This window comes from Treponema primitia (assembly GCF_046533075.1).
Taxonomy (GTDB): Bacteria; Spirochaetota; Spirochaetia; order Treponematales; family Breznakiellaceae; genus Termitinema; species Termitinema primitia_B.
The window spans coordinates 1-57,457 of sequence record NZ_JAJQRB010000011.1; the positions used below are offsets into that span (position 1 = coordinate 1).

A 57,457-nucleotide genomic window follows, 5' to 3' on the forward strand; every position below is an offset into this window, starting at 1 on the left:
TCATTCCCCTTACCGCTCTGCGGTTCTTCGCCTTCCTCTTCCTCTGCGTCCTCTGTGTTCTTCCCTCTGTGTCCTCTGCGGTTTTTCCTCATTCCCCTTACCGCTCTGCGGTTCTTCGCCTTCCTCTTCCTCTGCGTCCTCTGTGTTCTTCCCTCTGTGTCCTCTGCGGTTTTTCTTTATTCTACTTACCGCTCGGACTTTTTTTCAAACCGGGAGAACAGCATAGTAAAAGTAGCCCGGCCCTGGCTTACGGATCTGAGGGATGTCATAAAGCCGAACATCTTCGCCATGGGCGCCAGGGCCTTCACCTCATCGGAACCGATCTTGGAATCCATGCTCAGCACCTGACCTCCCCGCTGGGTTACCAGGCTCATCACATCACCCACAAATTCCTTGGGGGAAACGAGGTCCACCGCCATGATCGGTTCCAGGAGTATGGGCGCCCCTTCCCGGCAGGCTTCGTAGACCCCCCGGTTGGCACATGCCTCATAGGCAAACTCCGTACCGGTGAGCTCCGAGTACTCAAGCCCCGTCAGGGTAACCCCCACGTCTATGCAGGGATAGCCCAGGACTATGCCGGAAGAAAATGCGCCCCCTACACCCCGTTCCACCGCTTCGAAGATCTGCTCCGGAACATCCCGCTTTTTAACAGCGTTGGTGTAGCTGTTTCCGGAACCGGAAGGGAGGGGCTCAACTTTAAAGCGCAGTATCGCTGCGTTTTCTTTACCCGCCATAAGCTTGGAGAACTGCTCCTCATGCTCCACCGTCCGGGTAATCGATTCCCGGTAGGTAACCTGGGGGTTCCCCACCTTTGCGTTGAGGTTGTACTCCTTGATGATCCGGGTAACCAGCACGTCCAGGTGGAGTTCCCCCATGCCGGAGATGATCAGCTGCCCCGTTTCAGGGTTATCCTTGGTAGTAAAGGTAGGGTCCTCCTTGGAGAGGAGACCCAGAATTTCCCGGAGCTTATCCATCTCCGACATGGTCCTGGGTTCAATGGAAACCGAAATTACCGGCTCGGGGAACTCCATCTTTTCCAGTACCACCGGCCAGCCTTCACTCCCGATGGTGTCCCCGGTCTGGGCCAGCTTCATCCCGATAATCACCCCAATGTCCCCGGCGGAAAGTTCGTCCATGGGTTCGGATTTGTTGGAGTGCATACGGAGTATCCGGTTTGCCCGTTCCCGTTTCTTCTTCCCCACATTGAATACCGCCGTGCCGGGCTTGAGCGCCCCGGAATACATGCGCACATAACAGAGGCTCCCCGCCTCCCTATCGTTCTGTATCTTAAAGACCAATCCCAGGGGCAGCCCATTGGGATCACAGGGTACCAACACATCCTCTTCTTTTTTAAGGTGATGTCCCGCCGCCGGGGCAACCTCATCAGGTGCAGGGAGGAAGTCCACCACCGCATCTATCACCGGCTGGACAGCGATATTACGCCGTGAAGCGCCGGCAAACATGGGCAGCAGGGACCGGTTCAGCACAGCCTGCCGAAGCTCCCGGCGGATCAGCTCCGGTTCAATTGCTTCCCCGGCCAGATACTTGTCGGTGATCCCTTCGGAAAACGCCGAAAGGGTGTCGATGAGCTTTTCCCGCCATTCCGCGGCCAGGGCTGCCCGTTCGTCTGCGATGGGTGAAGGGATGATGGTCTCGCCGTCGGTGGCGGCGTCCCAGCGGAGTTCCCGCATCTCCACCAGGTCGATGATCCCCTCAAAGGTACTTTCCTTGCCAATGGGTATCTGGAGAGCCACGGTTTTGGCGCCCAGTTTTGCCTCGACATCCTCCAGGACCTGGAAAAAATCGGCCCCGACCCTGTCCATCTTATTTACATACCCTATGCAGGGCACATTGTAGTGCTCCGCCTGGCGCCATACGGTCTCGGTCTGAGGCTCCACTCCCCGGACGGCGTCAAAAATCGTCACCGCTCCGTCCAGCACCCGCAGGGAGCGTTCCACCTCGGCGGTAAAATCTACATGCCCCGGGGTATCGATGATGTTTATCTGAAACTGCTGCCCATCCCGCTTCCAGTAGGTGGTAGTGGCGGCGCTTTGTATGGTGATGCCCCGTTCCTGTTCCTGCTCCATCCAGTCCATGATGGCTTCACCGTCATCCACCTCGCCTATCCTATGACTCTTACCGGTATAGTAAAGTATCCGCTCGGTGGTCGTGGTTTTTCCGGCGTCGATATGGGCCATAATACCGATATTACGCATTACTTTAAGCATGGGGACAACTCCTGCTCATATTGTACCCTAATAGCGTTAGGAGGGCAATTCCTGTATTATATACAAATGTTTCTCATTCTCGTATATTTTTGGACATTTATTTCCTATGCGCCGACTTCCTACATTGCCGTCATGGTCCGGGGACTTGGGTATAGTCCTTCTACCATAGGGATACTCCTGGGATTATTTGAAGGCGCAGGCATTGCAGGCCCTTTTCTTTTTGGTTACTTTGCGGATAAATGGGGACGCTACAAACCGGGCTTGATTCTGACATTTGCTTTTTTGGCTATCGCCGGGATACCCCTGGGCTTGTTCCGCAATCCCCTGATCAGCGCCCTGTTCATAGCAATACTGGGTATGGGGTACCGCTCATCCACTCCCCTGTTGGATGCGGTGGCCACCATCAGTTTGGGAAATACGGGAAACTACGGAAAAGTCCGGGCCTTTGGATCGATATCGTATATTATCATGGTGCTCTTTTTGCAATACAGCAAATTCTTAGTCCCCGATACACCTCTTAATATAGGGATCTGGTTCATGCTTTCAGGCTGCGTAGCGACCCTTACGGTGATTATTATCCCGGCGAAATACACCGGAAACGGCCGGCCCCGGGCAGCCGCCACGGCGCGGGGAACTCTCCGACTGAAGCCGTCGTTGCAAACGCCTCAAAGTACCCTAAGTTCCCCGCGTAAAATACTAAGTCCGCTGCTCATCATGGGACTCCTGATAATCGGCTTCAACCGTCTGGCCATGGCCCCGATAAACGGGTTTCTCCCCCTGTATGTATTTGAAAAGATGCAATGGAATGCGGTTGGCTTGATTGCGGCGTTGTCTGCTACTGCGGAGGTACCCTTTATGTTTATCTCCAGCAAGCTTATTCGTCGTTTTGGCGCATTACCCCTGGTGGCGCTTTCCAGCGTTGCGGTAGGACTGCGATTGGGCATTTACGCCCTGTTCCCCCTCAAGGGAGCAATCATCATCGGGCAGCTCCTCCATTCCCTCTGCTACGGTATTTTTCATCCCGCAGCAGTAGCGTTTATATCAAGCAGCGTCCCCCCGGAGCGCCGCGCCCTGGGCCTGTCCCTGTACCTTTCTCTGGGAAGCGGTCTGCCAACCATGCTGGGCAATATAGCCGGCGGAATCATCATAGAACATGGGGGATACCGGACGCTTTTCGCTTCGTTTATAAGCTTTGCCCTTATATCGGTAGCCTTGTACCTGTTTACCCGGTTTCACCGGCGGAGAAATGAGGCGTGAGATTCACCTTCCCTTTTCCCCCATCCTGTGATACTATTACGTAATTCAGGAGTATTTATGGAACAGACCCTTTCCTACGTATTGGTAACCCCCTATACCATTGCCAAAAGCAGGACCGGCGGCGTATTATCCCGGCTCATTTCCCGGGCGGAACTGGAACTGGTGGGCTGCCAAATGATAACCGCCAATGAAGCCCTTACAAGGGAATACGCGGATCTTCTGCGCAAACAAAACCCAACCAGTGACGTTACGCTCCTGGCGGACTATGTGGAACAAAACCTGGGACCATCCGGGGGAAGGGAACATCGCAGCCTCCTGCTCCTGTTCCGGGGAGAAGACCCCTGCGGTAAGCTTGCCGCCATTTGCGGACACCTGTATCCGGAACACCGGGATGTGGATGACGTTACCGGGGAAACCATTCGGGATACCTACGCGGATCTTATCACGGACCCCGGTGATCCTAAAAAGGTCACCTACTTTGAGCCTGCGGTGATAACTTCCCGGAGTCAGGATTGGGCGGATAAGGATTTAGCCCTCTTTGCACGGTTTTTAAAGGGCCGGGAGAATATCGTTCATAATCTCCAGCATTTGGACCCTTCGAAGATAGAACAGACCCTGGTCATCCTCAAGCCCGATAACTGGCAATACGCCTCTTCCAAACCGGGCACCATCATTGATATGTTCTCCCGGACCGGGCTGCGGATCGTGGGGATCAAGTTGCACCGCTTTTCCCTGGCCCAGGCGCTGGAATTTTACGGCCCCGTGGAAGAGGCTTTGCGGGAAAAACTCGCCCCCATCTTCGGAAAAAAGGCACGGGAACTTCTTGAAAAGGAATTTGAAATCACCCTTACCGATGATATTGAAAAATCTCTCAGCGCATGTTTCGGCGTCCGGTATGCAAAGGATCAGTTTGATCAGATTATCGAGTTTATGTCCGGAACCCGGACGGGAAAGTGCCCGCCGGATGAGATTAGCAATCCCGGCAGCGTCAAATGTATGATCCTCATCTACGAAGGGGAAAACGCGGTTAAAAAGATCCGGGACGTATTAGGCCCCACGGATCCCCTGAAAGCGCCGGGAGGAACGGTACGCCGGGAATTCGGCAGTAACGTGATGGTCAACACCGCCCATGCTTCGGATTCCGTGGAAAGCGTGAACCGGGAAAAGGGCATAGTCAAGGTAAACGAAAATCCCCTGGGTAGTATCATTGAAGCCTACCTGGCGGTACGAAAATAGGAAATCTAATGGACACAAACAATGAAAGCCCTTCTGCGGCCCACGGGGCTGTTGCCCACTGGGCTGATGAGACCGCAGCAAAGATAATCCGGGAAAAGGGCGAAAAAGAACAGTATACCTGCGCTTCCGGGATCACCCCTTCGGGGACGGTGCATATCGGCAATTTCCGGGAAATAATTTCCGTGGATTTGGTGGTCCGCTCTTTACGGGACCTGGGCAAAAAGGTACGGTTTATTTATTCTTGGGACGACTACGATGTGTTCCGCAAGGTGCCCAAGAATATGCCCAAGCAGGAGGAGCTGGAAAAGTTCCTCCGCTTCCCCATCACCATGGTGCCCGACCCCTGGGACCGGGATACCAGCTACGCCCGGCATCATGAGGTGGACGTGGAAACCATGCTGCCCGAAGTGGGCATACGCCCCGAGTACCTCTACCAGGCTGAACGGTACCGCGCTTCCCGCTACGCCGAAGGGATACGCAAGGCCCTGGAACACCGGGACACCCTCAAAACCATTCTGGATAAGTTTCGGGACGAGGACCACAAGATCCAGGGTGAATGGTGGCCGGTGAGCGTTTTCTGCGACCACTGCAACCGGGACGATACGGACATTGACGGCTGGGACGGCGATTGGGGCCTCAGCTACCACTGCAACTCCTGCGGTCACAGCGATACGGTGGACATCCGCAAGGCGGCGGGGGTTAAACTCGGCTGGCGTATAGACTGGCCCATGCGCTGGGAGCATGAACAGGTAGACTTTGAACCCGCCGGTAAGGACCACCACAGCCAGGGCGGTTCCTTCGACACCGCCCGCCATGTCAGCAAGGAAGTCTACAACTGGGAAGCCCCCGTTACCTTCCGCTACGACTTTATCGGTACCAAGGGCATACCCGGCAAGATGTCCAGCTCCTCCGGCGTGGTGGTGGACCTCAAGGATGTGCTGCGGGTTTACACCCCGGAGCTGACCCGCTACCTCTTTGCGGGAACCCGGCCCAACACGGAATTCACCATCTCCTTCGATCTGGACGTGATAAAAATTTACGAAGACTACGACCGGCTTGAACGTATCGCCTGGAAGGCCGAGGAAGCCAAGGACGAAGCCGCCTACCGCAAGGCCCGGCGGATCTACGAGCTTTCCCAGGTGGACTGGAATCCAAAGGGGCCCTCGGTCCCTCCGCTAATGCCTTACCAGATCCCCTTCCGCCACCTCTGTAACCTCATCCAAATCGCCGACGGTAACATAGACCAGGCCATAAGCAGCCTGACAAGCTCAGACAACGGCCCCAAACCGGAGCAGCTCCCCGGCCTGAAAGCCCGTGCGGAACGGGCCAAGTACTGGGCGGAAAACTGCGCCCCCGAAGAGTTCCGCTTCCGCCTGCGCGCCCCCGGTGAACAGGCAACCCTCAGCGATGCCGAGGCCGGGGCCATACAGGATCTGCGGGATAAGGTCATTGCCGGCATAGCCCAATACGCCGACGACAAGTCCTGCGCCGAGGCCATCTACAAGGTTGCGGAAGACCACAGCCTGGACGGCAAGGCCCTCTTCCGGGCCGCCTACCAGGCCCTTATCGGTAAAGACCAGGGACCCCGGCTTGCAAACTTCCTTCGGTCTATCAACCGGGAACGGCTGCTGGGAATCCTGGAAAAGTATTAACTGCAAAGAAATATTAACCGCAAAGGCGCAGGGGGCGAAAAAGGAAAGTGGGGAAAGAAAAGAGGAGGAGAGTTGCCATTCCTTTCTTCTTCCCCTCCCCTCCCCTCCCCTCCCCTCTTCGACTTTTTCGACTTTGCGGTTAAATTTTCTTATATAGAAAAGTGAAAGGAGCATATATGAAAGTCAGTATTCTTAGCGGTATTTTCCTTAGCGCCATGGCGGTAAACAGTTTTGCTGCGGACAGTAATATTTTTAGTTACCGGGTGGGGAAGATCGAAGTTCACATGCTGGTAGAAACCCGGGGACCGGGGAACATTTCCATCCTGATAAACCCCGATAGGGCGGCCCTGGATCGCTATATCCCCGGGGGGGGCTATACTTCGGAGGTCAACACTTTTCTTATTAAAACCCCGGACAAAATCCTTGTGGTGGACACCGGTTTCGGCGGGGCCATCCTGAATTCTATAAAGACCCTGGGCTTTGATCCCTCCCAGGTGGATGCAGTACTCCTAACCCACATGCACGGAGATCATATCGGAGGCCTTCAGAAAGACGGTAAGGCCGTGTTCCCCAAGGCACAGGTGTATCTGGCCCGGCAGGAAAAAGATTTTTGGATAAAACCCGGCGCCCCTACGGCGGGTAATTCCGCCGCCGCCGCCCTGGCCCCCTACGGGAACCGGGTGGAAACCTTCCTCCCCGGCGAACTGGGCTCAACCATTGCCGACCTTATCCCGGGCATAAAACCCATCGCCGCCTTTGGCCACACCCCGGGGCACACTGTGTTCATGGTAGAATCCGAAGGCAAGAAACTCCTCATCTGGGGCGACCTGATGCACGCTCAGCTCATCCAGTTTCCCCTGCCGGACCAATCGGTAAGCTACGACACGGACCCCGTCGCCGCAGCGGCAATCCGCAGGCGGATTCTGGCATACGTCGCCCAAAACAACATCCCTGTGGCGGGGATGCACCTGGTGTATCCGGCCATAGGAACCGTCACGGCGGCAGGAGACGGCTATAGGTTTACGGCGGCGGAGTAGGCGGCAAAATATCCCTTTAAAAATAAAGCCCGGTTATTACTAAACCGGGCCGATATCAGGGGCTTTGAGTTACCTTATTATTGCTTGATGAAGGTTCCATCAACTTGTTCATGAACACCGGTCACTACAAGCGTAGTATCGTCCGTGAAGCTATAACTAAAGGTTAATGAGGGATCATCAATTGTTATGGTGTGGGCAGTTTCATTAACTACACACGTTCCACTACGTTCAGTTGTGTAACCTTCATTGTGCATATAAGAAGATCCTGTAAAGGTAAATTTTGCTGGCTCAAGTATTTCTGGGCCGTGAACTTTAACCCATGTTCCTTGTAATTTGGCAGTATCTCCACCGCCCAGCCGCGTCCATGTACCATGTAGCTCAGACATGCCACTACCTTCAAGAATAACAAGGTTACCGTTTACCAGTTTGCATTTCATCCCATGAGTATATTGGTAATCCGTTATATCACCATCCTGCCCAAAAATCCTTATGGAGAATGTCCCATTAAGCCCGGGCGTACTTGCACCACTGATTGTAATTTGAGATGCTTCAATTACAAGGGTGATACCTCCATTATACCATGTTCCTCGATGCTCAACAATTGTTTCATTAGTAGCTAACCATTCTGCATAGACAGTTATATCACCCGTAACCACACTTGTTGCAGTAAAGGAACTTCCCCCGCCATTTTGGGCTGTGTACCAACCACCAAAGTTACTTCCCGATTTTGTCGGCGTAGGCAATGTTCCTGCTGCGTTACCGGAGATAACTTCTTTGCTTGCCGGGCTAACAGTTCCACCATCTGCGTTAAAAGTTACCGTGTATAAGGTTGGTTCACCACTACCCCATTGAGCATACACTGTTATATCGGCCGTTACAACAGTTGCTGTTGTGAAGGAATCTCCCCAATCACCCCCTGTCCCGTTCTTTGTAAACCATCCAAAAAAATTATTTCCCGATTTTGTCGGCGTAGGCAATGTTCCTGCTGCGTTACCGGAGATTACTTCTTTGCTTGCCGGACTAACAGTTCCGCCTTCTGCGTTAAAAGTTACCGTATATTCAGTTGGTTCACCACTAATCCATTGAGCATACACTGTTATAGGAGCCGTAACCACACTTGTTGCAGTAAAGGAACTTCCCCCGCCATTTTGAGCTGTGTACCAGCCGCCAAAGTTATTTCCCGATTTTGTTGGCGTAGGCAATGTTCCTGCTGCGTTACCGGAGATTACTTCTTTGCTTGCCGGGCTAACAGTTCCGCCATCTGCGTTAAAAGTTACCGTATATTTAGTTGGATCCGGATCATGCGGTCCCGGGCACCCCGTCAACACTATTCCAAATACCAGGGTCATGCCGAGTATTGCTATTAAAATAATATTTTTTTTCACATTCATCCCCTTGAAACTATATTTAATCGGTATAAGCCCATTATTCCTTATTGCTATCCTCTTTTTGTTCTTGCTTATTAAAAATAGAGGGAATAACCGTATCTTGGGTACGGACAAGAAATTTGGTAATAGCTAGTATCGATAACTTGTTTTCTTCTGTCAGAGCCGGAAAATTCTTATTAAAGGTTTCAAGCATTTTTTCTTTGTCTTTTGCCATAGTTCCCCCCTTACAAGGATTCCTCACAAATCTCCGAAACTCTATTACAGGGTAGTATATTACCCTGTAATAGGGTTCCTTGCCTTGCTATAACCGATTTTTGATAGTATAATTAGGAGTGTTATGGATAGGACGGTTAATGAACGTTTAACACAAGCACGGCATGAGTTAAAACTATCCCAGGTAAAATTTTCTAAGGGGATACATCTAAAAAGTAGCGGCTATTATTCTGACATAGAAATTGGCCGGCACGAAGTTAATGACCGTATTATAGAATTGGCATCATCGGTCTATGGGATAAATAAGCACTGGTTAAAAACCGGTGAAGGAAAAATGTTCGACCGGCAAATAGACCAGAAATTTGAAGAAATGGCTATTTTATTCCAGGAATTAAACCCCGATTTTCAAAATTATGTTTTAACGCAGATAAAAAATTTAATCAAATTACAAAATCAAAAAAAATAAACCGGTCAATACTACCCCAGTATCCCCAACAGCCTATCTAAATCTTCCATTGAATAATACTCAACACTAATACTGCCCTTTTTCAAATCTCCGTTGATGGCCACCTTAGTTCCCAGACGTTCCCTAAAGCGGTCTTCCATGGCGGTTAATTCGGGGTCCCGTTTGGAAGCCGCCGGCGGGGCCTTGCTTATCCCGGTCCCGTCGCGGTTCAGGGCCGCAGCCCGGCTCTCCGCCTCCCGCACCGAAAGGCCCCGCTGGAGGATCTCCCCCAGGAGCCGCTCCTGGGCCGCCTCGCTATTAGCCGCCAGGATGGCCCGGCCATGACCGGAGCTAAGCTCACCCCTTTCCAGGGCGTCCCGGGCCGCTGTAGGCAGCTTGAGGAGCCGCAGGGCGTTCGCTACGGTGGAACGGTTTTTCCCTACCTTGGCTGCTACTTCGTCCTGGGATAGACCGGTCAGATCCATAAGCCCCCGGTATGCGGCGGCTTCTTCCACAGGGTTAAGGTCTGAACGCTGAACGTTTTCGATAAGCGCCACTTCCAGGCGTTTTTCGTCGGAATAGTTTCGTACAAGGACCGGGACTTCCGTAAGACCCGCCAGACGGGCCGCCCGGCTGCGCCGTTCCCCGGCGACAATAAGCCATGTTCCGTCCCCGGCGTCCTCCACAATCAGGGGCTGGATAATCCCATGCTCCCTGATAGAATCCGCCAGTTCCTTAAGGCTCTCCTCATCAAAGCGTTTGCGGGGTTGACCAGGATTGGCCTTGAGTTTCGCCAAGGGGATTTTCAGTTCCGGGGCGACTGTTCCCGTTCCAACACCGGCGTTATCCCCAAGCCCTGCGGGCAAATCATCGTCATCCGGGAGCAGGGCGGCAAGCCCCTTGCCCAGGCGGTCCTTAGGCCCCACGGCTAACTCCTTCACCGGCAACACCTAGGTTACTCCGGTGGAGTACCTCTTCGGCAAGGCTCTTGTACGCCTTGCCGCCGGAACTCTGGGGATCGTAGCGGGAAATGGGCTGACCATGGGAGGGCGCCTCGGAAAGCCGGACATTCCGGGGGACTATGGTGGTAAAAACCTTTTGCTTAAAGTAGGCGCTCACCTGGCTAACCACCTCCTGGGCTAAACGGGTCCGGGAATCGTACATAGTAAAAAAGAGCCCCCCAATTTCCAGGCCCGGGTTGAGCCGTTTCTGGATACGCTTGATGGTCTGCAGCAGCAGGGTAAGCCCCTCCAGGGCGAAGTATTCACACTGCATGGGGATAAGCACCGCATCGGCGGACACCAGGCCGTTTATGGTAAGCACCCCCAGAGAGGGGGGACAGTCAATCAGGATAAAATCATAGCTATTCCGTACCGGCGCCAGGGCTTTTTTCAGGAAATAATCCCGATCCTCCTGTTCGATAAGCTCCACCGCAGCGCCGGAAAGGTCGATGCTGGCGGGGATCACCGAAAGGTTAGGGGTTTCCGTGGGCCGGATAACTTCTTCAATAGAGGCGACGCCGGAAATAAGCTCGTACACCCCGGGCTTAACCGCAGCAGCCCCCACTCCGCTGGAAAGGTTCGCCTGGGAATCAAAGTCCACCAGAAGCACCGACTTCCCCTGTTCCGCAAGGTAGGCCCCGAGACTGATAGCTGAGGTGGTCTTGCCGACCCCCCCTTTTTGGTTTACAAAGACGTATACTCTACCCATTTCTCCAACCAACATTTTTAAAACTAGTATATTCTATAATAGTATGTTATGCTTATTCAATGCTACTGACTGACTGACGAAAAGATTTATAGGAGTATAAATGACATCCATACAAATGCTTGCCATTGATTTAGACGATACCCTGTTACGGTCAGATTTGACCATTTCCTTTCGTACCAGGAACGCCATCAGAAAAGCGGAGTCCCTGGGATGTGTGGTGGTTCTGGCTTCGGGCCGGATTCCTTCGGCCATGGAGCACTTTGCCCGGCTTTTGGGGCTCCACAAACGGCCCGGGTACCTAATTTGCAATAACGGCACCATGATCCAGGAAAGCCATACGGGGAAACTCATCTACGAAGCTAAAATCCCCCCCAAAATTGCGCTTGTGGCCTACGATCTGGCGGCAGCGGAGGGCTTTCCGGTGCAGCTCTACGAAGATGATATCATGTATATCTCCCGGCCTAATGAATTTGCCGATTACGACCAAAAACTAACCGGGCTCAGGCAGGTGGTGGTAGAGAATTTCCGGGCCATGGTGGGTAACGGCTGCTATAAACTGATAATTCCCGGGGATCCCATGACTCTCAGACCCCTTGAAAACATCCTGCAAACCTATATAGGCGGCGAAACGACCATTTTTACCAGCAAGCCCTACTTTCTTGAGATACTTCCCCATAATGTTGATAAAGGAACCAGCCTGTCAAAGGTGGCGGAAGTCCTGGGCATCCCCCGGAGTGCTGTGCTGGCCATTGGGGACTCCATGAACGATGAAGCCATGATACGCTGGGCCGGTATCGGGGTCGCCATGGCTAACGGTGACGACCGGATCAAGGATATCGCCGCCATGGTTACCAATAAATCCAACGATGATGACGGCGTGGCGGACCTGATAGAACGGTATATCCTGGGAAAGGAAGCCCTTCCAAAACCCGCCGATGCCTAATTCATTGAAATAATTTATTAGTATTGCTTCCCTCATACTTTGCCGATAATTAGGGCATGAAACAGATTAACCGGATTTTTGTAGTATTCTTTATTTTGACTGCGTTTAACACGCTTCAGGCCCAGGATATCACTGATTTGACCGTGGATCCCTTTAACGGAGCCAACGGCTATGCCGGAAGTACCAGCCTTTCCGGGATCGGCGATTACGATTTAAGCGTTACTTCCCCGGAATATATCCCGGCGCCCCAAAGCGGCCTTAGAAACTCCGCCTTCCGTCAAGAGGGAATCGCCTCCTGGTATGGTACGGAGTTTGAGGGGCATCCCACCGCATCGGGGGAGATCTTCAACCCCGCTCAGCTGACCGCCGCCCATCCCAATCTGCCCTTCGGTACCATGTTAAAGGTAACCAATATCCAGAATAACCGTCAGGTAACGGTACGGGTTAACGACCGGGGGCCCTTTGTAAACACCCGAATCATCGACGTATCCCGGGCGGCAGCGGAAGTGCTTGATATACTCGGTACGGGAACCGCCCCGGTGGTGGTGGAACTGGCCGGGGACGCTGCCGTAGCGGCGCCTCAGGCGCCGCCCATATTGCCCGAACCCTGGATTGCCCCCATCCCCGTCCCCCAGTTCCCTGCTGCGGTGGTACCGCCTGCGGTAGTGGAGCCGCCTGCGGTGGTGGTACCTCCTACGGCGATTGACCCTAACGCTGCGGTAGTTAAGCCGGGGATTCCGCCCTACGGGACAGACAAGCGGTACCGCATCCAGGTTGGAGCCTATAAGGTCACCAGAAATGCCGTGGACACCTTTGATCGTGTAAAAAGTCTGGGGATTGAGCCCTCCTATGAACGGCATGACGATTTTTACCGGGTAGTGATTGGGGGCATACGGGCGGAGGATATTCAGACCCTGGCGGGAAGACTCGGTTCCGCCGGATTCCGTGAAATTCTTGTCAGGGAAGAATGATGCTTTTTCGCATAATTTCTTGACCTTAACCATGATTTTTTTGTATATTCTATTTATCGGAACACTTTAAACTTATCACTAATAGAATGGAGGACCATATGAAGGTAACACCCTTGGCCGACAGGGTCATGGTTAAGCTGGAAAAGAACGAGGCGAAGACCGCAGGAGGGATTATCATTCCCGATACCGCTCAGGAAAAGACCCAGACCGGGTCGGTGGTAGCAGTAGGGGATGATAAGGACGTGATCAAGGTTAAGGCCGGCGACAAGGTCATGTATGACAAATACGCCGGAACCCAGGTCAAGATTGACGGAGTCGAACATCTTATCCTTAAGATGGCCGATATAATCGCCATCATCGGATAAGAAGTTCATAGCTTACTGCAAAATCTATCTGATTAAACCCGGCTTGCGCCGGGTTTTTTTGTTACCGCCCTTTCTTCGCAGTCCGAACGGTTTTCTTCGCGGTCCTGGCGCCGGCAGCTTTTCTGGCCGGCGCTTTCTTAGCGGTAGTTTTCTTAGCGGCAGCTTTTTTTGCAACAGCTTTCTTCGCCCCGGGGGCAGGTTTCTTAGCTTTCTGAATGCCCTTTACAATTTTTGCTTCCTTGGGATTCTTTGCCGCTTCGGATAATTCGTAGGCATTCTGCAGATCGATCCAGAATTCAGGTTTGGTACCAAAATATTTCGCAAGGCGAAGCGCAAAGGGAATAGAAATTTTCAGCTTACTATTGATCAACAACCGTACGCTGGACTGGCTGAGTTTAATGTCCTCCGCAACCTTGGCGGGGGTAAGCTGGTATGCATCCAGGAACGATTTAAATACGGCTCCGGGAGTTTTGTCTGATTTCGGCATGTAATGCTCCTTATGAATTTATATATTAAAAATAATATTACATTTTGCAATATTATTCCAGTAGCAGAGATACGAATAAAATACTGAAAGGTTTTTTTATTTTTTCCCCGAGTGCAGCGTAAATTCCATCTCGTTCTTATTCTGGCGGAGAAGATTGAGCCAGAGCGTTTTTTTGGGGGTCAGGACCGTACTCTTACGGCCTATGGAGCGAAGTTCCTCGTAGAGGGAAGCCCCGCTCTTTGCGGTATAATAGGTCTTTTGATTATTACCCTTAAAAATTTGCTGGGCTTTCTCGTCAATTTCCTTATTGATAGCAGCTTCATAGCTTTTAAGAAGGGTATCGTATTTATCGATGATACCCCTAAGATAATCAAGAATGAGCCGATCATAATTAGGAATCTGGTCCAGGAGAAGCATAAACTGCTTAAGCACCAACACTGCGGTGGAATACTCCCCCTGATTATAGGCTTCCACGCCCTTTTGACAGAGTTCTTTCACCGTGTCGTTGCTTACCGTTACCCTGCCGTTGACGGGGAATTTAAGGTTCACGTTAAACCGGGGCATCACCGCTGCGGTTTTGGCCAGGAGATCCATCAAGTCCAGGTAGATCCGCTGTTCCCAGAGGGAGTCCTTGGTGGAGGCAATGAGCTTGTTCATCTCTTCGCTGAACTGTTCCTTGTACCGCTCCTCGGGTTTAAACACCGCTTCGCAGGTAGGCAGCTGAACTCCCTTAAATTCGATGGTTCCGGTATCAAAGAAATATACCGCGTCATTTGTTGCCAGCGGAGATTTGACTGCGTTGTTTTCCTTTACATAACTGAGGTATACCTGCTTGGTGATCATTATCCGGGATTCCCGGGGTGAAAGCTCGTTAGCCCTGGTTTGCAGCCGCGCGGCGGTATTGAGGAGAAAACCCGAAAGGTTACCGCTTTCGGTGATGATCAACGGGATGGATGTGTTGCCGCCGGTAATCCCCGCAGAAATCTTCAGGATAGGCAGAATTCCCGCATCCCCGGTACGAAGGGAAGCATCGCCAAAGTAATTGATAATGTCGAGGCTGGCGGTAAGGGCATCGGTGGCGGAGGCGGAAATCAGGACCATCTCGTCCCCCCGTTCCCGCTGGCTCACCGACTGGCACTGGGTCGAAATACGGCGAATCTCGTTGTTGATGGTCCGGTCCAGGGCATGAAGCATGGAGAGGTTTTTCCGGGAATCCTGACAGAATTTGGTATACCCATGGATATCCATCATCGAAATGTAGAGGTTGGAGATGGATATGGTCCGTTTAAGATCCCCCGCATCGGGGAAATCCTTATCCGGAATCACCAGTTCCCGCCAGAGTTTCTTGTGGGTCGCCAGGGTCATCCCCGAAAAAAAACCCCAGTAGAGGCGGCGGATCAACTCGAAACACCGCATAATCATCGGGTGGGTCTTTTTATCCTTTAGAACAGGCGCGGCGAATTCCTTGAGGGCAGAAAAGGTACTGAGCTCACGGGAAAGGATCCTGTCATAAAAGAAGGAGAAGAGCTCTTGATCTGATGTGGAGTCCCGATATTCAGTTAAGTCTTTCATGCTTTCATTCTTTTTAATACTATAATATAAAAAAAAATATTTATATAGTGGTTTATGCCTTACATTTGTGTATAATAGTCTAAGATTGAATAAAAAGAAATAATAGGTTATAGTTTGTATGGGGGGGAATAATGGAAACTGCGGCATCCTTAAACGACTCCGGCATTGCTTTAACAGAAGCAAATCGGCCCTACGAAGCTATTCCTCTATTTAGGAAGGCTCTGATCATGGATCCCGAGAATCCCCTTCTCTGGATGAACCTGGGAATCGCCCAACAGCGGACCGGAGACTATGAAGAAGCCCTAAATAGTTTTCAGCGGGCCGTCTATATTGATGACGATTTAACCGAAGCCTGGGTCAGCATGGGGTTGATCTACTACGAAATAGAACAGCTTGATCTCGCCGAGGAATGTTATCATTCCGCCCTGGTCCGTGACGGTAATTCCCCCAAAACCTGGAACAACCTGGGGGTCCTCTACTTTGTGGAAGGCAGCTATGAAGAAGCCCGGCATTGTTTTGAAGAGGCGGTGACCATGCTTCCCATGTACTATGAAGCCCTCTTTAACCTGCGGGACGCCTGCCGAAAACTGCAGGATTTCCGGGCCGCAGCGGAATTTGAGCGTATCCTGAGTCAGTTATCCCCCAATATAGGATATCCTGTTCGTCCCATCAGTAATAATTAGAGTTTGTCTATAATGAAGATCCTCTATATTGCCGAAATAGTTGGAAAAGCCGGGGTCTATGCCCTGAAAATGGCCCTGGGGGAGCTAAAAAAACAGAAATCTGTGGATTTCGTCATTGCCGGGGCGGATGGCGTAACCGGAGGTAACGGTCTGGGACGCAACCATGCCGCTTATATCCACAAACTGGGAATAAACGTACTTACCACCGGGGAATGTTGTTTCTACAAAAAAGACCTGGTGGAAAACCTGGGGAAGATCCCCTACGTGCTACGGCCGGAAAACCTGAACCCCCAAGCGCCGGGTATAGGCGCACGGGTCTACAACATCGGTACGGCGAAGATTGCCGTGGCGGTACTCCTGGGCCAGAGCGGCTTTACCCGGCTCCACGGGGATAACCCCTATTCCCGCCTGCCGGCGCTTCTGGAACGGCTCCGGCGGGAAACCCCCTATGTTATCGTCGACTTCCACGCCGAGGCTACTGCGGAAAAGCGTACCCTTTTTGCCCTGGCGGACGGCGCCTGTTCTGCGGTTATCGGTTCCCACAACCGGGTCCAAACGGCGGACGAAACAATACTTCCCGGCGGTACGGCGACAATCACCGATGCGGGACGCACGGGCAGCCGGAATTCTGTAGGGGGGGTTGATCCGAATGAGCGTATCCGGGAATACCTTACGGGGATACCCGACTGGACCAGGGAAGCCTGGGAGCAGCCGGAAATCCAGGGGGTTTATCTGGAAATAGACAAGCACGGAAAAAGCCTCTCCATAGAACGGATACAATGGCCGGCGCCTGAACCGCCGGTAAAGGAAACAGATTTCGCCGAAGAGGAGAAACCCCATGATTGAGACCGGCAGAATCCGGGAGATACGGGGCAACATCCTCACCCTTGACCGGGAAAACAACATAGCTTGTTTCGGCTGCATGAACCGGGAGTGCAAAACGAAGGAACTATCCTACCAGGCGGAAAACACCACCGGCCTGGCGTTCCGGCCGGGCCAAATAGTGGAAACCGAAGCCTCCGCATCAGCCCTTAAACAGGGCCTGGCGGTTCTGCTGCCGCCGCCCCTGGGCTTTATCGCCGGCTATGTGCTCACGGGCATCATCTTCCCCGCCGCAGGAGACCCTTCCCGGGCAGCCGCCGGGGCGCTGCTGCTCTTTGCTACAGCCTTCACCATCTACTTTATCCGCCGCCGTTTCCCTCCAAAAACCATATGCCGGGTCATCAGGGAAATATAAACCGCGAAGGCGCAGAAGGCAGGAAAGAAAAAATCAAATTTTCCTCTTTCCTTTCTTCTGTGCCTTTGCGGTGAAAATTCCTATTATGTTATCAGCAGTACCGACTTGGCTATCTTTTCAGCCTCAGCCGGGCTTACCAGTTTTTCGATAATCGCCACGGCAAATTCGCCGGCGGTTCCGGCGCCTCGGCTGGTGATAAGCTTACCGTCGATCACCACCCTATCCGCTTTCCAGGTGGCCCCGGAAACTTTTTCTTCCATACCGGGGTAGCAGGTAAATTCCCGGTCCTTAAGCAAACCCAGAGGCGCCAGGACCACCGCCGGGGCTGCACAGATTGCGCAGACAAATTTACCCGCCTCCGCCATGGCCTTGATAAAGCTGCCCACAGCCTTTGAGGCAGCGAGGTTTTCAGCGCCCAGACCGCCGCCGGGAACCACCACCGCATCCCAGTCCGCCGCATTGGCCCTGCCCAGCTTCTCCAGGGTGGTATCGGCGTTTACCGTTACCCCGCGGGCGCTCTGAACCGAAAGTTCCGATCCTATAGAGACCGTGGTAAGCTCAACTCCGGCCCTCCTAAGGTAATCAATAGGGGTAATTGCCTCAACATCCTCAAAACCATCGGCCAGAAAAACAAGCGCTTTTTTAACCATTTTTTTCTCCTATAAAAGTACTCGTAAAAAAGTATAGCGGAAAAAGAGCGGTTCTGATATACTTCCGGAACGGTGTAATATGAAGAAGAATGTCCTTATTATTGATGAATCTCCCTTGCTAAGGGAATACCTTAAATCCAAGCTCCTCGAAAACGAATTGGATGTCGATGTAGAAACCGCCGGTAACGGTTTAGAGGGAGTATCAAAGATGCGGCTTGCATACCCGGATCTGATCCTCCTGGATTATCCTCTGGGGAATAATGCCTACATGGATGTGCTGAAGGAAAAGAAAAACAGCCCCAATTCATCCAAGATTCCGGTTATTCTTCTGGCGCAAAAAATCGACCAGCAGAAAATTCTTGCGTTGATCCCCTATGGAGTAAAAAAGGTATTTACCAAGCCCTTTAAGGTGGATGCGCTGTTTAATACCATCTCGGAGATCCTGGGGGTTAAATATACAATAGATAACAGCCCGGGGATTGTGGATGTTCATGTAAATGACGATATAATTTTCATTGAGCTTGCCCAGGGGCTCAACAATGATAAACTGGATGTACTTTACTACAAGATCAAGGAGCTATCCGAACTCTACGAAATCAAAATCCCCCGAATGATAATCATGCTGAGCAATCTCAACATTAAGGGTGCGGAGATCCACAAACTGGAAAAACTGCTGAATCTTCTTCTTAGAGTTTTCAAGGCAAAACGACGGAGTTTGCATCTCCTCACTAATGATGCGCAGACCAAGAAATTTGTCGCCGGGCAGCAGGAATATGCTGAATTCAGGATAGTTTCCACCCTGCAGGAAGCGATGGATCTTCTGTATGCGGGAGTAAAAATCCCAACCCCGGAGAGCGCTACCGCCACGGTAGGAGAAACCGAGGAGGGAATGGATGCCGAAGTTCTGGAGGATATTCCGGACCCGGAGGAATCGGGGCGTCATATATTGAACGCGGAGGATTCCAGGGCCGCAGGGGGTTTACTGTTCCGGTTTGACATGGAATCTTACGGGTCCATGAGCCCGGAGAATTTAAAAGCGGCGATCCGGAACCTCAGGATAGCTGCGGTGGACGATGATGCCATCATCCTGGAATTATTAGAAAATACCTTCGCAACCGTGGGAACCGGGATAAAAACCTATCACGGCGGAGCAGAATTTCTGAATGACCCGGGAAAAAAACTATTTGACCTGGTGTTCTTGGACTTGGTAATGCCGGAAATTGATGGATTTACGGTTCTCAAGCAGCTCCGGGATCAGAATTATCAGACACCGGTAATTGTTTTATCCGCCCTGAGCAAACGGGAAATGGTGGCAAAGGCCTTTCAGATGGGGGTTAAGAGCTATCTGATCAAGCCCCTTAACCCCGATGAGGTCTTTAAAAAAACCATCGAAATTCTCAAGGCTAACTTCTAGGAAAACCCATGCGAGCAAGCTGCCTTCATACCCATACGAATTTTTGTGACGGAAAGGGTGATGTGGAAAGTTTCTGTCAGGCCGCCTATAAAAAGGGCCTTTCCGCTATCGGGTTCAGCGCCCATGCGCCTATAGCCAAAAAGACAGGTCTCAAAACAGACTGGCATCTGGCCGACGAAAGGCTGGACGAATATATTGATGCGGTCAAGGCTGCCCGCAGCCGCTGGGCAGGAAAGCTGCCGGTCTACCTTGGCCTGGAAGTTGACTATATCAAGGGCCTGACGAGCCCGGCGGACAAGGATTTTCAGTCCCTGGGTCTGGACTATATCATCGGTTCCGTGCATTACATCTTTCCCCCCAAGGGCGGTGAACCCTTTACCGTGGACGCCCCGGCGGAAGAATTTGAGGGGGATATACGGCGGCATTTTCCCGGCAACGGTGAAGCCGCAGCCGAGGCCTACTGGGATGCGGTGGAAGGGATGATTTCCGCCGGGGGCTTTGACATCCTGGGCCATCTCGACCTCATCCGCAAAAACAACCCCCATAACGAATACTTTGATACCCAGGGCAGCCGCTATCGCCGCCGCATCCGCCTAATTGCCCCCCTGGCCGCCTTATCCGGAGCGGTAATTGAAATAAACACCGGCGGCCTTAACCGGGGCAAAACCGCCGACCCCTACCCTTCCCTGGAACTGCTCCGGCTCCTTCGGGAGCGCCAAGCTCCGGTAACCATCACCGCCGACGCCCACGAGCCCTCTCACCTGGACGGCTACTACGGCCTCGCCCGGGCGACCCTGTTACAGGCAGGCTACACCGAGACCGTAGAATTTGAAGGGAGCTGGAAAACCGTAGCGATTAGCCGCTAAAACCGTCTTACCTGTTCCGGCGTTCCTCGGCGGTTTTACATTCAATACACATAAGAGCGTAGGGTATCGCTTCCAGACGGTCCTGGGGGATGCGCTTGCCGCACTTTACGCAGAGACCATATTTACCCTGCTGGATTCTCGTCAGGGCGGAATCTATCACTTTAAGACGTTTTAGCTCCTGGGAACCCAGGGCTTCGATCATCTTCCGGTCTATATCGTCGGAGGCTATGTCCGCCAGGTCTTTGGGATCCATCCCCTCCACAATTTCTTTAAATTCCTCATTACTTGAGACGAGATTCGCAATAATCTCCATCTTGAGTTCCGTCAGGGATTTTTCCATGCGTACAACTAATTCTTGATCCAAGACTGTCCCCCCTAAAACATTATTTAATTGGGGTAGAGTGCCGTTTATCCAAGTTTTTGTCAATAGCCCCAGAAAAGAATATGCCCATTTAACTTGGTATGGGGTCCTGGTGGCTGCAAAAAATATCAGGAACCCCCAAAGGGTCCCCCTGATATTTTTTACACCACCACCCCCGATAACGTGGTTTGGGCATATTCTTTTCTGCCGGTTCGCAGGGTTAAGTGTTAGAAGAAAATTGAGCCTTTTGACTTTGCTTGGGGTGGGGCTTGGCGGCTGCAAAAGATATCAGGAACCTCAAAAGGGTCCCCCTGATATCTTTTACACCACCACCCCCGATAGCGTAGATAGGGCATATTCTTTTCTGCCGGCTCGCAGGGTTAAGTGTTTGCAGGGCCGGTGGTAATTCGTTAACTCTTATTACCGCATTTTGAACAAAAGGCTGCGGAAATATCTAGTTTTGCACCGCATTTGGTACAAAATTTTACTTCATCTGAAATTTCCTCTTCCGTTGTTTCAGCAATACCTTGTTCAGGTTCGGGTTCACGTCCGCGTTCACGTCCGGAATTGCGTGCAAAGGGATTTAATGATTTCAATTCCGATTTCATTCCCTGACCGGCATCGGAGGCCATCACCGCACCCGCGCCGGCCGCTATGCCTTTTCCGGCAAGTTTTCCGAGACCGAGTAAACCTTTTCCTAAAAGTTTAGCGCCCCCCAGAGCAACCTTCCCGGCTCCGCCTACAATATTATCCGCACTCAGACTGCCGCCCAATGCACCGTCAGCCATTTGTCCTAACCCAGACGCAATACCTGACTTTCCTTTGTATTTTGAAAGTGTCTCGGCATTATGTACGCAACCGGAAGAACAATACCACTTTCCTTTAGATTTAATCCATCCCTCACTCTCTGGTTTTGTTGAACCACAATTTTCACATTTCGGCATAAAAACCCCCTTTTGCGTATAATGCCCGCCGACAATATTTTAAACTCCCAGTACGAGAAGTTTAATTTACCATCTGAAACACTCCCGTAAACTATGGTTATTGTACCGCCCACAACTTTCTATGTAAATACATAAGCATTACATAAAGCAGAAAAACATTATTCAAAAAATGTCCATTTTTTCATACACCCTAACAGCCAGGGACTATTATCATGAGAAATTCTATTTATCTGTTACTTTTGAAAGGATAGAACGACGGAATGGATAAAATCAGAAGGCAATTAAAATTCCAAAAAGCGAATACTACCCCCCCCCACTTCAGCATGTGATCCCACCCGGAAAATATCCCTCTTCGCACTCTGTAACACAGGCGGGCGTGGGGAGGGGTGCGCCCGGCTTCATGTATATGGAATTCTTCGCTGGAGGAGACCCGCAGGGGCTCCGTAAGCGAATTCTACATGCACATGAAGCCGGGCGCACCCCTCCCCACGCCCGATTTGCCGCCAGAGTACAAAAAAGGGATATTTCCAGGCTATTTTGTGATTCCCAGCAGTTCCACCTTGAAAATCAATGTCGAATATGGGGGAATAAAATTCTGCACACCCTCTTCACCATAAGCCAATTCCGAAGGGATGAACAGGCGGTAGGTACTGCCCACTTCCATCAGTTGGATACCCTCGGTCCAGCCGGGAATAACCTGGTTCAGGGGAAATTCCACGGGCTCACCCCGGCTGTAGGAGCTGTCAAAGACTGTTCCGTCCATAAGGGTCCCCTCATAGTTTACCGAAACCGTATCGAAAGACTGAGGTTTGGGACCGGTTCCGGAACTGATAATCTCGTACTGAAGGCCGCTGGAGGTGGTCGTAATCCCCGGTTTTTTGCCGTTGTCAATTAAAAAATCGGCTCCTTTTTTCTTGTTTTCCTCCGTCACCTTGGCCATAGCTTCCTTCATGGCGGTTTGGATCAGGGGAATCGCCTCTTCCAGGGTAAACCTGAGTTCCTTACCCTCCAGGGTATCCCGAAGGCCCTTGATCAGGGCGTCATAATCAAAGCTCAGCCCTGCCTGTTTGAAGTCCGACCCAAGGGCAACCCCAAAAGCATAACTGGTATCGGCATCCGGTGAATTTGCATCGGATTTTACGTCGGAATTCCTATCGGATACTCCTTTGGCATTACAGGCAGATAATACGTTGGTAGCGACAAGCAGAAAAAATACAAATTTCTTTAACATTTTTCATTCCATGGTTTAATAAGATTCCGGAATACACTTTCCCGGGGGATAACTTAGCATAATGGAAACCCTCTAGCACTGCAAGGCATCATATAGTAATTTTAAGATTATGGACAAAAATATGGTCGGCGGCGGATTAACGGTTAAACAAAAACTGGGGTTCGGCATATTCGATTTAGGGGGTAATATGTTCTTTACCCTCATGGGCTTCTGGACCCTGAATTTCCTGACCGATACGATAGGGCTTGCCGCAGCCCTGGCGGGGACCGCGGTGATGGCGGGCAAGGCTTGGGATGCGGTTACGGACCCTGTGATGGGCTTTATCAGCGACCGCACCCTTTCCCGCTGGGGACGACGGCGGCCGTACCTGCTCTTCGGCGCCCTCCCCATGATGCTTACCATGTGGTTCTTCTTCACCAAGCCCGGGTTTTCAGGCAGCCTTGCCCTAACCGTCTGGGCAACCCTGGCGCTGATGCTCCTCAACACCGCCGCCACGGTGATCAATATCCCCTACTCTTCCCTGACGCCGGAGTTAAGCGACGATTACCACGAGCGGACCAGCCTGAACGGCTACCGTTTCGGCTGCGCCATCTTCGGCACCATCCTGGGGGCCGCTGCGGTCCAGCCCCTGGTGGATATCTTCCCCACCAAGGCACAGGGCTTTTCCATGATGGGGCTCATCCTGGGAACCGTGATGCTGATCACCACCCTGCTCACCTTTTTCGGGACCAAAGAGAAGGTTCACACCAAGGCGGATCTCCCCACCGGCAGCCTGCTTTCAACCTACCGGGCAGTTTTTTCGAACAAGCCCTTTGTGCTGCTCCTCCTCACCTATGCTTTCCATATTATGGCCCTGACCTTCGTTCAAAGTATCCTGGTCTATTATACCCGGTACGTGTATAATTCTGCGGACCTTACCACCATAGCTATGCTCCTGCTGCTCCTGGTAGCAATGGTGTTTATCCCCATATCCGTACTGGTCTCCAAGCGGATCGGGAAAAAGCGGACCTATCAAATCTGTTTTGGAATCATCGCCAGCGCCTGTATTATCATCTTTTTCCTGGGCCACATCCTGGGGTCTCATTTTTTCCTGGGCATGATGGTATACGCCGGCATAGGGGTTGGGTTCAGTTACGTGGCCCCCTACGCCATGGTCCCGGACGCCATAGACTTCGCCGCCGCCAAGGAGGGAGAACGGAACGAAGGAGCCTATTACGGGATGTGGACCTTTGTTTCCAAGCTTGGCGTCGCCCTATCGGTGTTCTTTTCCGGGATCATCCTCTCCCTGGGGGGCTACATCGCCGAGGCGATTCAGTCCCCAGGGGCGATCCTGGCTATCAGGTTCCTCATCGGCCCCATACCGGCGCTCATATTTATCGCCGCATTGGTGGTGATACAGTTCTACCCGCTGGACGAGAAGGCTTTCCGGGAGATTCAGGCAAAGGAACACCGGGATTCGCCGTAAAAAGACCAAAGGATCGCTCCTCCGGCCTTTTCAAACGTTAGTACAGAAAATTTATTAAGTACTATTACTTATACTTAATAGCCTTGCCGCGCATTTTGAAGGACTGCTTAGAAAAATTTCCGGATTTTTCAACCACCTTGTCAATGGTAACATCAACTACATAATCAACATCGGGATAAGATTCTTTTGCCGCGTCAAGTAAATTCTGAAAACCGCCGCCGCCATATAAACCAAAAAGACCCACGTTATAAGTAGCAGTATAGGTAACTTCGCCCAAGATTGTATAATCCTTTGCAGAGTTATCGCTATAAAAATACGGGGTTGTAGTGGTACACCCCACTACAAACAAAACAACCAACAAGACCGCAAGTAAACCTAAACCTTTTTTCATTGCTTTCTCCTTATTAAAAACAAAAATTATATTAATACGGCATACGCCGCATTGTGACTAAATAGTACAATTATGGAGTATATAAACCGTCAAGAGGAATCATAAAATGATTGGGTGAACTTAATAAAATTATTTAATAATGGGGGGGGGGGGGGGATAAACATTAAATGCATTCATACTTTTTTACCCCCCTTTCAATCTTGCTGTTTAAAATACGATAAAACGAGCTACCCGGAATATCTCCGGATAGCCTATTTTAATTCACATCGTTAGACTTAAAAAATTCTTTTGAACTTTTTCAACGCTACGCCCACTTAATCAACCCGCTGCGGTAAGGATGCACCAGGGCTTCGTGTTTGGGCAGAATCCGTACCGTGTGGCCTTGCTGGCCCGTATCGGAACATTCAACCCGCACTTGATACACATGGCTGCTGCCTTCATTACCTATGGGCCTCATCTCTGAGCGCCGGGCATTGGTAATATCGTTGCTCTGGTTCGATACCGTACCGTGGTACAGCTCTACCAGAACTTCATCGGGCTGAAGGGCACCCAGTTCAATGTGGGCGGTCACCGTAAGGGAATCTCCACGCTGCATCACGGGCTTCGAGTTGGACTCGATCTTGGAGATCTTCAGAGATTCCCAAGACTGCTGAAGCTTTTTCATATAGACGGCCAGGGACTTCCCTTCCGCATAATCATCCTTGATCAAACGGCGGTAGTTCTTCAGGGCCGGGAAATAGAACTTGTTAGAATAGTCCATGAGCATACGGTGACTGGACATGGAATGACCAATCTCCTTCATACAGGTCTTCATCATCTTGATCCATTCCCGGGGCAGACCGTCACGTCCGCGCTGGTAGAACATGGGGATAATTTCCCGTTCCAGGAGGTCGTAGAGGGCCTTGCTCTCCACCTCGTCCTGTAATTTCGTATCCTCGTATTCTTCACCGCGGCCTATGGCCCAACCCACTTCGGGGTTGTAGGCTTCGTCCCACCATCCGTCCAGGATGGAACAATTCAGGACTCCGTTCATGGCGGCCTTCATACCGCTGGTCCCCGATGCTTCCAGGGGTCGGCGGGGGGTATTGAGCCACACGTCGGCGCCAGCGGTAAGATAATGGGACATGGTCATGTCGTAGTTTTCCAGGAAGATGATCCGGCTTTCCACATCGTGGTGTTCCGCAAAGTGAACGAGTTCCTTGATCAGCTCCTTCCCGGGCATATCCATGGGATGGGCTTTTCCGGCAAAGATCAGCTGGATGGGCCTGTCGTTATCCTTGAGGAGCCTGAGCAGCCGATCCGGGTCACGGAGGAGCAGGTTACCCCGCTTATAGGTGGCAAACCGGCGGGCAAAAGCCAGGGTAAGGACATAGGGAGAAAGGGCGTCCTCGGCTTTCTGGATACGGCGTTCCACCGCTCCGTTCCGTTTAAGGTTCTGGCGGATGCGGTCCCGGGCAAAGGCTACCAACCGTTCACGGCGCCTCTCATGGGTGCGCCACAGTTCTTCATCGGAGATACGATCCATGCGGTCCCAGATAGAAAGCTCCGTAGGTTCATCGTTAAAATGGGGCCCAAAGTAGCGGTCCAGAAGGTCTACCATATTGTTTGAAACCCAAGTCCGGGGATGCACCCCGTTGGTAACATGATCAATGGGTACTTCTTCCAGGGGCAGGTTGGGCCAGAGACCTTTCCACATCTGCCGGCTAACTTCACCGTGGAGCTTGGAGACCCCGTTGGCATAGGCGGCAAACTTAAGGGCCAGAACGGTCATACAGAAAGATTCGTGGTCATCGTAGACCCGCTCACGGCCAAGGCCGAGGAAGTCCTTCCAGGAAATGCCCAGAATCTGAGTCCAGGGACGGAAGTATTTTTCAATAAGCCCCACGTCAAACCGTTCGTTACCCGCAGGTACCGGGGTATGGGTGGTGAAGATATTGGTGGGCCACACCACTTCGTGGGCCTCGTCAAAGTTAAAGTTCTTTTCCTGCATGATTTCCCGGGCCCGTTCCAGGCCAAGGAAGGCTGCGTGGCCTTCGTTCATGTGGGTAGCGGCGGGGTTGATCCCCAAGGCCCGGAGCGCACGTATGCCCCCGATTCCCAGGAGTATCTCCTGCTGAATCCGGGTTTCCTTGTCCCCGCCGTAGAGGGTGGCGGTGATATTCCGGAAATCCTGTGCGTTTTCTTCGATATTAGTATCGAGAAGATAGAGGAAACTGCGGCCTACCTTGACTTCCCAGATTTGAGCTAGGGCGACACGGCCGGCCAGATCCACGGAAATTTTGATAGGATCACCGTTTTTATCGTTCTTCCGTTCTACCGGCATATTATACCAGTCGTTTTCCGGATATGTTTCCTGCTGGAATCCATCGGCATTGAGGTACTGCTTAAAATAACCCTGCCGGTACAGAAGACCGATACCGACCAGGGGCAGCCCCATATCGGAGGAGGTCTTCATATGATCCCCGGAAAGCATACCCAAGCCGCCCGAATAGATGGGGAGGGACACATCCATGCCGTATTCCATGGAGAAATAGGCCACCACATCCTTTTTGGAACCCCGATACCAGGTTTCGCCTTTTTTATATTTTAAAAACCGGCCATAAACCTCGGCGAGGGCGGCGAGATAAGAATCATCCTTAGCTACCTCTGCCAGACGTTCCTGGCTGACCATACCTAAGGTCCGAATTGGACTTTGCTGGGATTTCAGCCAAACATCATAATCCAAACGGATAAAGAGCTGGACTGCATCAAAATTCCAGGAAAGCCAGAGATTGCGGGCAATCTCTTCCAATGGTTTAAGTGAATTGGGAAGTTTCGGTTTAACCGTATAGGTAGCTATATTCATAATTACAGCTTATGCCTCAATGAAAAGCTTGTCAACGCTTAGGAAAATTTATCGTGATTTTAATGAAATTTATTACTTTTTTTCGATATTCGAGTACTTGAAAAAAGATTAAGAGAAAGCGGATAATATAAAATCTATGGAAAAGAATGAAATTCTGGTAAATTACGGGGAAAAAATCGATGATATGGCCTACGCTTTGGCTGAAGCGGCGAATTTGGCGGATCTGATCGGCCCTCGGGAGCGGCGTATCGGGCTAAAACCAAATCTGGTAGTTCCCCGGCCGGCTGAGGAAGGGGCCACCACCCATCCGGAAATTGCCCGGGGGCTTATCCGGTATTTGCAGAAAAACGGGTTCCGGAACATCCTTATCCTGGAAGGTTCCTGGGTTGGGGCCCGAACCGAAGACGCTTTCCCCCGCTGCGGCTATACCGCCCTAGCATCGGACCTGGGGGTGGAACTCCTGGATACTAAAACCGATAAAGCCCATTCCTATGATTGCAAGGGCATGGAGATTGAAATTTGCGACAGCGCCATGGCGGTGGACTTTATGATCAACCTGCCGGTAATGAAGGGCCACTGTCAGACCCTGCTGACCTGCGCCTTAAAAAACAACAAGGGAATCATGCCGGACCGGGAAAAACGGCGTTTCCACACCCTGGGACTCGATAAACCCATAGCTCACCTGAATACGAAGGTCAAAAACGATTTTATCCTGGTGGACGGAATTTGCGGAGATCTGGATTTTGAGGAGGGCGGCAATCCGGTATACTCGGGGAAGCTCTACGCAGCCCGGGACCCGGTGCTCTGCGACGCCTGGACCGCAACCCAGATGGGCTACCGGGTGGAGGAGATTCCCTACATAGGCCTGGCGGAAAAACTGGGGGTAGGCTGCGCCGACCCGGCAAAAGCGGTGATTCGGGAAATCTCGCCCCCCCTTCCGGGAAAGGCGCCTGTACCTTCGGGCAAGGTACGGCAGTTTACTTCATATATAAAGGAAGACCGGTCATGCAGCGCCTGTTACGCCAACCTCATCTTTGCCCTGTCCCGGCTGGAAAGGGCGGAACTGAACCGCTTGAAGGAAAAAGTCTGCATAGGCCAGGGTTTTCAGGATAAACCGGGTAAGCTCGGGGTGGGCCGTTGTACCGCCTCCTTTAGCGCTTCCCTGAAAGGCTGCCCCCCGGCGGGAGCGGACATCATCACCTTTCTGCGCGAAAATTAGGGGATAGTCATGGAAAAGGAAGCATTAACCGGGCTTATCAATGAACTGGTAAACGGCGCCCGGGGCAATTCGGTGGCTACGGATACCGCCCTGCGGCCGGATCTGGCGGGGATGCCCTTTTTTGCTGAGCCCCTGGTAGGTTTTGCCGCAGCGGATGATCCCTATTTTGGGGAACTGAAAAAGCCCGGCGTAATCGGGAAGCATTTTCTCCTGCCGCGGGACTGGCTGGGGAGCGCCCAAACGGTAGTATCGGTGTTTTTTCCCCATACGGAGCAGGTAAAAAAGGCGAACCGTCAAAATATGGAATGGCCCGCCGACGAATGGCTCCATGCCAGGATCGAAGGCCAGGTCTTTTTGGAAGCGTTAGGCCGGCATGTTATAGCTTTCCTGAAGGACCGGGGCTTCGACTGTATATCCCCCGGGGCAGATCCCCGGTTCTCTACGAAAAGCCCCCTCACTACCGATAAGGCCGAACAGAATTACTACACCAGCAACTGGTCCGAGCGCCATGTGGCCCATGTATGCGGCCTGGGGACCTTCGGCCTTTCCCGGGGGCTTATCACCCCAAGGGGCATCTCCGGCCGTTTTACCAGCTTTATTACCGGCGCGTATTTCGAACCCACCGCCCGGCCCTACTCCGGAACGAAGGACTACTGTACCCGCTGCGGCGCCTGCGTCCGGCATTGCCCGGTTAAGGCCATCTCCCCGGAGACCGGGAAGAATCACCCCCTCTGTTCCGCATTCCTTAACCGTACCAAGGAAAAACACCGGCCCCGTTATGGCTGCGGGAAGTGCCAAAGCGGAGTACCCTGCGAAAACGGGATACCGGGTTCGCGGGACTAGGCGCCGTTCTTTGGCCGGATACAATACCCTTTTCCCGTTTTAAACTTTTTCTTTTTAGACTTGTTAAAATTACCAACCCATGCTAGACTCTTTTAACTGGATACTGGATACATTTTAATTCTTAAGGAAATGACATGAAAAATTTAACCATACGCCCAATTAATACGGGGTTCGTTACTACTATACCAAAACAATACCTGTACCACCACTCGACGGCCGCATATCTTAAGGATGTTCCGGATACCCGCATTGAGATGCCGGTATTTACCTTTCTTGTTGAAGGCGGCGACAGCCTTTTGCTTGTAGATACCGGTATGGCCTGGAGTGAACGGGCCGGAAAATATCATCATCCCGGTTCCTATCAGCCGGAAGGCTTATCCATTGTGGATCAGCTTAAAAAAATCGGATATCAGCCTGAGGATATTGATATTGTAGTGTTTACTCACCTGCATTGGGATCATATTTATTATATGGAAAAGTTTACCAAGGCGGATTTTTATGCCAACGAGACTGAGTATCAATTTGCCCTGAACCCTATCCCCCTATACTACAAATCCTATGAACATCCTAAACTTTACGAAAATGCGGCGGAAAAGATTATCAGGCCCTTTGAGGGGATACCGATAAAAACGGTCCGGGGTGAAACCGAAATTGTTCAGGGTGTCCGGGTATTTGAAACCCCGGGACATTCTCCGGGACATCAGTCTGTGGAGGTTGATACAAAGGACGGCAGCTATATTTGCTGCGGGGATTCAATCTTCATCCTTGATAATATCAACCCGATTCCGGAAATTGCCTACGACTTAACACCCCCCGGCCGCTATGCGGATATCATTGCAACCTGGAAAAGTATAGAATTGCAGAAGAAACGGGTTGCACGTCCGGAATTGCTTTTACCCTGTCATGAGAAAAACCTTCTGGAACGTATTAAAAAAACACCCGTATTGGGTGTCTAGGTAGGGGTATTGCCATGAAAACCATCGCCATTATGGCCTGCTGTGATACCAAATATCACGAGGTGCGTTATGTGCGGGAAAAAATCAGCGCCATAGGTTGTGTGCCGCTGGTACTGGACATCAGTACCGGCGGCGACGTCCCCATTAAGGCAGATATTCCGCGGGAACAAATAGTTACTACCGGGGGTTATACCTGGGAAGCGATACGATCCGCCCCAAAAGACGAGGCTCTTTCCAAAATGTCGCAATGCGCCGCCCGGGTTTTAACAGAACTTCGGGAAAAGGGTTCCATTGACGCGGTATTGGGCATGGGGGGCCTTCAGAATACGGTGGTATGTACTGCGGCGATGCAGACTTTACCCCTGGGTTTTCCCAAGCTCATGGTATCTACGATTGCCAGTGGAAACCGCTATTTTAATGACGTAGTTGGCGACAGCGATATTGCCGCGATGCCTTCCATTGTCGATTTTGCGGGGATGAACGCCGTTGCCGAAGTTATTCTGAGTAATGCCTGTGCGGCGGTGGTCGGAATGGCCAATTATGGCGGCGGCTTAATACGGGAAGTTGCGGGCTGGCGTGTTGGTACAACCCTGATGGGGATAACCAATGATACGGTTATGCACGCAGCAAACCTCATTTTGGAGGCCGGGATGGAACTTATCAGTTTCCATTCCACCGGTGTGGGCGGCCGTACCATGGAAAAGATGATTGCCCAGGGAAGTATCAATGCGGTTATGGATTTGACCCTCCACGAAATGACCCCCGAATATTTTGGCGGTTTGGGATACGGCGGAGGCGCCAATAACCGGCTCTGTGCGGGAGCCCAAAAGGGTATACCCATGGTGGTATGTCCCGGCGGAATTGATTTTATCTGCCTCCGTCCCGGCGAATTGTTCGAAGATGAAGAAAAGCGGGGGTATAACTGGCATAACGCAGCCTTAACCCATACCAAACTCTATGAACATGAGATTCTGAGCATTACCGAAACCATAGCAAAAAGACTCAATGTTTCCACAGGCAAGGTAACGGTACTACTTCCCATGGGAGGGCTGCGAACCATGAGCCGTCCCGGAGAATTCTTCAATAAACCGGAAACAATACAGAAAATGAAGGGTATTTTGGAAACCACCTTAAAGCCGGACATTGTTCTGAAGTGTTTCGATCTTAATTTTATGGACAAGGAATTCGGGGAGATTGCCGCAAAGGAAATGTTGGCCCTTTTGCAAACCGGGAATTAGAAACGGGAAGGAAATAATGGAAGAGACAATCGAAAAAATTACCCAGGATCTTATTGCAGCTGCAAAGCGTTTTTACGAAGCCCGGTTCCAACTGGGTAACGGAGGCAACCTGAGCGCCCGTTACCCCGGGAAGGAATGGATGATAGTCAAGGGAACGGATGTTGCATTTTCCGAGGTTTCAGAAAAGACTCTGGTCATTACCGATTTTAACGGCGCCCTGGTAAGCGGTTCCATAAAGCCTTCAAAAGAAGCGCTGCTTCATGGCGCCCTGTACCGGCGTCTGCCGGATGTTCAGGCTATTATGCATTGCCATTCCCCTTGGGCAACCGGCTGGGCTGCCTCGGGAAAGCCCCTTGAATTTGCCACCTATCATTCCAAACTTAAGCTTAAGGGCGAGGTTCCGGTTTTTGATTCCGGTACCTATGCGGTTCCGGAGGATTTTTTCCCCACGATCCTTGCCCATTTTGATCGGTACCCCGAGGCAAGAGCTTTTCTGCTAAAAGGGCATGGTCAGCTAGCTGTTGGGAAAAATGTCTGGGATGCGGCCTATAATGCGGAATTAGTGGAAGAAACCGCCCAGATAGGGGTAATAAGTGTACTAATGGGGACACATACATAAAACCGTATTTTTGCTACTTTGCGGTGGGTTCGGCGCGCTGCCGTTTGCGGCGTATTGGCGCCTCTATGTTGACCAGTTCCGCGCCGTTGCTTGAAAGGGTTGTTACAACATCATTGAGGTGTTCAATAACAGCCTGACGTACCTCTTCGGGGTGGTGTTTTTTAAGCGCTTTGATAATATGAATATGTTCTTCAATTGCCCCGTCGGTTTTACCGTCATGGGAAAAATATATGAGCCGATATGGTTCGATAAGATCCCAAAGTCCAAAGATAGTACTGATAAGGTATTCCCGCTTGCTGAAACTGTAAAGAGAATAATGAAAATTTCGGTTGCAGTTCATGAATTGCTGGGGATCGCTTCGCTGGGCGGACATTTTAGTATTAATTTTTTCGAGCTCATTGATGTTTTTATTGGCAATATTTTCGCATGCATGTTTTGCGGCGGCGCCCTCAAGGAGCATACGTATTTCATATACTTCTATCAATTTTTCAAGAGAGAGCTGAACGACGATAGCGCCCTGATGAGGTTTAACAACAAGCAAACCCTCCGATTGAAGCCGTTTAAAGGCATCCCGGACCGGGGTACGGCTGACATGGAGTCGTTCGGTTATGTCTTCCTGGGTAATCCATTCGCCGGGTTTAAAAGCGGAACTGACTATAGCATTCCTAATCCATTTATAGACTATGTCGGAGATGGTGGAATATGTCATTATTGGCGAGATATCATTCTTTTCCAAAGAAATCCCCTCTCTTTTTATACCAAACTTCATGAAATGGTAACAAATATACAATAACTTGTCAAACCAGCCGGGTCAAACCCCCGGCGGAACCGGGAAAAACGGACCGCCCTGTATTTTTAGTTGACAAGGTATAAAGACCATGCTATAAATAATGTATCCAGTATCCAAATTAAGTACTAGCTATTGAGGAGGCTAATATGATTGGTTGTAAAAAAACCATACGGACTGCGGCGTTATTATGCGCCGTGTTGTTGATGTTCAGCCTGGTGTCCTGCTCTAAAAAGAGCAGCGCCGCCGGGCCTGCCGAAAAGCAGAAAATAACTCTGCGTATCGGTTCCGGTCACGCAACTTCTAATCCATGGGTTGCGGTGTTGGACAACTTCTTCGTTCCTGAGGTTGCCAAACGGGTCGCCGAAAGGACAAACTATGAAATTGAGTGGATCAAGGCCTACGGCGCTTCGGTTATCAAACTGAATGACGAACTTGAAGGCATTGAAGCGGGCCTTGTGGATATAGGAACCACCATCATAGTATTTGAACCTGCAAAGCTTATGCTCCAAAGTATGGTGTACCGTATGCCCTTCTCCTGTGCGGACCCCGCTGTTGTAACCAAGGTTATGAAGCAGATTTATAAAGAATTCCCCGAACATGTTACGGAGTTTGAAAAATACAACCAGAAACTCCTCGGCATGGGTGTATGCGATCCCTACAGCCTGTACACCAACAAGGAAGTACACGGCCTGGCGGATCTCCGGGGTATGAAGATAGGCGCCGCAGGCGCTAACCTGAACTGGATCAATGGTTCGGGCGCTGTTCCGGTCAATACCAGTCTTAACGAAGTATATCAGAGCCTCCAGACCAACGTTATCCAGGGAACCATTCAACCCACGGATTCCTGCTATAATCTCAAGGTCCCCGAGGTAGCGCCCTATCTTCTGGAAGCAAACTTTAACGTACTTCCCTTTAACAGCATTACCATCAACCTGGATAAATTTAAATCCCTGCCCAAGGAAGTCCAGGACATTCTTGTTGAAGTAGGTCAGGAATACGAAACGGTGGAGTCACAATATATCGTTGATATATATGCCCGGGATGTTGAAAAAATGAAAAGCGAAGGGGTTAAGGTATACACCCTCCCCCGGGAAGAACAGGTCAAATGGGCCGCAGCCCTTCCCGATATCGTCAACACCCTGGTTACCGAACTGAACGAAAGGGGTTATAAAGGCACAGCTATCGTAAGCCGCTATTATGAACTGCTTGAGCAAAACGGATGGCCCAGAGTTCGCGACTGGAAAATCAACTAGCATTTTTCAACGGGGAAGCCGGAAGATATTGGTTTCTCCGTTGCCCTTTGCTAATAATGGGGGATTTCACATGGTCAAATTTGCGAAATTTGTTCAAAGAATACTTGGAAGAATTTTTACCGTTTTTCAGGGAGTTTCTTCAGCTTGGCTGTTTATACTGATGGTTCTTATCTCCATTGATGTAATCGGACGGGTGCTGTTTAATACGCCCTTTAAGGGAACACCGGAGCTTGTCAGCTTTTCAATTATTATTATTGCGTTTTTGGAAGTACCCTATGTTTTCTGGGCCGGCGGTCTTGTTCGTTCCACTGTTCTTTACGACAAAGTGGGTCCCACCGGCAAGGATATTATTGATCTTATCGCGGCTGTAATCGGTATAGTTGTCTTTTCTATGCTTATTAAATCAAGTCTCAATGATTTTATCAAAGCGATCAGGGTAAGAGAATTCGAAGGAGAAGGCGCCCTGCGTATTGCAACATCGCCGGCCCGGGCATTTCTCATCCTGGGATCGGGATTCATGATTTTACAAATGATCCTTAATGTATGTAAAAAAGCATTTTCCATCTACAAGCGGGTAAGCGGGAGGACAGCAGCATGAGCGCAGGATTAGTTGCACTTATAACAATTTTAATGCTTCTGGTTATGATATTCTGGGGCATCCATCTTCCCAGCGCCCTTATGCTTACCAGTGTGGCCGGCATTTTTCTTTCCACCGGTAACATCAATGTTGCGATGAATGTGCTGGGCAGTACATCCTGGGGAGCAATCAGGGATTATGTATTCGGGGTTATACCGCTTTTTACCCTAATGGGACTCTTTGCGAACCTTTCGGGGGCAAGTCAGGAATTGTACGACGCAGCAAGCCTAATCCTCAAAAAGGTGCGGGGCGGCGTTGGTATGGCCACGGTACTCGCCAATGCGGTTTTCGCCGCCATTACCGGTGTTTCCGTAGCTTCCGCCGCGATATTCACCAAGATTGCCTATCCGCAGATGTCCAGGCTCGGCTATGATAAAAAAGTCGCCGTAGGCACCATAGCCGGTTCTGCGATGCTCGGTATGCTCATTCCGCCCAGTCTGCTCATGATTGTCTATGGCACACAGGCTGATGAATCTATCGGCGCATTGTTTATGGGCGGCATAATACCGGGCATTATCATGACTATTGTGTTCTGTATAACTATCCAGATTATTGCCATTCGGCGGCCGGGCGCAATCCCCAACGGACAGCCGCTCACCGAAGAAGAACAGAAGATTTTCTGGAAGGTAGTGTTAAAGCCCTGGGCCATTGTGGTACTCATCATCATATCCTTGGGCGGTATCTGGGCGGGACTTTTTACCCCCACCGAGGCGGGCGGTATAGGAGCCCTGGGCGCCCTGATTCTTGTCTTTGTTAAAAGGCAATTCAAATTCAAGACCTTTTGGGAAACCCTGCTTTCGGCGGGCACTACAACAGGAAGCGTACTCTTTCTCCTTATCTCTGCCCAAATGTATTCCCGCACCATGGCGATAAGCGGAATTATCAATCTTATTGAACGCTTTGTGCTGGGTATGAATGTTCCGAACATGGTTATCATCGGTATTTTTATATTGATCTTTGTAGCCCTGGGATGTATTCTGGATTCAACATCGATCATACTGCTCACCATGCCCCTCATGGTACCAATAGTACGCAGCTTCGGCATGAATACGGTTTGGTTCGGCATTACCGCCATTGTAGCCATAGAAACAGGGCTGGTAACCCCGCCCTTCGGTATGAATGTATTTACCGTAAAAGCGGCAGCCCAGGGAATTAAGGGAGTGGAACCAATTACCGTGGAGGATATCTTCTCCGGATCAGTACCATTCCTGCTTGGAATAGTTTTTGTTGTTATTTTGATGATGGCTTTCCCCATACTAGTAACATATTTACCGAGCCTAATGACCAGAGCGCTTGCTCAGTAAGAGCGGCGTAAAATTTTAACTTTATTTTAGGAGGATTTATCATGAGCGCTATCAAATTACCAAAAGAAAAAACGGCTATTGTTCTGATTGAACCCCAGAACGATTTTCTGTCCCCCGGCGGAACCATGTATGCCCACATCAAGGAGCAGCTGAAGGATAGAAATGTTATTGCCAACCTGCAAAACCTTCTGAACGGCGCCCGGGGCAAGGTAGGGAAGATATTCTATGTTCCCTTCTACGCCTTCCATCCCGGTTTCCCGGAGCTCAAACCCGGCGGACCGGGCTATGAAGGACTTCGGGGTATTGAAATTGATATGAAGGCGGACTGGGGAACCGGCGCCTGGCTGCGGGGAACCCCCGGGCCGGAGATTGTAAAAGAATTGACCCCCCAAAAGGGCGATATCGTAGTTGAAGGCAAAATGACTTTGGACGCATTCCATTCAACCGCCCTGAACTACCTTCTGCGGGCCAATGAGATTGAGTATGTTGCCGTGGTAGGTTTCCATACCGACTGGTGCGTGGAATCTACCGCCCGCTCTGCCTACGATCTTGGCTACCGGGTGGTGGTTATTGGTGATTGCACTGCCACCGATACCCAGGAAGAACAGGATTTCTGCGAAAAGTGGATATTCCCCAAGATCGGCAAAGTGATGAATCACAAGGATTTCCTTGCCGCGCTGGTTTAATATTTACCAATAGCCGGTGGGGTTTTATACTCCACCGGCTGCCCTGTCCCGTTTTGCATTTATAAAATAGATAATAATATCAATTCCTACCATCAAGACATTGGCAATATATAAAATCATTACCAAATCGCGGGAAAAGAGTATCTTGTGGATAACACCGCTGCAGTAACCGATCCAGACTATGAATAAAAAGGGAAGACTTACCCCTTTTGCGGATCGGCTTTTAACGGCTTTGTAAATATTCACCGGCCATGAGACGGCAAAACAGGACAACATAACAGCTTCAAATACACTCATAGGGTCATTATACAACGCACCGCTACGTTATACCAGTGTCCGGGCGATCCGCACGATATCCGCGAAAACCCCGCCGGCGGTAACCTGGGCGCCTGCACCGGGGCCCTTTATCACCATGGGAAGCTTGGAATAACGGTCGGTGGTGATAACCACGATGTTGTCCGCATCCATCAGAGACAGGAAGGGGCTCCCCGGCTTTTCGGCGCGCAGGGAGATTCGGGCGGAACCTTCCTCAATGACCGCCACATAGCGCAGAACCGCGCCTTCCGCCGCCGCAGCTTTCCTGCGTTTCTCAAAATCTTCGTCGGCCTTTTCCAGCTCCGCAAAGAAGGCGTCCACCCCGTTGGCTTTAAAGCAGGACGGGGGGAGCAGGGGTTCTATGTCCACGGCGCTGAATTCCAGGGACATTCCGCATTCCCGGGCCAGGATCAGGGCCTTGCGGGCGGCGTCCATGGCATTAAGATCGTCCCGGGGGTCCGGCTCGGTGTAACCCTTGGCTTTGGCTTCCCTGACCAGGGCGGAAAAACTTTTACTGCCGTCATAATTATTGAAAATAAAACTCAGGGTACCCGAAAGAACCGCCTCAATGCGCCGGACCTTATCCCCGGATAGGGCCAGATCCCGGAGGGTTGATATCACCGGGAGGCCCGCGCAGACCGTGGTTTCGTAGAGATAGGGAATACCCCGGTTCTTGGAATAGCCCCTAAGGGTTTTGTAGTACTCGAAGGAACCGGAATTGGCCCGTTTATTGGGGGTGACGATGGGTATGTTGGATTTCAGTATTTCTGCGTACAGGGCGGAAACCTGATCGCTGGCGGTACAGTCGCAGAAGGCCGTGTTGGGCATGTTGAGGGATTTCATCCTGCGGATAAATTCCCCCAGATCAAGGGGGAATATTTCTGTACCCGCCGAGGCGTTCGATTGATCCCCGCTGGTCAGAACGGCCTTTATCTTTTTGGGGGCCAGCCCCCTGGGGTTAAAGATCATCCGCTTGGAATTGGCAATCCCCACTACCTTGATCCGTATCTTGTATTCATCCGCCAGGATCTCATGGTGGCCGACTATCTGTTCCAGCAGGGTACCGCCGATAAGGCCTATACCCAGGAGGAAGAGGTTCACCGAGCGAATCTCCGCCAGGAAGAAGGCTTCGTGGACTGCGCTTAGGGCTTTGATTACATCCTTACTGTGGATAACCGCAGAGATGTTAATTTCCGATGAACCCTGGGCTATGGCAATCACGTTAACCCCGCTCCGGCCCAGGGCGTGGAAGACCTTGCCGGAGATCCCCGGGGTATGTTTCATGTTGGAGCCCACCACGGCGATGATCGCCAGGTCATTCTCCGCCGCCGGCTCCTCAATGGCGGCATCGGCTATTTCCCGGGCAAACTCTTCCCGAATCGCCTGAGTTGCGGCCTGTCCGTCCTGGGGCGCCACGGCGAAACAGATGGAGTATTCGCTGGAAGCCTGGCTGATAAGGATGACGCTGATCCTTTTGCGGGCCAGGGCGCCGAAAAGCCGGGAAGAGAAACCGGCGACCCCTACCATACCGGACCCCTGGACCCGCACCAGGGTGATGTTTCCCATGGAGCTGATCCCCCGGATGGGGTAATCCCCGGGACCCGCCTTGTCGCTGATCAGGGTACCGCCGCTTTCGGGGTTGAAGGTATTCCGTATCCAAATGGGGATGCCCTTTTCCAGAGCCGGGCGTACCGTTGGGGGGTGAAGGACCTTGGCGCCGAAGTGGGAAAGCTCCATGGCCTCATTATATGAAAGGGAACTGATCCTAAAGGCACTCTGTACCAGTTTGGGGTCCGCAGTGAGTATGCCGTCCACATCGGTCCAGATTTCCACGGTCTTCGCCCCGATGGCGGCGCCGAAAATAGCGGCGCTCAGGTCCGAACCGCCCCGGCCCAGGGTAGTGGTATATCCCTCTGCGGTGGAGCCAATAAAGCCCGTGGCTATTTGAAGAACGGTATTTTTTCTCAGGTATGAACGGATGCGGCTATAGGTTTCTTCGGTCCGGTACTGGGCGGCGCCGTGATTATCGTCGGTCAGGATAAGGGGGCGGGCATCCAGGTATTCCGCAGGAATACCCCCGGCGGTACAGACCCGGGCGATGAGCGCCGCGGAAAGCCGTTCCCCAAAGCTCATCACATGGTCGAGAATCCGGGGTGAAAGTTCCCGAAGTATGCCTATCCCGTCCAGGGTACGGTTCAACTCAACAAATACCGCTTTTATGGCGGCATCGGCTGCCTGCCGGTTTTCTCCTGTAAGGAAGGCCCGGCTTATTTTGCGGTGCCGGTCTTCCATCGCCTTTACCGCTGCAGCATAGGCGCTTTCTCCGGCAGCGGCCTGTTTAGCCGCCCCAATAAGAGAATCGGTCATCCCCGATAGGGCGGATACTACGACCACCCGGACCTTGCGGACATGTTCCGGGTCCCCAAGAATGGATATCAGTTTCCCAATCGCCTCAGAAGACCCTACGGAGGTGCCTCCAAATTTCAGTACCAGCATCATAAGCCCCCAGTCTGAAATTAATACGCTTTTTTCGTGTATTTATCAACCGGTTTGGTTAAAAAACCGTTATAATACATGTAGCTGGACTTTTTTTTATTCTATAAGTATTATGTACAAAAATCAGAATGACCCGGGAGTACTTCCGCATGGTATTTGTTTTTAGCATCGTTATTGTCACTTCCTTTGTAATCTCAGTTATTATTGTCGCCCAAGTTCTCGTTTTGTCCCATAAAAAATCCTGGTACGACCCTATCGATGAACGTAAAATCCATACCGGCGATGTCCCCCGTCTGGGGGGCATAGGTTTTGCCGCGGCTTTTATCTTCATCTATATTGGTATAGGTTTTGTCCTCCCCCTGTTTCCGGTACAGATCATTCCCGGCGTTGTGTTTCATCTTCCCTTCCTTTTCCCCCTTATTTCGATGATCCTGGTCTTTGTTTCCGGGGTTTTTGATGATTTCAAGCCTATGGCGCCCCGTTTTAAGCTTCTTATCCAGTTTATAGCGGCTTTTCTGGTTGTCGTATCCGGCTATTCCTTCCGGAGTGTCCTTTTTTTCGACCGGGGAATCCTGGGCAACCTGGGCTGGCTGCGATATCCCATTACTTTTCTCTGGATTGTTGGACTTACCAATGCGGTAAACCTGATTGACGGGGTAGACGGCCTTGCGGGGGGTATTTCGGCCCTGGCGGCCCTCTTTTTCGCCCTTATTTTTTCACTTGTTGCCAATAGCAGCGCCATAATTCTTATATGCCTCTGCCTTAGCGCCTCCCTGGTGGGGTTTCTCGTCTTCAATATGCCTTTCCCCAGGGCAAAAATCTTTATGGGTGACGGGGGCAGCCAGTTTTTGGGATTTATCCTGGCCCTGCTGCCCCTGATGAATGTGGGGAATACGTCCCCCGGATTCCCGCTGCTCTACGCGGCTGCAATGCTCACCATACCAATTTTCGATACCTTTGCCGCAATTTGGCGGCGGGTACGGGACAGGCGGCGGATCGACACTCCGGATCAACTGCATATTCACCATAAGCTCATGAACCTGGGCTTCAATGTGCGGGGGGTGGACGCTATTCTGTATGGGTTGCAGATAATACTGGGGGTCCTGGTATTCGAGTCTATTCGGTATAAGGGCGCCCTTTCCCTGATTTTTCTTGGAGCGGCCTATATGGCGAGTTCGGCCTTCTTTGTTACCATTCATTTTGTGAACCGGTATATGGTGCGGAAACGAAAAAACCTCGCCACCTAATATGGACCGGCGTTATTTTGATTGGGCTGCCACGGCCCTTCCTTCGGAAACTGGTCTCGTAACTACCCCTTTCGGTAACCCCTCTTCCCGGCACCTTGAAGGCCGTACAGCTCGTCTAGCCTTGGAAGCCGCCCGGTCCCGGTGCGCGAAGATTCTGGGTGTTCAGCCTAAGGAACTGTATTTTACTTCCGGGGGTACCGAATCCAACGCCATACCCCTCCATTCCCTGCTCCTTCGAAAAAACGCGGCTTTTCTGATTTCTGCGGTGGAACATCCTTCGGTGGGGGAAAACGCCCTGATCCTGGAACGGATGGGGATACGCCTGGGCTATATCGGAGTGGAAAAGGACGGCAGGGTCAGCGAAAAAACCCTGGAAACAGCCTTGGCCGGCTTACCGGGAACACGCTTTGGGGCAATCATGGGGGTAAACAACGAAACCGGCGCGGTGATGGACATACCGGCCTTGGTGAAGGTATTCCGGAACCGTAAAGGACCGCCCGTTCATATCCACAGCGACCTGGTTCAGGCTCTGGGAAAGGTTCCCCTGGATATCTCCCGCTGGGACCTGGATTCCGCTTCCTTCAGCGCCCATAAGATCGGCGGGCCCCGGGGCATAGGCCTGCTCTGGCTCCGTCGAACCGCACAGTCCCTGGAAGTTCTCGGGGTTGGAGGCGGCCAGGAGGGGGGCATCAGGCCGGGTACGGAAAATACCTCCGCCGCCTGCGCCATGGCGGACTGTATGGAGCATTTTGCGGAGCCCCGGGCCGTACAGGCGGGCTATGCCGCGGCAAGTCAACGGTGGGCAGCGCTGATCCGCGCCCTGCGAAGCCTGGACCGCTGTACCCTGATCCCCGAGGATCGCCGGGACGAGGATGAGCGCTTTTCTCCCTGGATACTCCAGGCAGGTTTTCGGGGCATACCCGGGGAGGTTATGGCCCGGGCTTTGGATGATGCGGGCTTTGCGGTTTCCACGGGTTCCGCCTGTTCTTCCCGTTCACAAAAACGGCCGGTCCTGGAAGCCATGGGGATAAAGGGGGATCAAAGTCTTGAGGGGATACGCATTTCTCAGGGCTGGTCCTCTTCTATGGGAGATATCGAAAAACTCATAGCCGCCATTGGGAAAATCCTGGAGGTCCTCTAATGGAAGGGGCCAAGACCGTGTATCTCTTAAAGCTGGGGGAACTCACCCTTAAGGGGGGAAACCGGGCTGACTTTGAGCAGATCCTCAAGCGGAACCTCCGGGATCTGCTCCGGGGAAGCAGGGCGTCACTAGAAACTACCCATGGCCGTTACTATGTGCGGTGCCTAAGTGAGGGGGAAGCCCAGGTTGAGGATGCGTTGAACCACCTCATGGGTATAAGCGGCTGGGCAAAAACCAGGATCGCCGAAAAAGCGATAGAGGCGGTGTGCGCCGCCTGTGTAAGCGAAGCGAAAACCCTCTTTGAAGGGGGAGTACGCAGCTTTAAAATCAATGCCCGCCGTACCGATAAAAGCTTCCCCATGGACTCCTACAACATAGCCTGCAGAGCCGGAGACGCCGTAACCGAGGCTTTACCGGAACTGCAGGTTGATGTCCGCCATCCCCAGGGTACTATTGCGGTAGAAATACGGGAAAGGGCTTACATTTACGGGTTTGGCCACAAGGGCGGCGGGGGCCTCCCGGTGGGGACCGCCGGCCGGGGTATGCTCCTCCTTTCCGGCGGCATCGATTCCCCGGTTGCGGGCTATATGATGGCCTCCCGGGGCATGAAGATCGACGCGGTCTACTTTCACGCCTATCCCTACACCTCCGAGGAAGCCCGGCAAAAGGCGATAGACCTGGCGGGAATTGTGGGCCGCTTTTCCCTGGGCATACGGCTCTATACCGTGGGCTATACGGAGCTCCAGATGCGGATAAAGGAGTGTGCCCCGGAAGCCTGGGCCACGGTGCTCCTCCGCATGGCCATGATGGAGGGCGCAGAAAGGATCGCTAAAATTCGGCGCAGCAAATGCCTCATCACCGGGGAGAGCCTCTCCCAGGTGGCCAGCCAAACCGTGGAAAACATCACCTGCACCCAAAGCCGCTTGCGGATACCGGTGCTCCGCCCCCTTATCGGTATGCACAAGGACGCTATCATCCGGAAGGCCGAAGAAATCGGTACCTACGAAACTTCGATACTGCCCTATCAGGATTGCTGCGTTCTCTTCAGCCCGCCCCACCCTATCCTGCGGGGCGATCCGGCGGAGGCGAACCGGCTTTACGATTCCCTGGACTTGGATGAGCTGATCGAAAAAGCGGTCAGAGAAAGTGTTGTGGAACGGTGCGGGTTTCCGGGGAACGGCCATGTTTGCTGAGGAACGGCGGACCGGGATTGTCAAAATGGTGGATCAGAACGGCCAGGCCGGGGTGAAGGAACTGAGCCGTCATTTCGGGGTTACCGAGGATTGTATCCGAAAGGATCTGGCTATTCTGGAACAGGCGGGCCGGATACGGCGTACCCATGGGGGGGCGGTGAGGAAGCGGACCAATCCCCATGCCCTGTATGTCGCCCAGCGGATCGACAAAAACCGCGATGCCAAGCGGGCCATCGCCGCCAAGGCCCTAAAGCTGATACACCCCGGAGATACGGTGTTTTTGGATATATCCACCGCCAATACCGAACTTGCGGAGCTTATTGCCTCCTCGGATATACCGGTTACGGTGGTAACCAATATGGTAGATGTGATGCTGCACCTTATCGCCCCATGTAAGGCGGAGCTTATCTTTTTAGGGGGCGTCATCAACCCGGGAAAAGACGGGTTTATCGGGTCCATGACCATTGGGGCGATAGAAAATTTTCATTTCGATATCGCCTTTATGGGGGTCGCCGGGGTAGATCCCTTTGGCAACAGCGTAGAAACCTATCTTGTGGACGATGGTATGACCAAAAAAGCCGTTCTGGGACAGAGCCGGGAAAAGTATTTGCTCCTGGAAACCCGTAAATTCAACGAAGAAGCCCCGTTTAGGTATGCCAAATTGGAAGATTTTACCGGGCTGATCCTCGAAACTCCGCTCTCCGGGACGATATTCCAGAGTCTTTCCGAATATAACCTCGAAATTCTTTGAATTGAAAATTATTGATTTTTATTATATTTTATTGTTTTGTCTTGACACCGATAAAATATAATAATATCTTTGATCATGAGGAGATAGAGCATGGCACAACTAGTTATGACAGAACGAATTTTTGCTCTAAAGGCAAGGATACAACGCGAACCGCGGTATGTTTCCTTGGAACAGGCTAGGATAATAACCGAAACATACCGGCGGTATCAGGACCTTCCACGGATACTCCAGCGGGCCCGGTCCTTGGTAGCGGTCCTGGATAGGGTGGAAATCCAAATTGATCCCCAGGAACTGGTAATAGGCAACCGCAGCCCGGGGATCCGCAGTGGCATCGTTTTTCCCGAAAGCGGCTGCGGGTGGGTGGATAGGGAGTTTGAAACCCTGCCAAGCCGGCCCCAGGACCCGTTCCGGGTTAAACCCGGGGATATTGAAGAATTCCGCCGGGATATTAAACCCTTTTGGGAGGGCAAATCCCTGGAAGATATTTTGCGCCGGCGGTATGGCGAAGAATTTGATTCCATCGCCCCGGTGGTTAAGATAAACCAAAAGGATCACGCCCAGGGCCACATCTGCCCGGACTGCGCCGGATGGCTGAAAAAGGGGCCCGCAGGTTTCCTCTCTGATGCGAAGGCCCGGCTGTTAGAGGCGGGTACGCCTGAAAAACAGAACTTCTACCAAGCGGTGATCCTCGTCATGGGCGGGGTACGGCGTTTTATGTCCCGGTACGGCAGGCTGGCCGCAGAAATGGCGGAAGGTGAAACCGATGGGGCAAAACAAAAAAACCTCCGGGAACTCAGCCGGGTCTGCGCCGCCCTGGCGGAAAGGCCTCCGGAAACTTTCCGGGAAGCGGTACAGTCAACATGGTTTCTCTTTGTTATTCTCCAGCTTGAATCCAACGCCTCATCCTTTTCGCCGGGAAGGATGGATGCCTGGCTGTATCCCTACTATAAAAAAGATATTGACTCAGGCCGCCTGGACGAACAGGGGGCGTTGGAAATAATTGAATGTCTGTGGATCAAGTTCAACGAAATTGTGTACCTGCGGAACCGGAACAGCGCCAAGTATTTTGCGGGGTTTCCTATCGGGTTTAACATTGCTGTGGGCGGCCAGGATGCGGAGGGAAATGATTTTGCCAACAAACTGTCCTTCCTTTTTCTGAAGGCCCAGGAGCATTTGGGGCTTCCCCAACCGAACCTTTCGGTGCGGCTCCACGAGTTTACCAGCGAAACACTGCTCCGGGAGGCGATTAAGGTGGTCTCCCTTGGTTCCGGTATGCCCCAGTTCTTCAACGACAAGGCCATTGTTCCCGCGCTGGAAACCATCGGCATCTCTAAAACAGATGCCCGGGACTATGCCATCGTGGGCTGCGTGGAACTTACCACCCAGGGGAATAACCTGGGATGGAGTGATGCGGCCATGTTTAACCTCAATAAGGCGCTGGAACTTACCCTCACCGGCGGGAAGGACCTGCTTACGGGAAAACAGATCGCCGAAAACCGGGGGGACCTAAGCACCTACAAAAGCTTTGCTGAGCTGGAAGCGGCCTTTGCCGCCCACCTTGACCACTATATTGAACGGATGATAGCCGCCTGCGAGGAGGTCGAAAAGGCCCATATCGAACTGCTCCCCACACCATTCCTGTCGGCGGTGATACGCAACTGTATGGAAACCGGGATCGATGTTACCCGCGGCGGCGCTAAGTACAACCTTTCGGGAATCCAGATGATCCAGGTTGCCAATATTGCAGATAGCCTTGCCGCCCTGAAGCAGCTGATCTTCGATGAAAAATCCGTAGGCCCTAAAGAATTTCTTTCCGCCCTGGAAATGAATTTTGAAGGCCATGATGTTCTGCGCCAGCGGATACTCCACCGGGTCCCAAAATACGGCAACGATGTTGATTGGGTGGATGAACTGGGAACCAAATGGGCGAAATATTTCCGGGAAGCCCTGGGTAAATATACTAACCACCGGGGCGGGCCCTACCATACGGGGATGTATACCGTGTCCGCCCACGTACCCATGGGTGAAATGGTCGGCGCTTCGCCGGACGGACGTTTGTCCGGTATGCCCCTTGCCGACGGCGGGATGTCCCCCATGTATGGCCGGGATATGGATGGCCCCACGGCGGTGCTTAAATCGGTATCCAAACTGGAGAAGGAGCTTACCACGAACGGCGGGCTTCTCAACATGAAGTTCCTGCCGGAATTTTTCACCAATGCCGGGGGGGTAGAAAAGTTTGCACTCCTTCTGCGTGCATTTGTGGACCTGGAGATCCCCCACATCCAGTTTAATGTGGTCCGCCGGGAGGATTTGCTGGCGGCTCAGAAAAACCCTGAGGCATACCGGAGCCTCACGGTGCGGGTGGCGGGTTACACCGCCTACTTTACCGAACTTGCGGGCAAACTCCAGGATGAGATCATCGCCCGCACGAGCAACGGTTAAACCCTCAGGCCGGTGGTAATGGAGGGCTTGGTTTTTGACATACGGCGTTTTTCTACCCACGACGGCGACGGCATACGGACAACGGTCTTTCTAAAGGGCTGCCCCCTGCGCTGCAGGTGGTGCCAGAACCCCGAAGGGCTCGCCCCAAAGCGGCGGCCCCTTTGGTTTGCCGACCGCTGTATCCGCTGCCGCTCCTGTACCAAGGATTTAAACAATGTATCGTCCGCCCAGCCGCCGGCGCTGGAGTGGAAACAGGACACCCTCTATCTAAATAGTAATACTGCGGATGAGACAGACTGGGAAGGCATTATGAAAAGCTGCCCTACCCGGGCCCTGCGGTGGGATTCACGTAGCATTACGGTTGAAGCACTTATGGCGGAATTGGAACGGGACGCCGTTTTTTACCGGAACGGCGGGGGGATAACCCTTTCCGGCGGCGAACCCCTGTTCCAGGCGGATTTTAGCATCGCTGTTTTACGCGCCGCCGGGGAACGGGGCTTTAACACCGCCATAGAGACATCCCTTTTTGCGGAAGCCGCCGTGGTGGACCGGATTATCCCCCTGGCCGGCACCATCTTTGCGGACTGTAAGGTACTGGACGATGCAGCCCATCATGCCGCCACGGGGCAATCCAACAGGATGATCCTGGAAAATCTGCGGACCCTGCTGCGGGGCGAACATCCCGAACGGGTAGTGGTCCGCACCCCCCTGATTCCCGGCTATACCGCCACGGAAAAAAACATCGCCGCCATCGGCAGGCACATAAGCGCCCTGTACCCCGAAGTACGGTACGAACTTTTGAACTACAACCCCCTGGCGGCGGGGAAGTATCCCCTGGTTGGTATGGAGTACTGCTTTGAGGAAAATCCCAAGCGCTTTAGTCCGGAAGCAATGGAGCGCTTTAGCGATATTGCCCGCCGGAACGGCATAAAGAACCTGATTCCGGCGGGAGGAAGCCATGTATAGTATCGGTATTGATATCGGCGGCACCCAACTTCGCTGCGCTGTTTTTGCGCAGGACCACAGTATCGTTGATCGAATCCAAATGCCCAACGACAGATCCCTCTCCGCCGAAGCTAATACGGACAGGCTGATTGACTTTATCAAATCCCGGGACTATCCCTATGCGGGTATCGGCATCGGCTGCCCGGGACCACTGGACTTTACCGCAGGCTGTTTGCTGAACCCGCCAAACCTCTACGGCTGGAACGACTTTAACATAGTAAAATACTTTGAAAAAAAATCGGGGCTTCGAACTATCCTGAATAACGATGCTAACGCTGCGGGTCTTGCGGAGGCGCTCCTGGGGGCGGGTAAGGGAAAACAATCGGTTTTTTATATCACCGTTTCTACCGGAATCGGCGGGGCCTATGTTTACAAGGGGGAGCTGGTCAATGGCGCCCATTCGGTTGCCGCTGAAGCCTACGACCTTATGGTCTGCGAGGACGGTTACTGCCATAACGGCGCCAACCCGGGTTCCTTAAACGAAATGTGCGGCGGCCATGCCCTGGCCCGGCAGGCGGAAGCTGCCTTTGGCTATCCGGTGGATGTGAAGGATCTCTACGACAGGCTGTATCTTGCGGAGCATAACAGTAAGGCTGAACAAATAGTAGAGCGGTGCATAGACAACTTAGCCCGGGGCATTGGAAACATTGCCTGCATCGTGGACCCGGATATTTTTATCTTTGGCGGGTCCATAGCCCTGCGCAGCCCCGGTTTCCTGGAAAAGGTGGAAGAACGGGCCAGGCGGTATATGATCCGCCCCGAATATCTCTGTATGGAACGCGCCAAGCTCGGGGATGATGCAGGGCTCATCGGCGCATCACTGTTAGTACCCCCGGTTTAGCAAACCTTCCTATTCTATCGGCGGGAAATAGCCCGTAGCATCCCTGCCGGAACGTTCCATGAGGTAAACCTCGGCCTCCACCGGGAGATAAGCCCGGCCAAAGTCGGTGGGGAGACCGGTACGGTAACTGAGGGTATAGGAACCCACCGCTTTAGTGTTGAGGCCCTTTAGAACCGGGGTAATGCCTTCGCTCCGGTAGAGGGACAATACCTGACCCCCGGTCTGTTCACAAAGGTAGCGTATTTCTTCGGAGGCGGGATTCCCGCCCAGCATTACGCCGTAAAAGATGATGCCGTTATTGGCTAAGTACGCCGCCAGTTCGGAGAGGCCGTACTGCTCAAAGGCCAGTTCACCCAAATTCCCGGAACTGACAAAAACCACCGCCCGCTTTTTAGCGCCGTTTAAAAGATCCGTGGCGGCCAGCCGAAGTCCCATGTCGAAACGCCAGCGGAGGGAGTAGGAGGATGAGCTTCCCCGGGCTGCGGCGGTAAGGGCGCTCAGGGACGGGGCGCTGCCTTCGATCCGTTCACGCAGGGGCTGTTCCCCCGCGGAGATGAGGGAGACAATCCGGGAACCCGCAGCCCGGATATCCCGGATGGCAACGTTCAGATCCGGCTGCATGGAAAGTGCGGCAGGGGAACGATCTAAGAGGATACTTATATCCGAAGTTTCGGAAAGAAAGGCGGCGCTGAGGAAATTCCGCTCCCCGGCCGTCCGGCCTTCTTCGGTAATCAGGAAATTCCGGGCATCCAGCCCAACAATAGGCCGCCGCCGCCGGTCCTGAACCTGGACTTCCACGGTGATCCGGGGGAAGTTATCAGAAATTACCCGTTCTATCTGGACAAAAAGCCCTGCGGCCATATCGTCCAGGGGGGTCATCACCGAGACCTCATCGCCCTCAAAATTCGCCGCCAGAATATTGCCGTTTCCGTCCGCCCGGGCTCCGGCGATGCGTACCCGCGGATTCCCCAGGAGGCCCAGTTCGCGGATCAGCGCGGAATTGGGGTCGATAATCAGGAGACGGTTGGCGTCGGATGCCAGGATCCGGCCATCGTCTAAAAGGGTAAGGCTTTCCGGCCCCCGGAGCCCTTCGGAGATGAGTATCCCCAGGTAGTCCCCGTTCGAATCAAATATGTAGATCCGCCGGGCCAGGCTGTCCGCGGCATAAATCCGGCCTTCCCGGGCAACTATACCCGTGGGGGAAAGCAGGCCGGCAAAGCCTTCGGAACGGCCCCCAAAGGAAAGTACGAAGGCGCCATCGGGGTCGAATTTGGAGATCCGCTTATTACCGTAATCTACCACATAGAGGTATCCCTCAGCATCAATGGTAAGGTTCTGGGGACCGATAAACATCCCCTCCCCACGGCCCTTGGAACCGATATAACCCTGCCATTCTCCCTGACTGCTGAGTATACTTACCCGGCCGCCGCGGAATTCCGAAAGGTAGAGCCTGCCGTCCTGCCCCCGGACCATGTCGTAGGGCCGGTCGAACCCGTTCAGGGGGCCCCGTTGGCGCTGGCGGACTATGCCGTTCACGTCTATGCGAACAATTTCGTTGCTGCCATAGGCCACCACCCAAACCGAACCGTCATCCAGGGGCAGTACCGTGGTGGGCTGCCGGTATATCCGTATATCCCCGGAAAGGCCGGGATAGGTTCCGGCTTCCACATAGCGGATCTCATCATCAAGGGAAGGGAAGAGGCTGCGGCGGTTCCGCACCGTTTCGATACGGCTGGATAAGACCAGGGTTTCCCGGCTGGAAGGGCCGTAGGCGTCAACCGCAGAACGCCACTGCCGCAGGGCGGTATCCTCCATACCGGAACGGTAGTAAGCCCGACCCAGCCAATCCAGGATCAGCGCTTCACCGGGTTTGAAGGAGAGGGATCGCTCAAAGGAAAGGATGGCCTCGTTAAAGGCGCTCCGGTTATAGGCCTGAACCCCCAGGCGGAATTCCTCCCGGGCAGCCAGGGCATCCCGATCAAACCCGCCTATGCCGCTCTCCTGGGCAAAGGCAATGCCGCCTAAGCCCAGAACCAGGGCGATAAGCAACGCAACCGGCCTCATGCGCCATCCCCAACAACCAGACGCAGATGGGCCCGGATCACCGAATTATGGGACGACAGATCATAGGCCCGGCGGAGCCAAACCCGGGATTCCTGGGTGTTTCCGCCTTTATAATAAGCCCAGCCCAGAGAATCCAGGTAGGCCGCATTTTGGGGGGCCTTATCCACCGCTTTCCGGCATAAACGCAGGCCCCGGGATATATCCATATTGGTATCCGCCAAAATATAGCCTAGGCCGTTCATGGCGGTTGCGTTATTTTCATCAAGTTCAATGGCCTTTTCGTAGTACTCCACCGCTTGTTTATACTGCTTCTGTGTCCATGCGGCATAACCCATGGTGGTGTAGATCTGCACCGACTCAAATCCGCTCTTGCTAAGCCGGTTCAGCTCAAATTCCGCCAGTTTGGCCCGTTTGGTTATTACATATACATAGGCCAGGGTCAGCCGGCACTGGTAGACCCGCAGGGGTTCCTCGCTATTAGTTACCACCTGTTCCAGATATATCAGGGCATCGTCAAACCGCTCCAGCTTCATATAACAGAGCCCTAAATAGTAGGCCAGTTCCGTATTTTCCTCGACACTACATTGCCCCGTATCAATTTTGAGCAGTTCCTGCAGGGCCGCCTCCCAGCGCTTTAAGCCGAAAAGCCGGACCCCCTCTTTTAGTTTGTTCTCAAAAAGCCGGTTTTCTACCATAACTACGAAACCTCTATAACCCGGGCCGCTACCGCAGGACGGATATCATAGGTCAAGGGATGAAACCCGAAGATCCGTTCGTAATCCTCCAGGCGCCGCCGGTATTCACCGATTGCGCCATCGTTGATAATCGTATAGGTACAGCCTCCAAAGCCCTGGCCGGTCATGCGGGAACCCAGAACCCCTTCAATCTCCTGGGCCCGCTTTACCAGCCAATCTATCTCCGGGCAGGAAACTTCGTACAGATCCCGCAGACTTTCATGGGAATGGAGAAGCACCTTGGAAAGGAGCGGAAAATCCTGGCGTTTCAGGGCATCTTCCGCGTCATAGACCCGCTGTATCTCCTGGACTATATGCATGGACCGCCGCCGTATCTCCTCGGGCAGATCCCCCATGGATTCCACCAGATCCGGGGCGGCATAATCCCGTAAGTTGGTCCCGGGCTTTTTCTGAGCAAGGAGTTCCAGCCCCCGTTTGATATCCTGCCGGCGCTGTTTCAGCTCATCTTCCACCCCAAGCCGGGGTACCCGGGAATCCATGATAACGATTTTATACTTTGAAAGGGGAGATTTGATTCGCCGAACTTCCATGGAAAGTTCATCCACCAGGAGAAAGTGATCTTTTCTGGCGTTAAAAGCGATAAGATAGTCCACAGGGCTGGCATTTTTTCCAAAAAACGCGGCCTCTGCGCTGAGCAAGCGGTTAAGCAGTTCCTTGTCGTTGATATTGGCCTGAAGAAAGCCCTTTAGGGCTACCGCAGACGCTACTTCGATGGCCGAAGAGGATGCTAAGCCTACCTGCTGGGGAATATTTCCCATCAAAGTAAAGTTGAGTCCCTTTACGGGGTAGCCCAATTCGGCAAAAACCTGGATAGCCACCTTGATATAATTGGCCCACCGATCTTCCCGCTTGTATTTCAAGTTTACCAGGGTGGTCCGTTTCCGTTCCCCCAGATCCGCCGCGAAAAAACGAAGGGAATTATCCTTCCGCATGCTCACTGCAACTCTGATATACCGGTCGATAGCGGCGGACAGGAATAAACCGGCCTTTGGCTCGCCATGCTCGCCCAGAAAATGAATTCGACCGGGCGCTTCGGCAACCACAACAGGTTCAGTTCCTCCACCGAGGCCGCCAGACCGATTTTCCCCTCCGGATCGGTCGGCGTCAATCTCGTATTCCGTACGGTGGATCTGACCGATGTCCATCATATGCAAAAACCCCTCTCTAGCCCTATACTACAGGAAATTTCAGGATTGTTCAATAAAAATTACGAATAAAAATTGAGTATAATATGAAAAATCAGCCCTTAACCCGGAATTTCAGGCTTATCCAGGGGATGCCCCCGGCTGCTCCGGCTCCAAGGCCGACTCAAGCCCCTGAGGCATAGAATTTTCCTTGTTTACAGACTATACTAACTTTCAAGGCTATAGAAATATTTTATTCAACCCGCCGGCAATTAGGATGGTACTGTGATGATTGAGAAACCTCCGTATACCATCACGGTAAGGGCCGCTGATTATTTGGCAAAAATCGTGGAAACCGTGACACGCCTTGAGTTCGGAACGGGATTCAAGCGTGATATAAAACTCCACAGGGAAAACCGTGTGCGTACAATCCATTCATCCCTTTGCAGACGGCAATGGGCGTATGGGGCGGCTATGGCAAACGCTCTTGCTTGCCAAATGGAATACAATTTTTGCGTGGATACCAATGGAGTCTGTCTTGTATCAGAACAGACCTCAGTATTATCAGGCGATTGAGGACGCAAGAGAAGCCAATGATTCCGGCGTTTTCATTGAGTTTACGCTTTCGTCAATTTTTGACATCATTGCGCTTCAACAAAAGCACCAAGATGAGCACCAAGTCGATTTAAGCGGCACACAACTTGCAGTTCTGAAAACTCTCAAAAACAAGCCTCTTTCGCGCAAGGATATTTTTGCTGCAATCGAAATGAACGGTGATTCACGCTCTTTTAAACGCCATATCAATCCGTTATTGATTGCAGGCTTAATTGAAATGACCGTCCCCAGCAAGCCGAATAGCAGGCTGCAAAAGTATCGGCTGACCGACAGGGGAAATGATTTAAGTCTACGCTTACAGCGATTTTCTTAACAATTCCTACACAATTAAACAAAAACAAAGATGAAAAAATAAAAATCCGTAGAATCTTCCCCATCTTTATAATTTCTTAATATTCCCAGTTTATTCTTATGTCGTAAACACAAGGATTTACCAAACTTAAGCAAGGAAAAATAAAACAAATGGAGGTTTGTATGAAAACGAAAACATGGAGCATGGGCATAAACCTTTACATTATCACCATCATGTCGGCAATGGAGTCCAACGAAATCGAATATATGTATTCAGACCTTTCCATCGAAAGAGCCGAATGGGAAATTGTCACCGAAGGAATGGGAGGAATGTAGCACTATGAAAACAAAAAAACGATATACCGCAGAAATACTACCCTTGGTCATATTGCTTGTCTTGCTTGCGGGCTTTGCCGCGGCAGAGGAAGCGGAAACCTTAACCTTGCAGCAAGCCCTGGATATGGCGGGCAATAACAATCCCGCCCTGCTCGCAAGCCGCCAGCGGTGGATAGAAAAACAGCGCAGTATCGCCATAACAAACGGCTGGCCCAACCCTGAATTCGGCATCATGTTAGAAGATATTCCTTCCGGCGGCGGTAAACCCATGATGTATGAATACAGCCTTTCCCAGGAAATCATGGCCCCCGCAAAGCTAATCGCCATGCGGAACATGGCAAAGAGCGAAGCGGGAATGGCCGGGGCCGATTTTTCGGTAAAACAATTAGAAGTTTATACGGCGGTTAAACAGGCATATTACGATCTCCTTTACGCCGAAAGGTCGCTTGCCATTATGAAAGAAAATCAGGGGCTCATGGAACATCTGGTCAATATTACGCAGACCAATTATTCCCACGGCACATCCCCCCTGCAGGAAACATTACGGGCGCAGGCCGAAATATCCCGCATGGCGGTAGAGATACAAAACATGACGGCAATGACAGCGGCGGCGCGGAACAGGCTTAATTACCTCCTGGGAATAAGCGCCAATACACCGCTTACTGTGGAGGAAATATTTACCGCAATACCCCCGGATTTTGAATTTACCGCCCTGCAAAATACCGCGCAGAACAGCCCTGCTATTGCGAGCATGACCTGGGAACTTGAAATGGCGCGGAACAATGTATCAATGGCAAAAAGCCAATTTTGGCCGGACTTCAAATTGAACTTCAGTTTTGTGCAGTCTACGGTTATGGACCCCATGTTAATGAAGATGGTGGATACAAGGCTTAACCGCGCTGATTATTCCCTCGAAATGAGGGAAGTAAACAGAAATTCATGGAAAGTCGGCTTCATGGTCATGCTGCCGATCTGGTTCGGGCAGTACAAAGCAAAGGCGGCCTCTGCCCAGGCCGGTGTAACGGCGGCGCAGGCGCTGGTAAGCGATATGCGGAACATGGTGGGAATGGAACTGTCAATGGCCCTGAACGAAGCGCAATCCGCATGGCGGCTCATCGGCCTCTATCAGAATACCGTAATCCCCCAGGCGGAACAGGCATATCAGGCGAGTATGGTGGACTACACCAACGGAAAGACCGATTTCATGGCGGCCCTGGATGGCCTTGTAACCCTCCGCAATGCCCGGCTTGATTATTACAAATCACGGGTAGACTATGAAAAAGCCCTTGCCTATCTGGAACAATTAACCGGAAAGCCGATTGCAACAGACAGTCCGCAGCCGTAAAGAAACAGTTTAATTAAAAGGAGTACCTATGAAAAAGAGTAAAATTATTGTAATTATCATCGTCCTGTTTTTGGCAGTCGGCGGGTTTGGCTATTTCTACTACAAAGGAAAACCCGCAAGTACCGGAATGTCCGGTATGGGTATGGCTCCGGCAGACAGTTCTACCACCCCGCCGATTGTTACCAAAGACGGCACCGTTACCCTGAGCGAGCGGGCGCGGCAGGTGGCGGGAGTGCAGACTTCACGGGCGGCGGTTCGTACCATTACCAAAACAATCAAGACCACCGGCAAAGTTGTCATGAATGAAACGAGGCGGGCCTATATTACCTCACGGGTTGAGGGCCGGATTGACGTACTGTATATATCCACCGAAGGTGAATTCATCAACACCGGACAGATCGTCGCCCGTGTTTACAGTCCCGCCTATAGTGCGGCGCAGGAAGAATACCTCCATGCCCTGGAAAACAGGGAAGCTTTCGGCAATGCAGGGCAGGACGCAGCAAATACCAACGAGGCATTGACCACCGCAGCCCGGCGCAAATTGCAGCTTTTGAACGTGTCCGAGAACGATATTCTTGAACTCGAACAAAGCGGAAAAGCAAAAGACCTTATGCCTGTCTACGCTCAGTTTAGCGGTATTGTTCTGGAACGGCAGGTATTGCCGGGTGGGTATATCAGGCCAGGGGACAAACTCTTTAGCATTATTGATTTGTCTACAGTATGGATAAATACGGATATTTATGAAAAAGATATCGCCAATGTACGGCTAAACGAGGAGGTTGTTATAAGCAGCCAGGCGTATCCGGGCGAAACTTTTAATGGGAAAATTGTTTTTGTGAACCCCATACTTGATGATGCCACAAGGACCGTAAAGGTGCGGGTGGAGTTAGATAACCGGAAGGGTATGCTAAAACCGAATATGTTTGTTAATGCGACAATAAAAGTTCCCCTGGGGGAAAGCCTTGTAATACCGGAGTCCGCCATTTTGGATCATGGCGAAGAACAGGTTGTCTTTCTTGCCCAGGATAAAAATGTTTTTGTCAGGCGTAATGTAGTGGCAGGGCAATATGCAAATGGATATGTACAAATAGTATCCGGGTTACAGAGTGATGACTATGTGGTCATTGCCGCAGCTTTTCTGCTTGATTCACAGACAAAGCTCGGCGGGTTTTCAAGCCATGGCGGACATGGCGGCAGTGGCAACGGCCATAATTAGGGAGATACAAAATGCTTAATGGAATAATCACTTTTGCCCTAAAGAATCGTGTCATTATTTTGGTTCTGACGGCGCTGATCATCGTCTATGGTGTATATGTAATAAATGATACGCCCATTGACGCATACCCCGACCTGAGCGAAAACCAGGTGCTTGTTGCCGCCGACTGGATGGGCCGGGGGCCGCAGGAAATTCAGGATCAGGTAACCTATCCCCTTGAGACGGCCATGCGGGGGCTTCCCAGCGTGAAACAGGTACGATCCGCCTCCTCATTCGGTATGTCCTTAATCACCGTGATTTTTGAGGACGGCGTTGATCCTTATTTTGCCCGGCAGGTGGTGGGTGAAAAGGTACAGGAAGCTATACCCCGTCTCCCCAGGGGCGTTCAACCTGCATTAGGGCCGGTCAGTACACCCATGGGGCAGGTGTTCATGTATACCGTTGAAAGTGATCGCTATAACTTAGCAGACCTCCGAACCCTCCAGGACTTTACCATAAAGCAGCAGCTTTCCTCCGTTGCAGGAGTTGCGGAAGTAGCCAGCATAGGCGGGTATGTACGGCAATACCAGGTGAACCTTGACCCCCGGCTTATGCAGAGTTTCCGGGTAAATTTCAATCAGGTATTTGGTGCGCTTGCGGCAAACAACGCCAATATCGGCGCCAAGGTTGTGGAACAAAACGGACAGGAATATATTATCCGCGGCCTGGGGCTGATTGAGTCGATTGATGATATTAAAAATATTGTAATCTCCCAAAACAACCATGTGCCTGTTTACATTAAAGATGTTTCCCATGTGGCGGCAGGGCCTGATTTTCGCCGGGGAGTGCTGACAAAAGCCGGAACCGAAGCAGTGGGCGGCATTGTTATTCAACGTATAGGCGTAAATACCCTGCGGGTTATTAACGCAGTTAAAGAAAAAATAACGGAAATAACGCCGAGCCTCCCCGAAGGGGTACGGATTGTACCCTTTTATGATCAAACGGAACTGGTGAAGGATTCCGTCAGTACCCTGACTAATGATTTAATACAAGAATTTATCCTCGTAACAATTATTTTACTGCTCTTTTTGGGGAATTTCCGTTCGAGCCTGATTGTTACCCTGGTTATCCCCCTGGGTATTCTCATCACTTTTATTGCCATGAA

At 52.0% G+C, this 57,457-nt stretch carries 54 protein-coding genes (1 of these 54 cut by a window edge); 35 read left to right on the plus strand and 19 right to left on the minus strand.

The window, feature by feature from the left end; translation table 11 throughout:
• Positions 1–185: 185 nt before the first annotated feature.
• Positions 186–2,228: an elongation factor G gene (gene fusA / locus LQZ19_RS02155; protein ID WP_411045993.1), complete on the minus strand. Its 2,043-nt coding sequence runs from the start codon at positions 2,226–2,228 to the stop codon at positions 186–188.
• Positions 2,229–2,294: 66 nt separating this feature from the next.
• Between fusA and LQZ19_RS02160 the strand changes: the two genes are divergently transcribed.
• From LQZ19_RS02160 to LQZ19_RS02175, 4 genes are all read left to right on the plus strand, one after another.
• The gene (locus LQZ19_RS02160) at positions 2,295–3,485 is read left to right on the plus strand and encodes an MFS transporter (protein WP_411045994.1); all 1,191 of its coding nucleotides are present in this window, start codon (positions 2,295–2,297) and stop codon (positions 3,483–3,485) included.
• Between the two features lie 57 nt (positions 3,486–3,542).
• Positions 3,543–4,721: a nucleoside-diphosphate kinase gene (locus tag LQZ19_RS02165; protein ID WP_411045995.1), complete on the plus strand. Its 1,179-nt coding sequence runs from the start codon at positions 3,543–3,545 to the stop codon at positions 4,719–4,721.
• Positions 4,722–4,729: 8 nt separating this feature from the next.
• Positions 4,730–6,373, plus strand: coding sequence for a lysine--tRNA ligase (lysS, locus tag LQZ19_RS02170; RefSeq protein WP_411045996.1), 1,644 nt, complete (start codon positions 4,730–4,732; stop codon positions 6,371–6,373).
• Between the two features lie 176 nt (positions 6,374–6,549).
• Entirely contained in the window at positions 6,550–7,410 is an 861-nt protein-coding gene (locus LQZ19_RS02175; RefSeq protein ID WP_411045997.1) for an MBL fold metallo-hydrolase, read from the plus strand.
• 77 nt (positions 7,411–7,487) lie between these two features.
• Here the strand turns inward: LQZ19_RS02175 and LQZ19_RS02180 are convergent, their stop codons facing one another.
• A complete protein-coding gene (locus LQZ19_RS02180) occupies positions 7,488–8,795 on the minus strand; it encodes an InlB B-repeat-containing protein (protein ID WP_411045998.1) in 1,308 nt (435 codons plus the stop codon).
• A 40-nt stretch (positions 8,796–8,835) separates the two neighbouring features.
• Positions 8,836–9,012 carry a hypothetical protein gene (locus LQZ19_RS02185; RefSeq protein ID WP_411045999.1) on the minus strand — a complete coding sequence of 59 codons (177 nt, stop codon included), beginning with the start codon at positions 9,010–9,012 and terminating at the stop codon, positions 8,836–8,838.
• 123 nt (positions 9,013–9,135) lie between these two features.
• On the opposite strand from LQZ19_RS02185, the gene LQZ19_RS02190 reads away from it, so the two are divergent.
• On the plus strand, positions 9,136–9,477 hold the full coding sequence (locus LQZ19_RS02190; RefSeq protein WP_411046000.1) for a helix-turn-helix domain-containing protein: 342 nt from the start codon (positions 9,136–9,138) through the stop codon (positions 9,475–9,477).
• Positions 9,478–9,488: 11 nt separating this feature from the next.
• Here the strand turns inward: LQZ19_RS02190 and LQZ19_RS02195 are convergent, their stop codons facing one another.
• Both LQZ19_RS02195 and LQZ19_RS02200 read right to left on the minus strand, forming a co-directional pair.
• Positions 9,489–10,406: a ParB/RepB/Spo0J family partition protein gene (locus LQZ19_RS02195; protein ID WP_411046001.1), complete on the minus strand. Its 918-nt coding sequence runs from the start codon at positions 10,404–10,406 to the stop codon at positions 9,489–9,491.
• Positions 10,372–11,166: a ParA family protein gene (locus tag LQZ19_RS02200; RefSeq protein ID WP_411046002.1), complete on the minus strand. Its 795-nt coding sequence runs from the start codon at positions 11,164–11,166 to the stop codon at positions 10,372–10,374. The genes LQZ19_RS02195 and LQZ19_RS02200 overlap by 35 nt, the downstream gene beginning before the upstream one ends.
• Before the next feature lie 100 nt (positions 11,167–11,266).
• On the opposite strand from LQZ19_RS02200, the gene LQZ19_RS02205 reads away from it, so the two are divergent.
• The 3 genes from LQZ19_RS02205 (at position 11,267) to LQZ19_RS02215 (ending at position 13,445) form a co-directional block, all read left to right on the plus strand.
• Entirely contained in the window at positions 11,267–12,109 is an 843-nt protein-coding gene (locus tag LQZ19_RS02205) for a Cof-type HAD-IIB family hydrolase (RefSeq protein ID WP_411046003.1), read from the plus strand.
• Positions 12,110–12,165: 56 nt separating this feature from the next.
• Positions 12,166–13,080: a septal ring lytic transglycosylase RlpA family protein gene (locus LQZ19_RS02210; protein WP_411046004.1), complete on the plus strand. Its 915-nt coding sequence runs from the start codon at positions 12,166–12,168 to the stop codon at positions 13,078–13,080.
• 98 nt (positions 13,081–13,178) lie between these two features.
• Positions 13,179–13,445, plus strand: coding sequence for a co-chaperone GroES (locus tag LQZ19_RS02215; protein ID WP_411046005.1), 267 nt, complete (start codon positions 13,179–13,181; stop codon positions 13,443–13,445).
• Positions 13,446–13,506: 61 nt separating this feature from the next.
• On the opposite strand, the gene LQZ19_RS02220 is transcribed toward LQZ19_RS02215, so the two are convergent.
• Complete coding sequence (locus LQZ19_RS02220) at positions 13,507–13,932, minus strand: HigA family addiction module antitoxin (RefSeq protein WP_411046006.1); 426 nt, start codon at positions 13,930–13,932, stop codon at positions 13,507–13,509.
• Between the two features lie 96 nt (positions 13,933–14,028).
• Complete coding sequence (locus LQZ19_RS02225) at positions 14,029–15,504, minus strand: hypothetical protein (protein WP_411046007.1); 1,476 nt, start codon at positions 15,502–15,504, stop codon at positions 14,029–14,031.
• Between the two features lie 131 nt (positions 15,505–15,635).
• Between LQZ19_RS02225 and LQZ19_RS02230 the strand changes: the two genes are divergently transcribed.
• Genes LQZ19_RS02230 through LQZ19_RS02240 form a run of 3 tightly spaced genes read left to right on the plus strand, consistent with a single transcriptional unit; the run spans position 15,636 to position 17,424 of the window.
• Positions 15,636–16,187, plus strand: coding sequence for a tetratricopeptide repeat protein (locus LQZ19_RS02230; RefSeq protein WP_411046008.1), 552 nt, complete (start codon positions 15,636–15,638; stop codon positions 16,185–16,187).
• 12 nt (positions 16,188–16,199) lie between these two features.
• Complete coding sequence (locus tag LQZ19_RS02235) at positions 16,200–17,033, plus strand: TIGR00282 family metallophosphoesterase (RefSeq protein WP_411046009.1); 834 nt, start codon at positions 16,200–16,202, stop codon at positions 17,031–17,033.
• Complete coding sequence (locus tag LQZ19_RS02240) at positions 17,026–17,424, plus strand: SoxR reducing system RseC family protein (RefSeq protein ID WP_411046011.1); 399 nt, start codon at positions 17,026–17,028, stop codon at positions 17,422–17,424. The genes LQZ19_RS02235 and LQZ19_RS02240 overlap by 8 nt, the downstream gene beginning before the upstream one ends.
• Positions 17,425–17,507: 83 nt before the next feature.
• On the opposite strand, the gene LQZ19_RS02245 is transcribed toward LQZ19_RS02240, so the two are convergent.
• Positions 17,508–18,074 carry a DJ-1 family glyoxalase III gene (locus LQZ19_RS02245; protein WP_411046012.1) on the minus strand — a complete coding sequence of 189 codons (567 nt, stop codon included), beginning with the start codon at positions 18,072–18,074 and terminating at the stop codon, positions 17,508–17,510.
• 79 nt (positions 18,075–18,153) lie between these two features.
• Here LQZ19_RS02245 and LQZ19_RS02250 point away from each other — a divergent pair, with 79 nt between their 5' ends.
• Positions 18,154–19,488 (plus strand): response regulator, encoded by a 1,335-nt coding sequence (locus LQZ19_RS02250; RefSeq protein WP_411046013.1) that lies wholly within the window; start codon positions 18,154–18,156, stop codon positions 19,486–19,488.
• A gap of 8 nt (positions 19,489–19,496) precedes the next feature.
• Positions 19,497–20,354, plus strand: a complete 858-nt coding sequence (locus LQZ19_RS02255) for a histidinol-phosphatase (RefSeq protein ID WP_411046014.1) — start codon at positions 19,497–19,499, stop codon at positions 20,352–20,354.
• A gap of 7 nt (positions 20,355–20,361) precedes the next feature.
• Here LQZ19_RS02255 and LQZ19_RS02260 read toward each other — a convergent pair whose 3' ends face one another.
• From LQZ19_RS02260 to bamJ, 3 genes are all read right to left on the minus strand, one after another.
• Positions 20,362–20,718, minus strand: coding sequence for a TraR/DksA family transcriptional regulator (locus LQZ19_RS02260; protein ID WP_411046015.1), 357 nt, complete (start codon positions 20,716–20,718; stop codon positions 20,362–20,364).
• A 407-nt stretch (positions 20,719–21,125) separates the two neighbouring features.
• The gene (locus tag LQZ19_RS02265) at positions 21,126–21,659 is read right to left on the minus strand and encodes a zinc-ribbon domain-containing protein (protein WP_411046016.1); all 534 of its coding nucleotides are present in this window, start codon (positions 21,657–21,659) and stop codon (positions 21,126–21,128) included.
• Between the two features lie 532 nt (positions 21,660–22,191).
• Entirely contained in the window at positions 22,192–22,890 is a 699-nt protein-coding gene (bamJ, locus tag LQZ19_RS02270; RefSeq protein ID WP_411046017.1) for a BamJ family beta-barrel-assembly machinery protein, read from the minus strand.
• A gap of 109 nt (positions 22,891–22,999) precedes the next feature.
• Between bamJ and LQZ19_RS02275 the strand changes: the two genes are divergently transcribed.
• The gene (locus tag LQZ19_RS02275; protein WP_411046018.1) at positions 23,000–24,355 is read left to right on the plus strand and encodes an MFS transporter; all 1,356 of its coding nucleotides are present in this window, start codon (positions 23,000–23,002) and stop codon (positions 24,353–24,355) included.
• A gap of 64 nt (positions 24,356–24,419) precedes the next feature.
• Here the strand turns inward: LQZ19_RS02275 and LQZ19_RS02280 are convergent, their stop codons facing one another.
• Both LQZ19_RS02280 and glgP read right to left on the minus strand, forming a co-directional pair.
• Positions 24,420–24,746: a hypothetical protein gene (locus LQZ19_RS02280; RefSeq protein WP_411046019.1), complete on the minus strand. Its 327-nt coding sequence runs from the start codon at positions 24,744–24,746 to the stop codon at positions 24,420–24,422.
• A 304-nt stretch (positions 24,747–25,050) separates the two neighbouring features.
• On the minus strand, positions 25,051–27,591 hold the full coding sequence (gene glgP / locus LQZ19_RS02285; protein WP_411046020.1) for an alpha-glucan family phosphorylase: 2,541 nt from the start codon (positions 27,589–27,591) through the stop codon (positions 25,051–25,053).
• Between the two features lie 136 nt (positions 27,592–27,727).
• On the opposite strand from glgP, the gene LQZ19_RS02290 reads away from it, so the two are divergent.
• From LQZ19_RS02290 to LQZ19_RS02310, 5 genes are all read left to right on the plus strand, one after another.
• Positions 27,728–28,810, plus strand: coding sequence for a DUF362 domain-containing protein (locus LQZ19_RS02290; protein ID WP_411046021.1), 1,083 nt, complete (start codon positions 27,728–27,730; stop codon positions 28,808–28,810).
• Positions 28,811–28,819: 9 nt separating this feature from the next.
• The gene (locus tag LQZ19_RS02295) at positions 28,820–29,653 is read left to right on the plus strand and encodes a 4Fe-4S binding protein (RefSeq protein ID WP_411046022.1); all 834 of its coding nucleotides are present in this window, start codon (positions 28,820–28,822) and stop codon (positions 29,651–29,653) included.
• A gap of 134 nt (positions 29,654–29,787) precedes the next feature.
• Entirely contained in the window at positions 29,788–30,609 is an 822-nt protein-coding gene (locus tag LQZ19_RS02300; protein ID WP_411046023.1) for an N-acyl homoserine lactonase family protein, read from the plus strand.
• A 14-nt stretch (positions 30,610–30,623) separates the two neighbouring features.
• Complete coding sequence (locus tag LQZ19_RS02305) at positions 30,624–31,847, plus strand: Tm-1-like ATP-binding domain-containing protein (protein WP_411046024.1); 1,224 nt, start codon at positions 30,624–30,626, stop codon at positions 31,845–31,847.
• Positions 31,848–31,863: 16 nt separating this feature from the next.
• Complete coding sequence (locus tag LQZ19_RS02310) at positions 31,864–32,466, plus strand: class II aldolase/adducin family protein (RefSeq protein WP_411046025.1); 603 nt, start codon at positions 31,864–31,866, stop codon at positions 32,464–32,466.
• Between the two features lie 13 nt (positions 32,467–32,479).
• Here the strand turns inward: LQZ19_RS02310 and LQZ19_RS02315 are convergent, their stop codons facing one another.
• The gene (locus LQZ19_RS02315; protein WP_411046026.1) at positions 32,480–33,202 is read right to left on the minus strand and encodes a GntR family transcriptional regulator; all 723 of its coding nucleotides are present in this window, start codon (positions 33,200–33,202) and stop codon (positions 32,480–32,482) included.
• Positions 33,203–33,402: 200 nt separating this feature from the next.
• Between LQZ19_RS02315 and LQZ19_RS02320 the strand changes: the two genes are divergently transcribed.
• From LQZ19_RS02320 to LQZ19_RS02335, 4 genes are all read left to right on the plus strand, one after another.
• Positions 33,403–34,509, plus strand: a complete 1,107-nt coding sequence (locus tag LQZ19_RS02320) for a C4-dicarboxylate TRAP transporter substrate-binding protein (protein ID WP_411046027.1) — start codon at positions 33,403–33,405, stop codon at positions 34,507–34,509.
• Between the two features lie 70 nt (positions 34,510–34,579).
• Positions 34,580–35,107, plus strand: coding sequence for a TRAP transporter small permease subunit (locus LQZ19_RS02325; protein ID WP_411046028.1), 528 nt, complete (start codon positions 34,580–34,582; stop codon positions 35,105–35,107).
• Positions 35,104–36,450, plus strand: coding sequence for a TRAP transporter large permease (locus tag LQZ19_RS02330; protein WP_411046029.1), 1,347 nt, complete (start codon positions 35,104–35,106; stop codon positions 36,448–36,450). Before LQZ19_RS02325 ends, LQZ19_RS02330 begins: the two co-directional genes overlap by 4 nt.
• A 41-nt stretch (positions 36,451–36,491) precedes the next feature.
• The gene (locus LQZ19_RS02335; protein ID WP_411046030.1) at positions 36,492–37,136 is read left to right on the plus strand and encodes a cysteine hydrolase family protein; all 645 of its coding nucleotides are present in this window, start codon (positions 36,492–36,494) and stop codon (positions 37,134–37,136) included.
• Positions 37,137–37,160: 24 nt separating this feature from the next.
• On the opposite strand, the gene LQZ19_RS02340 is transcribed toward LQZ19_RS02335, so the two are convergent.
• Positions 37,161–37,433 carry a hypothetical protein gene (locus tag LQZ19_RS02340; protein ID WP_411046031.1) on the minus strand — a complete coding sequence of 91 codons (273 nt, stop codon included), beginning with the start codon at positions 37,431–37,433 and terminating at the stop codon, positions 37,161–37,163.
• A 27-nt stretch (positions 37,434–37,460) separates the two neighbouring features.
• Entirely contained in the window at positions 37,461–39,947 is a 2,487-nt protein-coding gene (thrA, locus tag LQZ19_RS02345; RefSeq protein WP_411046032.1) for a bifunctional aspartate kinase/homoserine dehydrogenase I, read from the minus strand.
• 149 nt (positions 39,948–40,096) lie between these two features.
• Here thrA and LQZ19_RS02350 point away from each other — a divergent pair, with 149 nt between their 5' ends.
• The 7 genes from LQZ19_RS02350 to LQZ19_RS02380 all read left to right on the plus strand — a co-directional run bounded on the left by LQZ19_RS02350 (position 40,097) and on the right by LQZ19_RS02380 (position 48,567).
• Positions 40,097–41,194: an MraY family glycosyltransferase gene (locus LQZ19_RS02350; protein ID WP_411046033.1), complete on the plus strand. Its 1,098-nt coding sequence runs from the start codon at positions 40,097–40,099 to the stop codon at positions 41,192–41,194.
• A 1-nt stretch (position 41,195) separates the two neighbouring features.
• On the plus strand, positions 41,196–42,335 hold the full coding sequence (locus tag LQZ19_RS02355; RefSeq protein ID WP_411046034.1) for a cysteine desulfurase family protein: 1,140 nt from the start codon (positions 41,196–41,198) through the stop codon (positions 42,333–42,335).
• Entirely contained in the window at positions 42,335–43,528 is a 1,194-nt protein-coding gene (gene thiI, locus LQZ19_RS02360) for a tRNA uracil 4-sulfurtransferase ThiI (RefSeq protein WP_411046035.1), read from the plus strand. Before LQZ19_RS02355 ends, thiI begins: the two co-directional genes overlap by 1 nt.
• Entirely contained in the window at positions 43,518–44,279 is a 762-nt protein-coding gene (locus LQZ19_RS02365; protein WP_411046036.1) for a DeoR/GlpR family DNA-binding transcription regulator, read from the plus strand. Before thiI ends, LQZ19_RS02365 begins: the two co-directional genes overlap by 11 nt.
• A 90-nt stretch (positions 44,280–44,369) precedes the next feature.
• Positions 44,370–46,721 carry a glycyl radical protein gene (locus LQZ19_RS02370; RefSeq protein ID WP_411046038.1) on the plus strand — a complete coding sequence of 784 codons (2,352 nt, stop codon included), beginning with the start codon at positions 44,370–44,372 and terminating at the stop codon, positions 46,719–46,721.
• An 18-nt stretch (positions 46,722–46,739) separates the two neighbouring features.
• On the plus strand, positions 46,740–47,687 hold the full coding sequence (locus tag LQZ19_RS02375; protein ID WP_411046039.1) for a glycyl-radical enzyme activating protein: 948 nt from the start codon (positions 46,740–46,742) through the stop codon (positions 47,685–47,687).
• Positions 47,680–48,567 (plus strand): ROK family protein, encoded by an 888-nt coding sequence (locus LQZ19_RS02380; RefSeq protein WP_411046040.1) that lies wholly within the window; start codon positions 47,680–47,682, stop codon positions 48,565–48,567. The genes LQZ19_RS02375 and LQZ19_RS02380 overlap by 8 nt, the downstream gene beginning before the upstream one ends.
• 9 nt (positions 48,568–48,576) lie before the next feature.
• On the opposite strand, the gene LQZ19_RS02385 is transcribed toward LQZ19_RS02380, so the two are convergent.
• From LQZ19_RS02385 to galK, 3 genes are read right to left on the minus strand one after another with little or no spacing between them, the layout of a single operon-like run.
• The gene (locus LQZ19_RS02385) at positions 48,577–50,631 is read right to left on the minus strand and encodes a 6-bladed beta-propeller (RefSeq protein WP_411046041.1); all 2,055 of its coding nucleotides are present in this window, start codon (positions 50,629–50,631) and stop codon (positions 48,577–48,579) included.
• Complete coding sequence (locus LQZ19_RS02390) at positions 50,628–51,326, minus strand: tetratricopeptide repeat protein (RefSeq protein WP_411046042.1); 699 nt, start codon at positions 51,324–51,326, stop codon at positions 50,628–50,630. Before LQZ19_RS02390 ends, LQZ19_RS02385 begins: the two co-directional genes overlap by 4 nt.
• Positions 51,327–51,328: 2 nt before the next feature.
• The gene (gene galK, locus LQZ19_RS02395; RefSeq protein WP_411046043.1) at positions 51,329–52,534 is read right to left on the minus strand and encodes a galactokinase; all 1,206 of its coding nucleotides are present in this window, start codon (positions 52,532–52,534) and stop codon (positions 51,329–51,331) included.
• A gap of 394 nt (positions 52,535–52,928) precedes the next feature.
• On the opposite strand from galK, the gene LQZ19_RS02400 reads away from it, so the two are divergent.
• The 5 genes from LQZ19_RS02400 to LQZ19_RS02420 form a co-directional block, all read left to right on the plus strand.
• Positions 52,929–53,438 (plus strand): Fic family protein, encoded by a 510-nt coding sequence (locus LQZ19_RS02400; protein WP_411046044.1) that lies wholly within the window; start codon positions 52,929–52,931, stop codon positions 53,436–53,438.
• 161 nt (positions 53,439–53,599) lie between these two features.
• A complete protein-coding gene (locus LQZ19_RS02405) occupies positions 53,600–53,752 on the plus strand; it encodes a hypothetical protein (protein ID WP_411046045.1) in 153 nt (50 codons plus the stop codon).
• A gap of 4 nt (positions 53,753–53,756) precedes the next feature.
• Positions 53,757–55,097 carry a TolC family protein gene (locus LQZ19_RS02410; protein WP_411046046.1) on the plus strand — a complete coding sequence of 447 codons (1,341 nt, stop codon included), beginning with the start codon at positions 53,757–53,759 and terminating at the stop codon, positions 55,095–55,097.
• A gap of 28 nt (positions 55,098–55,125) precedes the next feature.
• Entirely contained in the window at positions 55,126–56,313 is a 1,188-nt protein-coding gene (locus LQZ19_RS02415; RefSeq protein ID WP_411046047.1) for an efflux RND transporter periplasmic adaptor subunit, read from the plus strand.
• Positions 56,314–56,324: 11 nt separating this feature from the next.
• Positions 56,325–57,457 carry the 5' end (the start) of an efflux RND transporter permease subunit gene (locus LQZ19_RS02420; protein ID WP_411046048.1) on the plus strand. Its footprint extends 2,113 nt past the window's final position, so the window shows 1,133 of its 3,246 coding nt (coding positions 1–1,133); the start codon lies at positions 56,325–56,327; the stop codon falls past the right edge of the window.

Coding starts and splice junctions, on each gene's coding strand:
- LQZ19_RS02225 (WP_411046007.1), bottom strand. CDS start 15,504: ATGAAAGACTTAACTGAATATCGGGACTCCACATCAGATCAAGAGCTC.
- LQZ19_RS02320 (WP_411046027.1), top strand. CDS start 33,403: ATGATTGGTTGTAAAAAAACCATACGGACTGCGGCGTTATTATGCGCC.
- LQZ19_RS02190 (WP_411046000.1), top strand. CDS start 9,136: ATGGATAGGACGGTTAATGAACGTTTAACACAAGCACGGCATGAGTTA.
- LQZ19_RS02200 (WP_411046002.1), bottom strand. CDS start 11,166: ATGGGTAGAGTATACGTCTTTGTAAACCAAAAAGGGGGGGTCGGCAAG.
- bamJ (WP_411046017.1), bottom strand. CDS start 22,890: ATGTTAAAGAAATTTGTATTTTTTCTGCTTGTCGCTACCAACGTATTA.
- LQZ19_RS02240 (WP_411046011.1), top strand. CDS start 17,026: ATGATTGAGACCGGCAGAATCCGGGAGATACGGGGCAACATCCTCACC.
- LQZ19_RS02210 (WP_411046004.1), top strand. CDS start 12,166: ATGAAACAGATTAACCGGATTTTTGTAGTATTCTTTATTTTGACTGCG.
- LQZ19_RS02380 (WP_411046040.1), top strand. CDS start 47,680: ATGTATAGTATCGGTATTGATATCGGCGGCACCCAACTTCGCTGCGCT.
- LQZ19_RS02175 (WP_411045997.1), top strand. CDS start 6,550: ATGAAAGTCAGTATTCTTAGCGGTATTTTCCTTAGCGCCATGGCGGTA.
- LQZ19_RS02160 (WP_411045994.1), top strand. CDS start 2,295: ATGTTTCTCATTCTCGTATATTTTTGGACATTTATTTCCTATGCGCCG.
- thrA (WP_411046032.1), bottom strand. CDS start 39,947: ATGCTGGTACTGAAATTTGGAGGCACCTCCGTAGGGTCTTCTGAGGCG.
- LQZ19_RS02215 (WP_411046005.1), top strand. CDS start 13,179: ATGAAGGTAACACCCTTGGCCGACAGGGTCATGGTTAAGCTGGAAAAG.
- LQZ19_RS02220 (WP_411046006.1), bottom strand. CDS start 13,932: ATGCCGAAATCAGACAAAACTCCCGGAGCCGTATTTAAATCGTTCCTG.
- LQZ19_RS02245 (WP_411046012.1), bottom strand. CDS start 18,074: ATGGTTAAAAAAGCGCTTGTTTTTCTGGCCGATGGTTTTGAGGATGTT.
- LQZ19_RS02340 (WP_411046031.1), bottom strand. CDS start 37,433: ATGAGTGTATTTGAAGCTGTTATGTTGTCCTGTTTTGCCGTCTCATGG.
- LQZ19_RS02385 (WP_411046041.1), bottom strand. CDS start 50,631: ATGAGGCCGGTTGCGTTGCTTATCGCCCTGGTTCTGGGCTTAGGCGGC.
- LQZ19_RS02305 (WP_411046024.1), top strand. CDS start 30,624: ATGAAAACCATCGCCATTATGGCCTGCTGTGATACCAAATATCACGAG.
- LQZ19_RS02365 (WP_411046036.1), top strand. CDS start 43,518: ATGTTTGCTGAGGAACGGCGGACCGGGATTGTCAAAATGGTGGATCAG.
- LQZ19_RS02390 (WP_411046042.1), bottom strand. CDS start 51,326: ATGGTAGAAAACCGGCTTTTTGAGAACAAACTAAAAGAGGGGGTCCGG.
- LQZ19_RS02330 (WP_411046029.1), top strand. CDS start 35,104: ATGAGCGCAGGATTAGTTGCACTTATAACAATTTTAATGCTTCTGGTT.
- LQZ19_RS02410 (WP_411046046.1), top strand. CDS start 53,757: ATGAAAACAAAAAAACGATATACCGCAGAAATACTACCCTTGGTCATA.
- LQZ19_RS02265 (WP_411046016.1), bottom strand. CDS start 21,659: ATGCCGAAATGTGAAAATTGTGGTTCAACAAAACCAGAGAGTGAGGGA.
- LQZ19_RS02300 (WP_411046023.1), top strand. CDS start 29,788: ATGAAAAATTTAACCATACGCCCAATTAATACGGGGTTCGTTACTACT.
- LQZ19_RS02295 (WP_411046022.1), top strand. CDS start 28,820: ATGGAAAAGGAAGCATTAACCGGGCTTATCAATGAACTGGTAAACGGC.
- LQZ19_RS02205 (WP_411046003.1), top strand. CDS start 11,267: ATGACATCCATACAAATGCTTGCCATTGATTTAGACGATACCCTGTTA.
- LQZ19_RS02165 (WP_411045995.1), top strand. CDS start 3,543: ATGGAACAGACCCTTTCCTACGTATTGGTAACCCCCTATACCATTGCC.
- LQZ19_RS02255 (WP_411046014.1), top strand. CDS start 19,497: ATGCGAGCAAGCTGCCTTCATACCCATACGAATTTTTGTGACGGAAAG.
- LQZ19_RS02310 (WP_411046025.1), top strand. CDS start 31,864: ATGGAAGAGACAATCGAAAAAATTACCCAGGATCTTATTGCAGCTGCA.
- glgP (WP_411046020.1), bottom strand. CDS start 27,591: ATGAATATAGCTACCTATACGGTTAAACCGAAACTTCCCAATTCACTT.
- LQZ19_RS02405 (WP_411046045.1), top strand. CDS start 53,600: ATGAAAACGAAAACATGGAGCATGGGCATAAACCTTTACATTATCACC.
- LQZ19_RS02230 (WP_411046008.1), top strand. CDS start 15,636: ATGGAAACTGCGGCATCCTTAAACGACTCCGGCATTGCTTTAACAGAA.
- thiI (WP_411046035.1), top strand. CDS start 42,335: ATGGAAGGGGCCAAGACCGTGTATCTCTTAAAGCTGGGGGAACTCACC.
- LQZ19_RS02375 (WP_411046039.1), top strand. CDS start 46,740: ATGGAGGGCTTGGTTTTTGACATACGGCGTTTTTCTACCCACGACGGC.
- galK (WP_411046043.1), bottom strand. CDS start 52,534: ATGATGGACATCGGTCAGATCCACCGTACGGAATACGAGATTGACGCC.
- LQZ19_RS02185 (WP_411045999.1), bottom strand. CDS start 9,012: ATGGCAAAAGACAAAGAAAAAATGCTTGAAACCTTTAATAAGAATTTT.
- LQZ19_RS02335 (WP_411046030.1), top strand. CDS start 36,492: ATGAGCGCTATCAAATTACCAAAAGAAAAAACGGCTATTGTTCTGATT.
- LQZ19_RS02250 (WP_411046013.1), top strand. CDS start 18,154: ATGAAGAAGAATGTCCTTATTATTGATGAATCTCCCTTGCTAAGGGAA.
- fusA (WP_411045993.1), bottom strand. CDS start 2,228: ATGCTTAAAGTAATGCGTAATATCGGTATTATGGCCCATATCGACGCC.
- LQZ19_RS02355 (WP_411046034.1), top strand. CDS start 41,196: ATGGACCGGCGTTATTTTGATTGGGCTGCCACGGCCCTTCCTTCGGAA.
- LQZ19_RS02415 (WP_411046047.1), top strand. CDS start 55,126: ATGAAAAAGAGTAAAATTATTGTAATTATCATCGTCCTGTTTTTGGCA.
- lysS (WP_411045996.1), top strand. CDS start 4,730: ATGGACACAAACAATGAAAGCCCTTCTGCGGCCCACGGGGCTGTTGCC.
- LQZ19_RS02290 (WP_411046021.1), top strand. CDS start 27,728: ATGGAAAAGAATGAAATTCTGGTAAATTACGGGGAAAAAATCGATGAT.
- LQZ19_RS02280 (WP_411046019.1), bottom strand. CDS start 24,746: ATGAAAAAAGGTTTAGGTTTACTTGCGGTCTTGTTGGTTGTTTTGTTT.
- LQZ19_RS02235 (WP_411046009.1), top strand. CDS start 16,200: ATGAAGATCCTCTATATTGCCGAAATAGTTGGAAAAGCCGGGGTCTAT.
- LQZ19_RS02275 (WP_411046018.1), top strand. CDS start 23,000: ATGGACAAAAATATGGTCGGCGGCGGATTAACGGTTAAACAAAAACTG.
- LQZ19_RS02370 (WP_411046038.1), top strand. CDS start 44,370: ATGGCACAACTAGTTATGACAGAACGAATTTTTGCTCTAAAGGCAAGG.
- LQZ19_RS02325 (WP_411046028.1), top strand. CDS start 34,580: ATGGTCAAATTTGCGAAATTTGTTCAAAGAATACTTGGAAGAATTTTT.
- LQZ19_RS02350 (WP_411046033.1), top strand. CDS start 40,097: ATGGTATTTGTTTTTAGCATCGTTATTGTCACTTCCTTTGTAATCTCA.